The sequence below is a fragment of the Paenilisteria rustica genome (assembly GCF_013820765.1).
In the GTDB taxonomy this organism is placed as follows: Bacteria; Bacillota; Bacilli; order Lactobacillales; family Listeriaceae; genus Listeria_A; species Listeria_A rustica.
The window spans coordinates 1-57,671 of the sequence record NZ_JABJVM010000003.1; the positions used below are offsets into that span (position 1 = coordinate 1).

At 42.3% G+C, this 57,671-nt stretch carries 51 protein-coding genes (1 of these 51 running past the window's edge); 42 read left to right on the plus strand and 9 right to left on the minus strand.

Annotated elements, in window-relative coordinates:
• The 18 genes from HPK16_RS03565 to HPK16_RS03650 all read left to right on the plus strand — a co-directional run.
• On the plus strand, nucleotides 1-2,424 hold a 2,424-nt coding region (locus tag HPK16_RS03565; protein WP_181675645.1), incomplete at its 5' end, for an immunoglobulin-like domain-containing protein.
• A gap of 69 nt (nucleotides 2,425-2,493) precedes the next feature.
• Nucleotides 2,494-2,964, plus strand: coding sequence for a DUF4352 domain-containing protein (locus tag HPK16_RS03570; protein ID WP_181675646.1), 471 nt, complete (start codon nucleotides 2,494-2,496; stop codon nucleotides 2,962-2,964).
• A 37-nt stretch (nucleotides 2,965-3,001) separates the two neighbouring features.
• Nucleotides 3,002-4,285, plus strand: a complete 1,284-nt coding sequence (locus HPK16_RS03575; RefSeq protein ID WP_181675647.1) for a nucleotide sugar dehydrogenase — start codon at nucleotides 3,002-3,004, stop codon at nucleotides 4,283-4,285.
• Nucleotides 4,286-4,324: 39 nt separating this feature from the next.
• Nucleotides 4,325-5,524: a glycosyltransferase family 4 protein gene (locus HPK16_RS03580; RefSeq protein WP_181675648.1), complete on the plus strand. Its 1,200-nt coding sequence runs from the start codon at nucleotides 4,325-4,327 to the stop codon at nucleotides 5,522-5,524.
• Between the two features lie 11 nt (nucleotides 5,525-5,535).
• On the plus strand, nucleotides 5,536-6,825 hold the full coding sequence (locus HPK16_RS03585) for a glycosyltransferase (RefSeq protein ID WP_181675649.1): 1,290 nt from the start codon (nucleotides 5,536-5,538) through the stop codon (nucleotides 6,823-6,825).
• 46 nt (nucleotides 6,826-6,871) lie between these two features.
• Nucleotides 6,872-7,480 carry a hypothetical protein gene (locus HPK16_RS03590; protein ID WP_181675650.1) on the plus strand — a complete coding sequence of 203 codons (609 nt, stop codon included), beginning with the start codon at nucleotides 6,872-6,874 and terminating at the stop codon, nucleotides 7,478-7,480.
• Complete coding sequence (locus HPK16_RS03595; RefSeq protein WP_181675651.1) at nucleotides 7,441-9,621, plus strand: CgeB family protein; 2,181 nt, start codon at nucleotides 7,441-7,443, stop codon at nucleotides 9,619-9,621. Before HPK16_RS03590 ends, HPK16_RS03595 begins: the two co-directional genes overlap by 40 nt.
• A gap of 15 nt (nucleotides 9,622-9,636) precedes the next feature.
• On the plus strand, nucleotides 9,637-11,781 hold the full coding sequence (locus HPK16_RS03600) for a glycosyltransferase (protein WP_181675652.1): 2,145 nt from the start codon (nucleotides 9,637-9,639) through the stop codon (nucleotides 11,779-11,781).
• Nucleotides 11,782-11,800: 19 nt separating this feature from the next.
• On the plus strand, nucleotides 11,801-12,097 hold the full coding sequence (locus HPK16_RS03605; RefSeq protein ID WP_181675653.1) for a hypothetical protein: 297 nt from the start codon (nucleotides 11,801-11,803) through the stop codon (nucleotides 12,095-12,097).
• Between the two features lie 21 nt (nucleotides 12,098-12,118).
• Nucleotides 12,119-12,913 carry a hypothetical protein gene (locus HPK16_RS03610; RefSeq protein ID WP_181675654.1) on the plus strand — a complete coding sequence of 265 codons (795 nt, stop codon included), beginning with the start codon at nucleotides 12,119-12,121 and terminating at the stop codon, nucleotides 12,911-12,913.
• Between the two features lie 21 nt (nucleotides 12,914-12,934).
• On the plus strand, nucleotides 12,935-13,984 hold the full coding sequence (locus tag HPK16_RS03615) for a hypothetical protein (protein ID WP_181675655.1): 1,050 nt from the start codon (nucleotides 12,935-12,937) through the stop codon (nucleotides 13,982-13,984).
• Between the two features lie 2 nt (nucleotides 13,985-13,986).
• Nucleotides 13,987-14,796, plus strand: coding sequence for an ABC transporter permease (locus HPK16_RS03620; RefSeq protein ID WP_181675656.1), 810 nt, complete (start codon nucleotides 13,987-13,989; stop codon nucleotides 14,794-14,796).
• A 15-nt stretch (nucleotides 14,797-14,811) separates the two neighbouring features.
• Complete coding sequence (locus HPK16_RS03625; RefSeq protein ID WP_181675657.1) at nucleotides 14,812-15,708, plus strand: ABC transporter ATP-binding protein; 897 nt, start codon at nucleotides 14,812-14,814, stop codon at nucleotides 15,706-15,708.
• A gap of 25 nt (nucleotides 15,709-15,733) precedes the next feature.
• Complete coding sequence (locus HPK16_RS03630; RefSeq protein ID WP_181675658.1) at nucleotides 15,734-16,564, plus strand: hypothetical protein; 831 nt, start codon at nucleotides 15,734-15,736, stop codon at nucleotides 16,562-16,564.
• Between the two features lie 28 nt (nucleotides 16,565-16,592).
• Nucleotides 16,593-17,156: a cyclic nucleotide-binding domain-containing protein gene (locus HPK16_RS03635; protein WP_181675659.1), complete on the plus strand. Its 564-nt coding sequence runs from the start codon at nucleotides 16,593-16,595 to the stop codon at nucleotides 17,154-17,156.
• A gap of 188 nt (nucleotides 17,157-17,344) precedes the next feature.
• Nucleotides 17,345-18,469 (plus strand): nitric oxide synthase oxygenase, encoded by a 1,125-nt coding sequence (locus HPK16_RS03640; RefSeq protein ID WP_181675660.1) that lies wholly within the window; start codon nucleotides 17,345-17,347, stop codon nucleotides 18,467-18,469.
• Between the two features lie 104 nt (nucleotides 18,470-18,573).
• On the plus strand, nucleotides 18,574-18,912 hold the full coding sequence (locus HPK16_RS03645; protein WP_181675661.1) for a hypothetical protein: 339 nt from the start codon (nucleotides 18,574-18,576) through the stop codon (nucleotides 18,910-18,912).
• A 197-nt stretch (nucleotides 18,913-19,109) separates the two neighbouring features.
• Complete coding sequence (locus HPK16_RS03650; RefSeq protein WP_181675662.1) at nucleotides 19,110-19,769, plus strand: DedA family protein; 660 nt, start codon at nucleotides 19,110-19,112, stop codon at nucleotides 19,767-19,769.
• A 66-nt stretch (nucleotides 19,770-19,835) separates the two neighbouring features.
• Here HPK16_RS03650 and HPK16_RS03655 read toward each other — a convergent pair whose 3' ends face one another.
• On the minus strand, nucleotides 19,836-20,552 hold the full coding sequence (locus HPK16_RS03655) for a Crp/Fnr family transcriptional regulator (protein WP_181675663.1): 717 nt from the start codon (nucleotides 20,550-20,552) through the stop codon (nucleotides 19,836-19,838).
• A 366-nt stretch (nucleotides 20,553-20,918) separates the two neighbouring features.
• Between HPK16_RS03655 and HPK16_RS03660 the strand changes: the two genes are divergently transcribed.
• The 20 genes from HPK16_RS03660 to HPK16_RS03755 all read left to right on the plus strand — a co-directional run bounded on the left by HPK16_RS03660 (nucleotide 20,919) and on the right by HPK16_RS03755 (nucleotide 43,534).
• Nucleotides 20,919-21,557, plus strand: coding sequence for a Crp/Fnr family transcriptional regulator (locus HPK16_RS03660; protein ID WP_181675664.1), 639 nt, complete (start codon nucleotides 20,919-20,921; stop codon nucleotides 21,555-21,557).
• A 189-nt stretch (nucleotides 21,558-21,746) separates the two neighbouring features.
• Entirely contained in the window at nucleotides 21,747-22,430 is a 684-nt protein-coding gene (locus tag HPK16_RS03665; RefSeq protein ID WP_181675665.1) for a Crp/Fnr family transcriptional regulator, read from the plus strand.
• A 143-nt stretch (nucleotides 22,431-22,573) separates the two neighbouring features.
• Nucleotides 22,574-27,031 (plus strand): immunoglobulin-like domain-containing protein, encoded by a 4,458-nt coding sequence (locus HPK16_RS03670; protein ID WP_181675666.1) that lies wholly within the window; start codon nucleotides 22,574-22,576, stop codon nucleotides 27,029-27,031.
• Nucleotides 27,032-27,409: 378 nt separating this feature from the next.
• On the plus strand, nucleotides 27,410-27,901 hold the full coding sequence (locus tag HPK16_RS03675; RefSeq protein WP_246369238.1) for a DUF4352 domain-containing protein: 492 nt from the start codon (nucleotides 27,410-27,412) through the stop codon (nucleotides 27,899-27,901).
• A gap of 29 nt (nucleotides 27,902-27,930) precedes the next feature.
• Nucleotides 27,931-29,199 (plus strand): nucleotide sugar dehydrogenase, encoded by a 1,269-nt coding sequence (locus HPK16_RS03680; protein ID WP_181675667.1) that lies wholly within the window; start codon nucleotides 27,931-27,933, stop codon nucleotides 29,197-29,199.
• Nucleotides 29,200-29,215: 16 nt separating this feature from the next.
• Nucleotides 29,216-29,866 carry a sugar transferase gene (locus HPK16_RS03685; RefSeq protein WP_181675668.1) on the plus strand — a complete coding sequence of 217 codons (651 nt, stop codon included), beginning with the start codon at nucleotides 29,216-29,218 and terminating at the stop codon, nucleotides 29,864-29,866.
• A 20-nt stretch (nucleotides 29,867-29,886) separates the two neighbouring features.
• A complete protein-coding gene (locus HPK16_RS03690) occupies nucleotides 29,887-30,657 on the plus strand; it encodes a WecB/TagA/CpsF family glycosyltransferase (RefSeq protein WP_220132250.1) in 771 nt (256 codons plus the stop codon).
• Nucleotides 30,626-31,663, plus strand: coding sequence for a glycosyltransferase family 4 protein (locus HPK16_RS03695; protein ID WP_181675669.1), 1,038 nt, complete (start codon nucleotides 30,626-30,628; stop codon nucleotides 31,661-31,663). Before HPK16_RS03690 ends, HPK16_RS03695 begins: the two co-directional genes overlap by 32 nt.
• Before the next feature lie 32 nt (nucleotides 31,664-31,695).
• Nucleotides 31,696-32,418 carry a YveK family protein gene (locus HPK16_RS03700; protein ID WP_181675670.1) on the plus strand — a complete coding sequence of 241 codons (723 nt, stop codon included), beginning with the start codon at nucleotides 31,696-31,698 and terminating at the stop codon, nucleotides 32,416-32,418.
• Complete coding sequence (locus HPK16_RS03705; RefSeq protein WP_343064798.1) at nucleotides 32,348-33,103, plus strand: CpsD/CapB family tyrosine-protein kinase; 756 nt, start codon at nucleotides 32,348-32,350, stop codon at nucleotides 33,101-33,103. The genes HPK16_RS03700 and HPK16_RS03705 overlap by 71 nt, the downstream gene beginning before the upstream one ends.
• Nucleotides 33,104-33,135: 32 nt before the next feature.
• Nucleotides 33,136-34,530, plus strand: coding sequence for an oligosaccharide flippase family protein (locus HPK16_RS03710; protein ID WP_181675672.1), 1,395 nt, complete (start codon nucleotides 33,136-33,138; stop codon nucleotides 34,528-34,530).
• Between the two features lie 25 nt (nucleotides 34,531-34,555).
• Nucleotides 34,556-35,773, plus strand: a complete 1,218-nt coding sequence (locus tag HPK16_RS03715; protein ID WP_181675673.1) for a hypothetical protein — start codon at nucleotides 34,556-34,558, stop codon at nucleotides 35,771-35,773.
• Nucleotides 35,774-35,793: 20 nt separating this feature from the next.
• The gene (locus tag HPK16_RS03720) at nucleotides 35,794-36,396 is read left to right on the plus strand and encodes a Crp/Fnr family transcriptional regulator (RefSeq protein WP_181675674.1); all 603 of its coding nucleotides are present in this window, start codon (nucleotides 35,794-35,796) and stop codon (nucleotides 36,394-36,396) included.
• Between the two features lie 367 nt (nucleotides 36,397-36,763).
• Nucleotides 36,764-36,997: a type II toxin-antitoxin system RelB family antitoxin gene (gene relB, locus HPK16_RS03725; protein WP_181675675.1), complete on the plus strand. Its 234-nt coding sequence runs from the start codon at nucleotides 36,764-36,766 to the stop codon at nucleotides 36,995-36,997.
• A complete protein-coding gene (locus HPK16_RS03730; RefSeq protein ID WP_181675676.1) occupies nucleotides 36,994-37,263 on the plus strand; it encodes a type II toxin-antitoxin system RelE family toxin in 270 nt (89 codons plus the stop codon). The genes relB and HPK16_RS03730 overlap by 4 nt, the downstream gene beginning before the upstream one ends.
• Before the next feature lie 513 nt (nucleotides 37,264-37,776).
• A complete protein-coding gene (locus HPK16_RS03735; RefSeq protein WP_181675677.1) occupies nucleotides 37,777-40,080 on the plus strand; it encodes a glycosyl hydrolase family 18 protein in 2,304 nt (767 codons plus the stop codon).
• A 586-nt stretch (nucleotides 40,081-40,666) separates the two neighbouring features.
• The gene (locus HPK16_RS03740; RefSeq protein ID WP_181675678.1) at nucleotides 40,667-40,987 is read left to right on the plus strand and encodes a DUF1433 domain-containing protein; all 321 of its coding nucleotides are present in this window, start codon (nucleotides 40,667-40,669) and stop codon (nucleotides 40,985-40,987) included.
• Nucleotides 40,984-42,093: a Tle-like phospholipase domain-containing protein gene (locus HPK16_RS03745; protein ID WP_181675679.1), complete on the plus strand. Its 1,110-nt coding sequence runs from the start codon at nucleotides 40,984-40,986 to the stop codon at nucleotides 42,091-42,093. The genes HPK16_RS03740 and HPK16_RS03745 overlap by 4 nt, the downstream gene beginning before the upstream one ends.
• Before the next feature lie 21 nt (nucleotides 42,094-42,114).
• On the plus strand, nucleotides 42,115-42,504 hold the full coding sequence (locus HPK16_RS03750) for a hypothetical protein (protein ID WP_181675680.1): 390 nt from the start codon (nucleotides 42,115-42,117) through the stop codon (nucleotides 42,502-42,504).
• Nucleotides 42,505-42,685: 181 nt separating this feature from the next.
• Entirely contained in the window at nucleotides 42,686-43,534 is an 849-nt protein-coding gene (locus HPK16_RS03755) for an aldo/keto reductase (protein ID WP_181675681.1), read from the plus strand.
• Nucleotides 43,535-43,629: 95 nt separating this feature from the next.
• Here HPK16_RS03755 and HPK16_RS03760 read toward each other — a convergent pair whose 3' ends face one another.
• The 6 genes from HPK16_RS03760 to HPK16_RS03785 all read right to left on the minus strand — a co-directional run bounded on the left by HPK16_RS03760 (nucleotide 43,630) and on the right by HPK16_RS03785 (nucleotide 54,430).
• Complete coding sequence (locus HPK16_RS03760) at nucleotides 43,630-46,005, minus strand: leucine-rich repeat domain-containing protein (protein ID WP_181675682.1); 2,376 nt, start codon at nucleotides 46,003-46,005, stop codon at nucleotides 43,630-43,632.
• Nucleotides 46,006-46,105: 100 nt separating this feature from the next.
• Nucleotides 46,106-48,328 carry a leucine-rich repeat domain-containing protein gene (locus tag HPK16_RS03765; protein WP_181675683.1) on the minus strand — a complete coding sequence of 741 codons (2,223 nt, stop codon included), beginning with the start codon at nucleotides 48,326-48,328 and terminating at the stop codon, nucleotides 46,106-46,108.
• Nucleotides 48,329-48,353: 25 nt separating this feature from the next.
• Nucleotides 48,354-48,581 (minus strand): hypothetical protein, encoded by a 228-nt coding sequence (locus HPK16_RS03770; RefSeq protein ID WP_181675684.1) that lies wholly within the window; start codon nucleotides 48,579-48,581, stop codon nucleotides 48,354-48,356.
• 240 nt (nucleotides 48,582-48,821) lie between these two features.
• A complete protein-coding gene (locus tag HPK16_RS03775) occupies nucleotides 48,822-51,011 on the minus strand; it encodes a leucine-rich repeat domain-containing protein (protein WP_181675685.1) in 2,190 nt (729 codons plus the stop codon).
• Between the two features lie 21 nt (nucleotides 51,012-51,032).
• Nucleotides 51,033-52,859 (minus strand): right-handed parallel beta-helix repeat-containing protein, encoded by a 1,827-nt coding sequence (locus HPK16_RS03780; RefSeq protein ID WP_181675686.1) that lies wholly within the window; start codon nucleotides 52,857-52,859, stop codon nucleotides 51,033-51,035.
• A gap of 224 nt (nucleotides 52,860-53,083) precedes the next feature.
• The gene (locus HPK16_RS03785) at nucleotides 53,084-54,430 is read right to left on the minus strand and encodes a nucleoside deaminase (protein WP_181675687.1); all 1,347 of its coding nucleotides are present in this window, start codon (nucleotides 54,428-54,430) and stop codon (nucleotides 53,084-53,086) included.
• 600 nt (nucleotides 54,431-55,030) lie between these two features.
• Between HPK16_RS03785 and HPK16_RS03790 the strand changes: the two genes are divergently transcribed.
• From HPK16_RS03790 to HPK16_RS03805, 4 genes are all read left to right on the plus strand, one after another.
• Complete coding sequence (locus tag HPK16_RS03790) at nucleotides 55,031-55,174, plus strand: hypothetical protein (protein ID WP_181675688.1); 144 nt, start codon at nucleotides 55,031-55,033, stop codon at nucleotides 55,172-55,174.
• A gap of 59 nt (nucleotides 55,175-55,233) precedes the next feature.
• Entirely contained in the window at nucleotides 55,234-56,256 is a 1,023-nt protein-coding gene (locus HPK16_RS03795; protein WP_181675689.1) for a WxLIP family cell surface protein, read from the plus strand.
• Between the two features lie 99 nt (nucleotides 56,257-56,355).
• Complete coding sequence (locus HPK16_RS03800) at nucleotides 56,356-56,613, plus strand: AbrB/MazE/SpoVT family DNA-binding domain-containing protein (protein ID WP_181675690.1); 258 nt, start codon at nucleotides 56,356-56,358, stop codon at nucleotides 56,611-56,613.
• Nucleotides 56,610-56,951, plus strand: a complete 342-nt coding sequence (locus HPK16_RS03805) for a type II toxin-antitoxin system PemK/MazF family toxin (RefSeq protein WP_181675691.1) — start codon at nucleotides 56,610-56,612, stop codon at nucleotides 56,949-56,951. Before HPK16_RS03800 ends, HPK16_RS03805 begins: the two co-directional genes overlap by 4 nt.
• Before the next feature lie 52 nt (nucleotides 56,952-57,003).
• On the opposite strand, the gene HPK16_RS03810 is transcribed toward HPK16_RS03805, so the two are convergent.
• Nucleotides 57,004-57,498, minus strand: a complete 495-nt coding sequence (locus HPK16_RS03810; protein ID WP_181675692.1) for a HugZ family pyridoxamine 5'-phosphate oxidase — start codon at nucleotides 57,496-57,498, stop codon at nucleotides 57,004-57,006.
• Nucleotides 57,499-57,525: 27 nt separating this feature from the next.
• A protein-coding gene (locus tag HPK16_RS03815; protein WP_181675693.1) for a FecCD family ABC transporter permease crosses the window boundary here: on the minus strand, nucleotides 57,526-57,671 show its final stretch. It continues 841 nt past the right edge of the window; only the last 146 of its 987 coding nucleotides appear in the window; the start codon falls outside the window, past its right edge; it ends in the stop codon at nucleotides 57,526-57,528.

Sequence of the window (57,671 nt, forward strand, 5' to 3'; positions counted from 1 at the left end):
GAAGACGGTAACTTAACAGCAGACATCAAAGTCGTAACAAACACAGTAGATACAACAAAAGCCGGCGTATATTCTGTTGAGTATTCTGTAACAGATTCAGACGGTAACAAAACAACAAAAACAATCAAAGTGACTGTTAACACGAACGACAAACCAGTGATTACAGCAACTGATAAAACAATCAAAGTTGGCGATACGTTCGACGCATTAACAGGCGTAACAGCGACTGACAAAGAAGACGGTAACTTAACAGCAGACATCAAAGTCGTAACAAACACAGTAGATACAACAAAAGCCGGCGTATATTCTGTTGAGTATTCTGTAACAGATTCAGACGGTAACAAAACAACAAAAACAATCACAGTAACAGTCAACACGAACGACAAACCAGTAATTACAGCGACTGATAAAACAATCAATGTAGGCGACACGTTCAACGCATTAACAGGCGTAACAGCGACTGATAAAGAAGACGGTAACTTAACATCAAGCATCAAAGTTATCACAAACACAGTAGATACAACAAAAGCTGGAACATACACTGTGGAATACAGCGTAACAGATTCAGATAAAAACACAACAACAAAAACAATCACAGTTACAGTTGTTTCGACAACAGCAGGAACAATTACAGCTAATCCATTCGTTATCGGTACGGACGGTTATGTAAAAGGTACTGAAACTGGTGATGTTACAAAAGCATATCTAATCGTTGATGGTAAACAATACGCAACAATCAACGTGACAGGTGGAACTTACCAATATTACGCATCAGATAAAATCAAAGATCCAGCAAGCCAAGTCTACATCGTTGGTTTAGATTCTACTGGTAAAGAACTACAAAGAACAAAAGTTACTATTTCTAAGAAGGCAGTTGGAACAATTACAGCTGATCCATTCACTATCGGTACTGACAACTACGTTAAAGGCGCTCTAACTGGCGATGTAGTAAAAGCAGCACTTGAAGTAAATGGCAAGCAATTGACTACAATCACTGTATCAGGAGCTAACTACCAATACTACGCTAAAAACAATATCCTAGCGCCAACAGATCAAGTCTTCATCATTGGTTTTGACGCAGCAGGTAACGTATTACAAAAAACTCCTGTAACAGTTAAATCTGGCAAAGCAACTGCTGGAACTGTAACACCAAGCGCATTTGTCTTAGGAACAGATTCGTATGTAAAAGGGACATTCACAGGCGATGTAGCTAAAATCAGCATCACAGTGAACGGAGTAGTTTCACAAGCAATCACTGTAACAAGTTCACCATTCCAATACTATGCAACAGGTAAAATCAAGAACGTTAACGATATCGTATCCGTAACAGCATACGATGCAACAGGTAAAGTATTAGATACGAAACCAGTTACAGTAACAACAGATAAAGGTCAAGCAGGAACAGTTCTTGCCAATAGCTACAAACTTGGTAAAGATAGCTACGTAACAGGTTCATACACTGGTGACGTAACGAAAGTTTCTCTAGAAGTAAACGGAACAGAACTACAAAAAATCAACGTTGCTGCTGATGGAACAATCAAGTATTACGCAAAACCACAAATCACTTCTGCAACAGATGTTGTAAAACTTAATGGTTATAACTCAGCAGGCGTGTTAGTAAGCTCGAAAACAGTTGCTATCACTACAACAGATGGTACTATCACAGCTAGCCCATATGTTATCGGTGAAGACGACTACGTTAAAGGTAACGTAACAGGCGACGTAGCGAAAATCTCAATCACAGTTAACGGTACAGAACAAGCGTTAATTCCAATGACAGCTGGTCCTTATCAATACTACGCTAAATCATTAATCACAGATCCAGCAGATGTTGTAATTGCAACAGCTTATGATGCAACTGGCGCTGTATTAAACACAGCAACTGTAGCGGTTAGCAAAACAGCAGACGTTGTAACAGAAGGAACAGTAACACCAAAAGCTTTCAAAATTGGTACAGATAACTACGTTGATGGAACATACACTGGTGATGTAGCGAAAGTAGAACTAGAAGTAAACGGCACGAAATACAGCCAAATTCCAGCTTCTAACGGTACAATCCACTATTACGCAGGTTCAATTATCAAAAATGCAACAGACGAAGTAAAAGTAAACGTGTATGATTCAGCAGCTAAACTATTAGATAGCAAAACAGTAACTATCAATGCAGCGACAGGAACAGTTGTAGCAAATGCAGTAAAAGTTGGTGATAGCTATCTAACAGGTACAGCAACAGGGGACGTAACAAAAGTATCACTAAGTGTGAACGGAACAGTTCAAACTAGTATTGCGATTGTTCAAGCAGACGGTTCATTCAAGTATTACATCAAGCCACTAAACCTTAAAGCAACAGATGATGTACAAATAATCGGACTTGATGGTAAAAGCACGCAAATAGCAACAACGACAGTAACAATCACACAGTAAGATAAAAAATTAAAGGGGAATAACATTATTCCCCTTTAGTTTATAAAAAGAATGAGGTGTACTAGACAGATGAAAAAAGGTATAATCGCAGCCGCAGCAGTATTCATGCTCGTATTCACAGGAGCATGTGGCAATGATGCAACAACAAAAGACACGGATACAAAAGAAAAAGCAAAAACAGCCGTTACAGAACACGTAACAAAAACAGTAAACAACATTGATATGAAAATCGGCAAAATTAAAACAACCGAAAGTACAACTAAAAATAAAAACATGGTCAGCATCGAAATGTCCTTTTTAAACAATGATAGTTCAGACGTAGGCATTGGCGCCGCTGATTTCAAAATAAAATCAGACGGAAAAACATATGAAGTTTATCCGCAAGGTAACAATTTTGGCGATGTGTTCAAACCGAATACGAAACTAGAAGGAAAAGCTTATTTTGAACTACCGAACACCGTAAAAGAAGGAACATTAGTATACAAACCGAAAGATAAAGAAGAAGCTAGCTGGTCCATCGTGATTCCAGTAGCCAAATAAGAATACAAACTAAAAACAAACCGGAAGGGTGTAACAATTGAAATTAGTCGTTATGGGATTAGGATATATCGGACTTCCAACAGCCATTATGTTTGCCAATCATGAACAAGATGTATTAGGTATTGATATCAATGAAAAAGTAATCCAGGAGTTAAACGCAGGCAAGATTCACATTGAAGAACCAGGTCTACAAGACGAGCTTGATCGGGCGATTCAGAACAATCGATTCCGTGCAGGTTTGGATGTAGAAGCAGCAGACGCGTTCATCGTATCAGTTCCCACGCCTAACAAAAATGATGATCTAAAATCATGTGATCTAAAATACGTGCTCGCAGCGGTAAACAATATTTTGCCAGTTTTGCGTAAAGGAAACACGATTATCATTGAATCCACTATTGCCCCACGATCTACGGAAGATCATATTTTGCCACTTGTCGAGAGTACCGGATTAGTCGTTGGACAAGATATATTCCTCGTACATTGCCCAGAACGCGTGTTACCCGGCCAAATTATCCACGAATTAATCTACAACAATCGTATTATTGGAGGCGTTACTCCCGCGTGTACCCAAGCTGGGAAGGAAATTTATAGCGTCTTTGTAAAAGGTGAACTAATCGAATCAGCGGCATCTACTGCTGAAATGTCGAAACTGATGGAAAACACGTATCGTGATGTGAACATTGCATTGGCGAACGAATTGGTGCATATTTCCGCAGAACTTGGCATTAATGCACTTGATGTTATTGAAATGGCGAACAAGCATCCTCGCGTGAACTTACATTTACCAGGACCGGGCGTTGGCGGACATTGCTTGGCTGTTGATCCATACTTTATCGCAGCCGCAGCACCAGAACAATCGTACTTGATTCAGCGTGCGCGTCACATTAATTCTACGATGCCAGCTTTTGTCGTGAAACATACGATGGCAATAATGGAAAAAATACAAGGTAAGAAAGTCGCAGTATTTGGCCTGACATATAAAGGCGACATTGATGATATCCGTGAAAGTCCAGCGCTTGAAATTTATCGTGAGTTAGAAAGACAGCAAGCGTATGAAGTAGTTGCGTACGATCCTCACGTCGAAGCAGATTTTGTGGAGCGTGATATGGAAGCAGCGACAGCGAATGCGGATCTTGTTTTAATATTAGTGGATCATTCGGAATTCCGTGCTTTAACGAGTCATGATTTTGCTAATATGCATGAAATGGTTATTTTAGATACGAAGCAGATTGCAACAAATTGTGTTGGTATGGAAAACTACTTCCATTTAGGCACGCTTTCGGAAATTAGCAAACTAGAAAAAGCAGGCGTAACCGTATAAGCCATAGCATGTGATCAAAATTAGAAATGTGGATGATGAATGAAAAAGATACTATTAATATCACAAAATTTCTATCCTGAGATAGGTAGTGCGGCGAATCGAATGAAGCAACTGTTTCGTTTGTTTCGCCGAGACTACGATGCAACCCTGTTCACGACGGAGCCGCAATACCCGAATCGCGACATGTATGAACAGGAAAAGTTCTGGGATGCCGATCTTGAGGATGCCAATATTGTTCGGGTGAAAACGAGAACAAGCAAGTATGAAGCAAACATGATATTACGATTTCTTCTCTATTTTGAAACACTATGCCGATTCATCTGGAGAATCCTAACGGAAAAGCAGTCTTTTGATGTCGTCTATGTATCAAGTCCACCAATTTCTATTGCACTCGCTGGGCTCATTGCTAAACGAAAAATGAAAGCCAAACTGATTGTCGACATTCGTGATTTGTGGCCAGAAACATTGAAAGGCGTCGGGAAATTCACGTCTCCCATTTTTCTGCACATCGCGTATCGATTGGAAAAGCGGATTTACAAAAAAGCCGATGAAATCATTGTGAATAGCGAGCGTTTTTCCACGTATATGGTGGAGCATGGCGTTGATCCAGATAAGATTACATTCGTGCCTAATTCGCTGACAGAAGAGGAATTTGAACTTGGTGCTAAAAAAAGACCGCTGATTAATGAGCCATTGACTGTTATTTACACTGGGAATATCGGCTTAGCGCAGGAACTTGCCAGCTTTATCCGGATGGCGGACTATTTTCAGGATAATCCGCATGTACGTTTTAAGATGATTGGCTACGGCGCTAACTATCAAAAATTAGTGGACTCGGTGAAGGAAAAAGAACTGAAAAATATCCATGTCAGCCCGCCAGATACGAGATCGAATGTGCTTCAAGAGCTAGCGCAAGCAGATGTGGCCTTTGTAAGCCTGGTTCCGCATCCAGTTTTTGAGACAGTGATTCCTGGGAAAATTGTTGATTACATGGGAATTGGCTTGCCGATTATTGGCATGGTTTCTGGTTACAGTGAAGAGGTTATTAATGCTTCGGAAACTGGATTTATTTTTGGGCATGATAAGGAGCAAGAAATGTATCGCGGATTGAGTCATTTGATTAAAGACCACGAATTGCGAAAGAGATTGCATCGAAATGGCTTAGCTTTTGCGAAAGAAAACTATAGCTGGCAAGAAAACTTTAAACGTATTGAAAAAGTAATTGTGAAAAATGAATGAGGGATGAACGTATGTCTAAGAAAGTTGCTGTATTTGTTTGGAATCACTTTACGAATGATGCGCGCGTTTCGCGAGAGTGTATGGCGCTACAAGAAGCAGGCTATCACGTGGATTTAATTGCTATTCATGACCCGGAGCAGGAGAACCAGTCATTTTTTGAACAAGTAACAGAGCGCTTTACGATTCGCCGCGTCAATTATGCCAAACAAAGCAAGATAATCCTTCTTATATTCTGGATGTTATTCCTTATTCTCCTCCCGTTTTTTCCTCGATTCATGCTTATTATAGGCGCGATACTAACGATTTTAATGCTCCCAAAAGCACAGATGTTAGTTCGCCGGAGCATGATTTTTAGCCTCATGATTTACTATGGTTTACGAAAAAAATATGATTTTTACCACGCAAATGATTTGAATACTTTACCGCAAGCGATTCTTTGTGCGAAGGTTTTCAGACGAAAAAAACTGATTTATGATTCTCATGAAATTCAGACGAGTCGAACGGGCTATAACAGTCCTTTATATGGCATATGCGAGCGTTTTTTCCTCCGATTTACAGATGTGTGCATTCATGAAAACCAAACGCGAGCGGCCTATATTCAAGACAAGTATCATTTTTATCCGAAAGTTGTGCATAATTATCCAAATCGCCAATTTATCGAAGGCAGCGACCGAATTGATTTACATCAGGTGTTGCACATTTCGAAGGATGAACCGATTTTACTTTATCAAGGTGGCGTGCAGGTTGGTCGAGGGCTGGATAAATTGATACAGGCAGTACCGATGTTTCAAAAGGGAGTCGTCGTCATCATTGGTGATGGGCGTATTAAGTTAGAACTCGAAAAGCAAGTTTTAGATGCAGAATTAGGTCAGAAAATCCGATTTTTGCCGAAAGTACCTTTGCAAGATTTACTATATTATACGAAAAATGCGTATCTTGGCTTTCAACTTTTAAATAATGTGTGTTTTAATCATTATTCTGCCTCATCGAATAAGTTATTTGAATATGTGATGAGTGGAGTTCCTGTGATTGGTAGCGATTTTCCGGAAATTAGGCGGATTATTAAGGGAGAAGAGGTTGGCGTTGTGGTTGATTCTCATAGTCCTACTTCCATCGCGGCTGCGGTTAATGAACTGCTTGCAAATCCTGCGTTGCGCGAGCGGTATAGTCAGAATTGTTACCGGGCGCGTGAGATTTACAATTGGGAACATGAAAAAAAATTGTTTTTAGAAATTTATAGTGAATTAGAGAATGAATCCGATTTTGAACGTAAAAAGCAGAAGTTTCAAAAAATGACATAGAACGAATGGCATAACTTATCAAAAGCTGATAGAGGTGTAGAGCGTCATGAAAGGCAAGCAGACGAAAGAACAATACTATAAAAAGCAAGCGAGCAAGCTGGTTGAACTAGAAGAAAGCAAGCGACAATTAGAGGTCGCATTACAGGAAATAGAGCGGCTTAAAGAACAGGTAGAAGAGCATGTACACAATGAAATATCACTGCGCGCTGAAACGAAACGAGCGATACATGAAAAAGAGAGCCAACAAGAAAAACTCGAGCAACTAGAACGTGAAAATACGAAATGGAAAGCAATGAATCAGGAGAGGCAAGTAGCAAACGAAGCACTTAGCAAACAACTTAGAGACGAAGCGGACCTGATTAATCAAATAAAAGCAGCACAAAAAGAATTAAGCGACTATAAAATGAAAACACTCGAAGTATTGTCTTTACAAAAAGAACCACTCGAAGAACTTTCCGAGGAACACACGAAATCCATCAAGAAAATGAAGCAGTTGAGCAGCCAGTTAATCAAGGCTAAGAAAGAGGAAGCTGTTTTAAAAGAGCGGCTCGATCGTTTGAGAATACGGCATAATCAATTAATGAATACTAAAATGATGAAATGGACTGGGGCATATTGGAAATTAAGAAAAAAAATAACTTTGAAGAGCAAATAAGTCACGTGTACAATACCATAGCTAGTTTTCAGAATGAGTTAATGACCGACCTTTATCCCGTTTTTCTACCGGAGGAGCAGTTAAAAGATGTGAATCAATGGTGGTATGTGAAAGAGGAAGGCTTGGAGGTATATGAAGAGGCTGGCGATTTAGTTTTCAAAAATGCGGATGAACGTTCCAACTATACATCGTTTAAGGAAGAAAATGTCGCATTTACAAGGATGCCTCGTTACCAAATTGATGTTTTGCCAGAGGAAACAATTGCGGTGCATGTGGAGGCAGAAGTGGATTCAGGCGTGTCGGTCAGAATCGCTATCGTAGAATATGATGGACAAAAAAAGACGACGACAACCATGGTGGATGTTAACAAGGAGGCGCAGATTATGTTGGGACAAACATCGAAACATATCCGTTTAGCGCTAAAGATTACTGGAAAAGGGCTCATACGTATTAAGAAAATGGCTTTCCGACGTATTTTTAGTCCAAAGAAAAGCCAGTCGCCGAGGGTACTATCACAAGATCCATTCCAACATATTAAGCATCTCCACGAATTAAAAGTAGCCTGCATTTTTGATGAGTTTACGATGACGAGTTACAAAGAAGAGGTAGACTTAATCACGTTTACACCAGAAAATTGGCAAGAAGTTTTAGAGGAAAACCCGCCGCATTTCTTATTTGTGGAGTCAGCATGGCACGGGAATTTCGACACTTGGCAATATAAGGTTGGGCGTTATGCGAACGAGGATCGTCAAGAGTTATTTGATTTGCTGGATTGGTGTAAAGAGCGCGGTATTCCTACTGTTTTTTGGAATAAAGAGGATCCGATTCATTTTGATAAGTTTATTGATTCTGCGAAACGCTTTGATTATATTTACACGACGGATGCGAATCGTATTCCGGATTATGTGAAGCACGCGAAACATCGGAATGTGTTTGCCTTGCCATTTGCTGCTGAGCCGAAACATCATAATCCGATTCAGTTGCCAGAGTCGCGCGAAGACGGTGTGTGTTTTGCTGGTTCTTATTACGCGAATCGTCATGAAGAGCGACGCGAAGTTATGGATCAAATGCTTGAAATTAGTGATGCGTTTAATCTGGCTATTTATGATCGAAACTATGAACGCAGCGAACCAGAATTCCGCTTTCCAAAGCAGTTTGAGAAGAATGTGAAGGGAAGTTTGGCGTATAGCGAAATCGACAAGGCGTATAAAGGATATCGATTCATGTTGAATGTCAATAGTGTTATCCACTCGCCAACGATGTTCTCCCGCCGCGTGTTTGAGGGAATGGCTTCAGGGACTCCAATCTTAAGTAGTTACTCGGAGGGCATCGATAAAATCTTCGGAAACCTCGTGATGATTGCTCAAAAACCGGAAGATTTACGTGCTCAAATGAAGGAAATATCGGAAGACGAGCAGCTTTATCGTAAGAAGTCACTTGAAGGAATTCGCGAAGTATATGGCAAGCATACGTATAAGCATCGCTTACAATTTATGTTAGAAAATATGAAGAAAAATATACAGCTTGCAGAAACAGAAGTGTCTGTGATTAGCTTTGTGCAATCGGAGCAAGCGGTGGTAAACGTGATTAAGGCATTTAATAAGCAGAGCTACCTTACTAAGAAGCTGTATCTGTTTGCCCGAAGCGTTGATGATTTTAAGGACTTTAATCATATTATTAACACGTATCAAAGCGAAACGGTGAGCATTTTCTTGCTGGATTATATGCAAAATTATAAGCAGTTGACGGATTTTATCGATTCCGATTTTATAACATTTTGGAATCAGAATCACTTTTATGGGCGTCATTATTTGAAAGATTTGATGCTTGCTTCTGTGTATACGGATGCTGATTTTATTGGAAAAGGTAGCTATTACGAGAAAGATGCTGAGCAATGTGAGGAACGGTATATGGAGAATGAATATCGTTTTGTGACAAGTCTTCGGTCCACGCGGTCGATTCTAAAAACCAATTATCCTTTCCGCAAAAATGTGAAGGCTCTGCTTGTTGAGTTTATGCACGGTGCTGATTTATCGCCTTACATGAATCAAGGGGCGAAAATGTTTAGCGCAGATAAGTATAATTTTATTGAAAACGGAACACATGTGGGAGAAGAATGGCTTCACCACGTTGAAATTTAGGAGGAAGATAACGCAATGAGCAAATTACGGATTCTTTTGTACGGAGACATTGATTTGAATTTTATGGATGGATCAGCTGTTTGGTTAACATCGATTGCCCCTGTTTTGAGCCTGAATAAGCATATTCAAGTAGATTTATTACTGAAAGCAAAAGAGCAGAACGACAGATTGACAACCGCTTTAAAAAACAAAGCCAACCTCCGTCTTATTCAACCGTTTGAAGCTTTTTCGACTATGTTATTTCAAGGTGCGCGTTTGAACGTGGAGGAAGCCGTGAATATTATGTCGAAGTTACACCGAGAGGATGCTTATGACCTTGTGATTGTGCGCGGTTTTGACTTGGTGCGAGAAGTGATGAAGTATGAGGAGTTTCGCCATATTACGGTTCCTTATCTGACTGATTTCAAACATGATGGGCGCTCAACGGAAGCAGAACGGGTGGATTTGAAGCGCGTATATGATCATTTTGACCACCTGTTTTTGCAGACGAAGGAAACGAAAGAAGCTTTCAAAGCGTTGATTCATGTGGATGGTGAAAAAATTCAATTGTTGTACCCGATGGTTCCAGAATCGGAGGGAGTTCCAAGTTTTCGTAATAAGCATCATCGTTTAATTTATAGTGGGAAATTTCATGAGGACTGGTATACAGAGGAAATTATCTCGGCAACGAAAAAATTAGCTGCGTCGGATGCTCGTATTCATACGCAAATTGTTGGGGATAAATTCCAAGAGCGATTGCGGGAAAAGGATGCGCAGTTACGTATTAAAGCGGCTTTTAAAGAAGAGGCGGCCATCGATTGGGTTGGGGCGGTTTCGCGCGAGAGATGTCAGGAATTGATTGAAGAGGCAGATATCGGGATTAGTTGGCGTAGCGCAACGCTTGATAATGATGATAGTGTCGAACTGTCGAGTAAGTTGCTGGAATATGGAAGATTAGGGAAACCGGCATTGGTGAGAAGAACCAAGATGCATGAGGATTTATTAGGCAAGGATTATCCGCTTTTTGTTGATACGGAAGAAGATTTCATTCAAAAAACGCAAGCTGTTTTAAGTGATGCGAATCTTTATTTGACAGCCGCTACGATGATGTTTGAGGCGAGCCAATACTTTACATTCCAAGCGGCTTATACGCGACTTAAAGAGTTTATCTGGTCGTTTGAAAAGCGGAAAAAAAGAATCGTTTTTGCGGGTCATGATTTGAAATTTGCTAAGATGATTATCGAACATTTTGAGGCGCATCCAGGTTTTGACGTGAGATTAGATACGTGGAAAGCGCATGAAAAACATGATGAAAAGCATAGTTTGGCTTGTGCGGAATGGGCGGATATTGTTTTTTGTGAGTGGGGACTTGGGAATGCGGTTTGGTATTCCAAGCATAAGCAGAGCCACCAGACGTTGATTGTGCGCATGCATTTTCAGGAGAAGGATTTGAAGTTCCCGCGTCTAATGGATGTCGCGCAGATTGATAAAATTATCGTGATTACGCCTTATATGCTCGAAGAATTTCACCGTATTTTTAAAATTCCACGCTATAAGATGGTGTATATTGATAATTTGCTGGATGCGGAGAAGTTTGATCTTCCTAAAAAGGATGGGAAAGAGTTTAGATTGGGTATTTGTGGTATTCTTCCGGCGCGTAAACGGGTAGATTTGGCTGTGGATTTGTTAGAGCAGTTATGGAAACAGGATAGGCGTTACCAGCTAACTATCAAAAGTAAACACCCGAAAGATGTGGCTTGGTTGATGGCACGCGAGAAAGAACGGGAGTATTATGAGGCGATTTTTGCACGAATCGAGCAGGCGCCTTGGCGAGATAACGTGATTTTCGAACCGCATGGCGACGATGTAAATGAGTGGATGAGCACGGTTGGTTATCTACTTTCGCCGAGTGATTATGAAGGCTCACACGTTTCTGTCTCAGAAGCGATGGCAAGTGGCGCCGTACCAATTATTCGTAACTGGAAAGGTGCAGATACCGTTTATCCTGAAAAATATATCGTGGATTCACTGGAAGTAGCTCGAGATGCAGTGGCGGAACATACATTTACCACAAAAGAGGTACTGGAACGGAAGCAGTTTGCCAAGTATAAATTTGATCGAGAGCGTATTGTTCATGAAATAGAGAATTTAGTCAGTGAGAGTATTACTTCATGCAAGTAGAAAGGACAAGACGATACTGATGTTAAAACAGGAATTAATTCAAAATATAGAGGTTTTTTTCACGAAAAACTATTTACAAGTAAAAGTGATAGCAGCGGGATTTGAGGAAAGCGCCGCGTATGCTTTTTATGTCTATAAGGCTGGCAACTCGGAGGCAATTGCCAAATCCGCGTATAAGAAATTCGATACGTATCAACTAGAAATCCTAGAACCTGGTGAATATCGCGTCAAAGTATTTATGAAAAATACGAAAACCGGCCAAGTTATCACGCAAACGAGTGAACGAATCCAAAAAACCAACATTGTCGAATATTGATATGAAAAGGAGCATGAACGGATGTTACATGGAAAACACCTTCTAAACGGGAGTGACACGCTAGTTCTAGTTTTTCAGAACGCGGCCAAGCCATTGAACGACGCGATACCAGATATTTATAGTGGAAAAATAACGCAACAGGAAGTCGCTGCGATGCATGAACGGTATACGTGGATGAAATTCGCGCAACGTGTTCCAAAAGCAGATTATTTTTTCATCAAAGATCATTTTTCTAGCGTCTATGGTTGGTATTTCATCGATCATGGCAAGCTGATTCACCAACGCTTTAACGAGGAACTGACGGCTTTCATTCAAAAGCATCATTATAAACGAGTCATCGCTTTTGGTTCGAGTAAGGGTGGAACCGGAGCTTTGATATACGGCGCTATGAATCCACTCATTACAGATGTGTTTTCGCTTATTCCGCAAATTCACGTTTCTCGGTTTATCAATAAACTTTGCCCGAATGAAAAGAGCTTGTTTTTCGGTAAGGATAAACGGTTTGAAAAAAAAGTAGATAACTTTTTGTTTTCAGATGAATTGTATGCTAACTATCAGCAGAAGAAGTTGTATTTTTATACAGGAACGATGGATATTCAGTTTGAAGCACTCGTGAAGTATCGGCAATTTTTAGCGGAAAAAGGGATCGCGAGTGAACTGTTTTTAAATCGCAGTGATGAGCGGCACACGCGTTTAGTTAATCAGTATACCCCGTTTATATTTGGCGTATTAGAGGATTTAATTGAGCAGAGTGAAAACCGCACGAATCAGCAAGCAATTACGATTAATCCTTCCGTTCGACTACTAAAAGAGTGATAGAAATGAGGATATAGATATATGAAAATCGAGATGAACGACCTAGTTTATAAAAATCAGACAATCCAGCTTCCGTTTTCTACAAAAGGTTCTTTGTGGGGCTGTGAATTTGCTTATTATATTTATCAAAATGGTCATATTATAAAAAAGCAGTGGTATGAGGAGTTGACGCAAGAAAGTAGCGTTTTGTTTCGACCGATATATAGCGGCACGTATCAGATTCGCCTGTTTATACGGAAGGAGCAAAATCTTTTTTTCAAGGAATTGTCGACAAAGCTACATCTGGATTTGCGCAATGATAAAGTACTGGAATCGGAATTTCCGAATGAAAAAATCTTTTATGGTGATACGCCTGTGAAGTATTTATTCCAACCAGCAAAAACAAAATCGGATCATCTCATTTTATCTTTTTCAGGGCTCTATTCGACGGAATTCAAGGGTGGCGCGCCGGTGTACAATCATATTCGGACGCTGGAATCTGTGGATGCGCATAAATTATTTATTTTAGATTCGTATCAGGATCAATTTTGCTATTATGTTGGATTTGGTGGTTCGTATGATTTTGAGCGAAGTGTGGTGAGTCTGGTTGCGACGATAGCTAATCAGTGCAACATCATGCCAAAAAATATTATTGCTACTGGTTCGAGTAAAGGTGGAGCAGCGGCGCTTTATTACAGCATGAAGTACCATTACGGAAAAGCGATTATCGGTGCCCCACAAGTGTTTATCGCTAATTATTTACAGCGGCGTGCTACTTCTAGTTCAATGCGAGAACGTTTTGACCGCATTCTGGGAGATGACAGGCAGTACGGGATGGCGTTTTGGAATGGCTTAATTTTGAATCAGGTCGATATGAATGGGACATTTCCAGATCTATATTTTCATGTTGGAAAAGGTGATTTTCATTACACGGAACACTTGATGCCACTCTTTAAAAAATTCGATCAGAAAGATATTGCCTATACGTTAGATTTAGCGGATTACTTGGAACATAGTGATACTGGGCTGTATTTCCCAGATTTCCTGTTAAATAACGTGAAGGATATGCTACAAGAAAAAAATGAGGTGTAAGTTTGAACATTTTAGTTAACTGGTGTCGCGTGCAATTATACAGTACTAGTAAAATTATACGTGTTGCTCGTTTTGATAAGAAATCGGCGCATCAAAACCATTTTCTCGGCTTGTTTTGGGAATTCTTGAGCCCCACTATTCAAATTGTGATTTATTATTTAATTTTCGGTTTGCGTTTGGGTGGACAGAATATGGTGAACTCGGATGTCCCGTATGTATATTGGATGTTGATTGGTGTCATTCCTTGGTTTTATATGAGTTCTAGTATTAACGCTGGTGCCAACTCGATTAGCTCGAATTTGAATTTAATTTCAAAGACGAAGTTTCCAGTGGAGATTTTGCCGACGATATCGATCGTGAAGGGACTGACTAGCTTTTTTTCAATGTTCGGTTTGTTTCTGTGTCTCTTCATTGGAACGGGGAATTTCCCAACAGTATCTTGGCTGCAACTCATTTATTATTTCTTCGCGATGTTGTTGTTATTGCTATCGGTGTCTACGTTAAATGCCGTTGTCGTGATATTTTTCCGAGATTATCAGTTAATTATTAGTTCGACTTTACGGCTTTTATTTTTTATTTCAGGTGTCGTGATTGATGTATCTACACATCCAGATTCACTCCTAACGAAAATACTTCATCTCAATCCGTTTGTATATGTCATTGAAGGATTTCGAGATGCGTTACTTTCTCGAGGTGGAATTTTAGACCATCCTTGGTGGGGAATTTATTTCTTCAGCGTTACTTTTTTGATTTTGCTGATTGGTATTTATGTCACGAACAGGTATAAACGGTATTTTGTTGAATATATGTAAGGAGAAGGTGCGCGGATGGAGAGCATATTGAAGTTAGAGGGCGTTGAAAAAATTTATTATTTGGAGCGGAGAAAATGGAATAACATCTGGAGAAAACCGTTCCAGAAGAGACAGGCAAAATTATTTCAGGCATTAGAAAATATTTCTTTTGAGGTGAAAAAAGGGGAATGCGTCGGTTTTATCGGCTTGAATGGTTCGGGTAAATCGACGTTGGCTAACATTATTGCGGGGCATTTAGCGCCAACATCGGGAGTGTTAGAGCAAAAAGGGAGCGTCTCATTGCTCGCCATTGGATCGGCCTTGAAGCCAAATTTAACGGGTATCGAGAATATTCGTTTGAAGATGTTGCTGATGGGTTTCAAACCAAAGGAGATCGAGAAACGGATTCAAAAAATTATTCAATTTACGGAACTTCAAGATTTTATTGGGCAGCCTTTGAAGCAATATTCAAGTGGGATGCGCGCTAGATTAGGTTTTGGTATTGCCATTCAAACGGACCCAGATGTATTGATTATCGATGAGGCGTTGTCAGTTGGTGATTCGACGTTTTATCAAAAATGTGTGGATGAGATAGAGCAGATGAAACGAGATGGCAAAACAATCTTTTTTGTCAGTCATTCTTTGAAGCAGATTCGCGATATTTGTGACAAGGTGGGATGGCTTCACTACGGGCATTTGGAGGCTTTTGGGGAGAGTGAAGAGATTTGTTTAGAGTACAGTAAATTCATTCACCATTTCTCTAAAAAAACGCAGACTGAAAAAGAAATGTATCAACAAGAAATGATTTCTAAGCAGAAAAAGACAAGTATGGAAAAGAAAAAAACGGAAAGATACGGTTTTCCGATACTTTATTTTAGCGCATTACTCTTTGTATTTGTTACGAGTGCTGGCAAATTACTAGACTTATGGTGATGGAACTTTGAAAGGACATGATCGAATGGCAGTTACGTTAAATGGTAAACATATTCAGAATCAATCGGATACGCTGGTAGTGATTTTTCAAGGCGTTTTTACGAAGACGAACGAGGCATATGCTGATAGAATTGTACAAAAACAAATCCCAGATGAAGAAGTGAAAAACTTACATTCTTACTATCATTTTATGAAAGTGTCGATGCGAAATGAAGCGCGTGACTACTTATATTTGGAGGATTATTATTCGCAATTATACGGCTGGTATTTGTTTGATCATGGGCGTTTTATATATGAGGAATTAAGTGAGCAACTGAGTCGCTTTATTAAGGATCAAGGTTACCGACATGTCTATTTGGTGGGGAGTTCTAAGGGTGGTGTGGGTGCGATTATGATGGCGCTTCATTGTCCGGAGATAGATAATGTGTACACGATGGTGCCTGATTTGCGTATTTCAACAACTGGTTTTGGTGAAAGTGGGCGTCACTTATTTTTTAATCAGGATGCTGCTTTTGAAGCGGAGGTAAAAACGATTTTTGAACGGGAAAAAACCTTTGAAAAGTTTGCGAAGTTTGATAAAAAAGCGAGATTTTTCTTTTTTACGGGGGTAAGGGATTACGGATTTCGGCCAGTGACGGATTTTCACAATAAATTGATGGATGATTTCCAAGCGGAGAGCCATTTATTGATTTTGCCAACACCAGAGCCGCACAGTCCTTTAATCAAGAATCATCCGAATTTGATGAACCATTTAATCCAGAATATTGATCGTGAAGTGCCGTGGGAGGCAGATGAATTCACTTCGGTATCAAAGAATGTACACATCGCAACGTATAAGACAATTGGAATGAAATAGAGTAGGCTAGGGAAAAGAAGGTGAGAGAATGGAGAACGGACATGTGGTTATTAAGCTTCGAAAAGGGGAGCGGCTGGAAGAGGACGGGGAATATATTATCTTATCAGGCCATTTGACATGCAGCATTGGGGGGCAATTGTTAAAATTTTTGCGAGAAGGCGAGCATGCCATATTACATGAGCAACTTTTGCCGGATGGGCTTGTATACCGGGCGTGCGACAGGGTTAGTCTGTTTAAATTAGATAGAAGCACGACCAATCGGAATTTAGAGGAACGATATCGGAAGTTTGAGAAGGAAATATTAGATTTGATGATAGAACGAATGGAAATGCTAGCGCTGCAAAAAAAAGAGCGATTAATCATCACATTAGTAAAATTGGGAAAAGAAGTCGGGATTATGGAAGGGATGAATTGCCGAATCCCGAAAGTTTGGAGTCAAGTGGAGTTAGCGAGTTATATCAATTGTACGCGAGAATATTTACTGAGCCAGAAACGACTTTTGAAAGAGGATGGGGTTATCTGGGATAGTCATTTGTGGGTGTTGGTAGATTGGGAGAAGTGGATGGGGAAAGAGTTGGTAAATCTGGGGTAAAAGGGTTGTGTTTCGGAGGAGGGAGAGAATAAAACGGGAGATCTCTCCAAGTGTTGCAAAATTTTATGTACAAAGGGAATTTGGTCGAGGATTGAGCATCAAAAAACATACTAAACGCTAGTGTGTTTTTTGTCATGTAAAGTGTGTTAAAATGAGTACATAATTAAGCGCTAGGGGAGTGTCGCAAAATGTTGGTTGATACAGAGGAAGCAATCGAATTTCTGATGAAGTCTTACGTGGAATTAGGCAAGGATGCAGCGGCAATTGAGAGTCGTATTGATGTGGTGCACCAAGAAATCGCGCAAACTGGTACATACACGCAGACGTTGGAAGAACTGACTATCGGTGCAAAAATGGCGTGGCGTAACAGTAACCGTTGCGTCGGCAGGCTGTTCTGGGATCGCATCCAAGTCGTTGATGCCCGCGCGGCGGTGACTGTATCGGAAATCCGCGATGCCCTTTTTGAACATATCGGCAAAGCAACGAACGGCGGTCAAATCAGGCCTTTCATCACGATTTTCAAGCCAGGCAGTGATGGTCCGCGGATTTGGAATCACCAGCTGATTCGTTACGCTGGTTACGCGTCGGAAAATGGCGATATTATCGGTGATCCCGCATCGGTGTCCTTCACGGAAGTCTGCGAAGGGCTCGGCTGGCGTGGCGCTCACGGTGAATTCGACATTTTGCCACTCGTCATCCAGGAAAGCGCTGACGCCGCACCAACCGTCATCGAAATCCCGCCCGAACTCGTGCTCGAAGTTCCAATCGCGCATCCCGATTTCCCGCAAGTCGCCGAGCTTGGCCTGCGCTGGTACGCCGTCCCAATTATCTCCGAAATGAAGCTCGAAATCGGCGGCATCACGTATCAAGCGGCACCGTTCAACGGTTGGTATATGGAAACCGAAATCGGCGCGCGGAACTTCGCGGATGAAGGGCGCTACAACAAGCTCGCCGCCGTCGCCGAAAAACTCGGATTAAACACGAAGCGTCTCGATTCGCTATGGAAAGATCGCGCGTTAGTCGAGCTCAATGTCGCCGTCCTCGACTCCTATCACAAAGCCAAAGTCCAGATTGTCGACCACCACACAGCGGCTCGCCAATTCGGTCAATTCGAAACAAACGAGCAAGCCGCTGGGCGCGAAGTCACCGGCGAATGGGCATGGCTCATCCCGCCAGTCTCGCCGGCAACGACACACATGTTCCATCAACGCTACCCGAACAAAATCGTCAAGCCGAATTTTTTCTATCAAGAAGCACCATTTGAGCGCACCGAAATCACCCCAGTAAAGCGCGGCGGCTGTCCGTTTCATTGAGTTGCCAAATAGTATGTAAAAATGGTAACATAGAAGCATCCAGAAGTTTGCGTTAGCTTATACGCGAGGACGGATAAATATGTCTTTCGAATGGAGTTTTTACGATGAATTTTGCGAAAACATTGGGGATTATTGGAGCATTGCTCGCGATGGGGCTTAGCCTAACCGTTATTTCCGTCGACAGCATTGCACGCGTTTTGGAAGAAGATTCATTAGTATTCACGATTCTGAACTTCGTTGCATTAGCGATGTCATTTGTCGGTTTATTCGGCGCCATTATCATGAACAAAGCACCGCTAAAAGGCGGCGTCATGCTAATCGCTTCGGCCGTAGCCTGCACAATGAGCGTATCGATGATGTTCCTAGTTCCAATCGTACTGCTTTGCGTGGCTGGATTAATCAGTCTGAGCACAGCAGATGACTTAACAGAAGCCAATGCATAATTTGAAGAAGCAAAATCCGCGTTTCACTCAGCAATTTTGAGTAGGTGCGGATTTTGCTTTTTTTGTCTGTCATAATATTGTTAAGTTTATGTAAATAAGTCCGTGGTATGATATAGTATGAACAATAAATATGTTACAATAGAAGCTAACTGTGATTAAACAGAATAGCAGAATTTAAAATAGGACGTGATAGATTCGTGGATATTATCCAGGCGATGATTAGTTTTATCATCCATATTGATCAACATCTAGTTGAAATTATCAATACATTTGGCATTTGGACGTATGTCATTATTTTCTTAATTATATTTGTAGAAACCGGACTTGTTATATTTCCATTCTTGCCAGGAGATTCGTTGCTTTTCGCAGCTGGCGCTTTGGCAGTATTACCAGGCTCAGAGCTCAACATCATCATCCTACTCATCGTTTTGTGGGTAGCAGCAGTACTTGGCGACACGGTCAACTACCACATCGGTAAAAAAGTTGGCACCTCGATTCCACCAGACAGTTGGCTCGGCAAATTCATCAACCAAGAAAAAATGGACAAAGCGGAAGCGTTCTTCAATAAGCACGGCGGTAAAACAATCTTCATCGCGCGTTTCATGCCGTTCATCCGTACTTTCGCGCCATTCGTAGCCGGTGCAAGTCGCATGAATTACCGTTATTTCTTGAATTACAACTTACTAGGCGCAACTGTTTGGGTACTTCTTTGTACGATGGCCGGCTATTTCTTCGGGAATATCCCAATCGTGAAAGAGAACTTCTCGCTCGTTGTACTAGGCATTATTTTTATATCGATCTTGCCGATGATTTTCTCGTTTGTTAAAAGTAAGATGGATAGTAAAAAAGCTAAATAAGCACGTTAAAAAAGTAGATGAGACCAGAATCAGCGGTCTCGTCTACTTTTTTGTTTGGAGATTTAACTAGATGCCCCAGGTGTTATCTGGATGTGCAGCTTGTATACCTAATTTAGCCTTAAGTCGCGCGACATCCATGACAATCCAAGGTTTTTTCGATGCATTCAAAATTCCTTCTTCTCTGAGGTCGGTTAATATGTTCGCAGTATAACCCTTCGATACATTACTTATAGAAGCTAAGCGATCATATGTCAGGAATAGCGGTAACTCAACTTGATTTTCTTTTATCTGTATACCATTGTCGATTAATCGTGCCAAACAAAAATAGATTCGATCTTCGGAGCTAGAAAGGTATTTTTTAGTCATCATATAGAAATTATATGTTATTTCTAAAGTGTAATTTAATACAATATAATTCTTTGGATCCTCTATCAGTAGCATTTTTCTCAAAAACTCAAAATCAATTTTCCACCAAATAACATCAGTGACAGCTACAACATCTGCCTCAGCGTGTACCTGATTTTTAAAAAGAGGCAAGGAAACGAATTTGCCTGGTTTAATAAAGAAAAAGTAACCCTTAGCGAATGGTCCTGTGTAGTTATATTGTAAATAGCCATTTTCAAGTAGATAACAGAACTGTCTATCGTCCCCAGTGAGCTTGAGAACATGGCCTTTTGCTACTCTATGTTGTGTGCAATAGCGATTAAATTCGGGATCTTTTTTTAGTAATTTTAAAATATTAGGGAGGGAAGCGGGATCTTTTAATTCATCTGAATTGTACATAAATCATCATGCCTTTCTGCTTTAGAGTTTGATTCATTATTATTTTACCCCTTTAAGACATAAATTCTCCTTTTTTAGAACAAAATTTAAAATAATAATATATATAGTAATAACATTTTAGAAATAGCGATTTTAGAAATGTTCATGAAACCTCCATATTTGACCGTGGAATGCGGCTTTAGCTGGTTCGTTATAGATACAAATTTCAAGTGCTGTTCGGATATAGGTAAGGGACTTGAAATTAATACCTAAATGCGAAGATATCTATGAAATCCGGTTTTTGAAATTTGCCGTATACTAATGCTATCGAACAGCACAACAACTTAAACAGACACGAAAAACACTGATATTAAGGAGTGGATTAACATGGAGGAACGGATGGGAAATAGCCGTTATTATGAAGAATCGAAACTAAAACAATACTTCATAGATGACCCAACATACAGCCTTCCAAATAGTACAGTGCACATAAATGCTAACGATCAGATAGTAAAAGAGAATGAAGATAGTGATCATATTTACATTATTACATCAGGTATCGCTATTGAAAAACAAGGAAATAACATTTTACACCTCCTAACTTCTAATAATTTCATTGGACTAGGAACCATTTTTCAAAAATCAAATGCTTCAGAAGTAGTCGCGCTAACTGAAATGGAATTAGTCGAAATAGATACGAAACGCATTATAGAGAAATTGCGAGAAAGAAGCTACGGAATGGAGATTTTAATTGATGTTCTAAATAGTAGGATACTAGAATTAGCAGAGCGATATAACTTTTCTCAAGCAAAAGAAGAGAGGGTATGGCAAGCTTTGTATCATTTGGCAGTAGCTAACGGTCAGAGAAGTGAAAATGGAAGTTATGTTATTCCCAGTTTTTCTAAAAAAATGATGGGAAGCTATCTACACCTAACCGCTAGTCAAGTCAATGCCGTTTACAAAAGCCTCATAGCAAACGGATGTATCAGAGAATTGGAGGAAGAAGTTATATTATACCCACTTTAAAATACCTTAAAGCTATGTTCACAAATTGTTTGGAAAAGTCTTTAGAGGAGCATAAAAATTTGCACACGTGGTTTTTTTACCCATGTTAAGATAAATGTATAGAAGGTGACTATGTAAAAAACTTCTATACACAACTTAGATGATTCATGAATAATGGAAGATGTTTTATAAAGGAGTTGACACGAACAAATGCTATACAAAGAGTTGTTTGATAAGGATGTTATTGATGAAAAATTTGGAAACTCCCAGCTGCTACGTTTACTACAAGATAATAATGATTATCCTGTAACGCAGAAAAAAATAGAGCTGAAGCAGAAAGAAACCCTAATTTATGAAAATACTGTACACGATTATGTGTATCTCATTGAGTCGGGAATCTTTGGAGCTTATAAAGAGTCACATATTGTCAGCTTTATCGGGAAGAATGAGTTTATCGGAATGGATAACATCCTAGGAAATGAAGCATCCTATTTAACGGTTACAGCTCTTGAAAAATCAGTTGTATGGCGTTTTTTGAAAAAAGATGTGATGTGGAAATTGATGCATATGCAGGAAGGATTATTCTTCTTATATATAGATTTGAAATTGATTAATGAACACTGGATTCAAAGGAATGCCATTCAAGTTGCTGATGCAAAAGAACGGATTATTTCGAATATAATACAGCTAGGAAATTTGTATGGTGAAGAAACGGAGAATCAAATAATTTTACCGAAAGTATTTACTAAAAAAATTATTTCGAATTATTTAAATTTAACAAGCACAACCGTTTATTTCTTCTGCAAGCAATTGATAAAAGAGGGTGTTTTAGAAGCAATCTCTTATCAATTGATTGTGAATAAGAACAAGATTAAAAAAAGTTTATTGGAATAGTAGAGGAGGAGAAAAATGAAACGAGTCAAACCTATCATGGATACTAGTTGAGAATGTAATATGAGTGTGTTTTGAAGCTCTATCACGACAAACTGCAAATCCATGGCAAGAAAATAAATTGATTAAGAAGGAGATTATCGAACATGAGTAACAAGAAAACATTAAGAAAAGTGGCGACCGTAGTTGTGGCAGCCAACGTATTAGCAAGTACTTTTATTACGACAGTACCAGGAATGGCCTTTGCGGCAGAGAATACGGATCAAGGAACAAAAGCAGAAACGAAATTAATGGGTGGGTTAAGAGCGACAGCAACGAACTTAGTGGTCAATCCTCAATTTAGTGGATCAACTGGATGGAGCTATGGCGGAATAGGTAATCCTGGGTATCATTATTCCGTTACACCAAATGGGAATGGTTCTATAGATTTGTATACAAGGTATGATAGTGTGGGGAGTGCCGGTAGAGCGGATGCAATGCAATATATTCCTTCCATACCAGGGCATACCTATCGTGTTACCACTACGGTTACTAAAATAAGTGGAAATACAGGCTTCCATGTTTATTGTGAAGGTGAGTCCTCCACATTGGGAGCACCTATGTACGGTTCATTTCGTAGTTTGAGTGGCTCGCAAACCGGATCTTTTGATGTGACAGCGGATTCTTCTACGCTGTGGTTATGGCTAGCTACAGAGGGTAATAGTGTAGGAAGTGGTACGTATAGATTCTCTAACTTAAGTGTTGTTGACGTAACAGCTGCCGCAACCACATTAGGTACTCTCTCAACGAACAGCACAACAGCAAGCGGAAAAGGCGAACCAGGTGGAGTGGTAGTCATTAAAAACGGTGCAACCACACTTGGCACAGGAACAGTAGATACGAACGGAAATTACAGCGTGACAATTCCAAAACAACCCTACGACGCAACAGTAACGGCAACGGTAACAAGTGGTGGTAAAGACTCCTCTGCTAGCCAAAAAGTCACGCAAGGGGCTATTGTGACGCCAACGATTAATCCAATAACAACGAAAAGTATCACGGCTTCTGGAACAGGTGAACCTGGTGCCGCATTAACGTTTACAGCGAATGGTGTGGATTACACAACAACCGTTGCGGCAGATGGCACGTGGAGTGTGGCGATTCCAAAACAAGTAGTAAACACGGTCGTAGAAGCTACTTCTGTGTTGAATGGCATCTCTAGTGCGAAAGCAACTGCAACAGTCACACATAGTGGTCCAGCAACTCCTGTCTTAGACAACGTGACGAATAAATCGACGAACGTGACAGGTACAGGCGATGCTGGTAACACAATCACATTGAAAGTCAAAGATGGAGATATGACGCTTACGTACACTGGTCTTGTGGATGATTTCGGTGAATTCAGTATTCCGATTGATACACCAAATGCAGGCGCAACCGTTGATGCTATTGCGAAAGATAAGGATGGCACGCTAAGCGATAAAACAACAAAAACAGTACTGGATGTTATCGCACCAGACGCACCAACGGTTCAAGGCTTGACAGATTCTTCAACAAAAGTCATCGGTAAAGGTGAAGCGAACTGTGACGTGACAGTTACTCTTCCTTCTGGTGGAACCATTGAAGGTGTGACTGATGCAGACGGTAATTTCAGCATCACGATTCCAAAACAAGCGGTCGGTAAAGACGTATCTGTTGCCTTAACTGATGCAGCTGGTAATAAAGGTGCGGCAACAGTTGTAACGGTACAAGCAGACATCCTAGCGAACCCTACAGTAAACCGCGTATCGAACCAAGATACGAAAGTAACTGGGACAGGTGTAGCAGGCGCAACGGTGACAGTAACGGCTAATGGTAAAAACTACACAGGTACGGTAGACGCAAATGGTAACTATGAAGTAGCGATACCAAAATTAGCAGCAGGCTTAGAAGTAGCTGTACAGCAAGCGAAAGATAGCAAAACAAGTGGTGTCGTAAAAACAATCGTCCAAGATGACCGCACACCAAGCGCACCAACGGTAAGCCCAGTCAAAGATTCGGATACAAAAGCAGCAGGAACTGGAACAGCAGGTGACACGATCACTGTAACACTTCCAAATGGCGACACAGCAACAGGCGTGGTAGCACCAAACGGCACATGGTCGATCGATATCCCAGCGCAAGCTGCAGGATCAGAACTAGACGTAACGGCAACAGGACCAAACGGCAATACAAGCACGCCAACCGAAGTAACGGTAGCTCAATCACCCACAAATGGTTCATTAACAACGGGCGACTTCACGATCGGCAAAGACCAATACATCGTAGGAACCTACACAGGCGACGTGAAAAACTTCCGCGTAACCATCGGTTCTAAAGTATACACAGGCGGATCCATTGACCCAGTCAAACACACGTATACGTTCTATGCATCAGATAAAGCAGTGGAAGGACCATTCACCATCGCAGCATTAGACCAATACGGTAACGTCCTAGACACAAAAACAGCAAACATGGTCAAAGCTTCCACTCGCACACCGGTAGCGCCAACTGTGAATCCAGTCAAAGATTCCGATACAAAAGCAACAGGAACAGGCGTAGCAGGCGACACGATTACTGTGAAAACACCAGCTGGCCAAACGTACACAGGCGTTGTACCAGCAAACGGCACGTGGTCTATCACGATCCCAGCCCAACCAGCCGGCACAAAACTAGACGTAACGGCCACTACACCAGACAACAAAGTCAGCCCAGCGACAACGGTAACGGTAGCTCAAACACCACAAACAGGCACATTAACAGCCAAAGACTTCACGGTGGGCGTGGATAAAAACATCACTGGAACATTCACAGGCGATGTAAAAAACTTCCACGTAACGATTGGTTCCACTGTGTACACAGGCGGATCTGTCAATACAGACGGCACTTACAGCTTCTATGCGCTAGACAAAATCACAGCCGCAACAACAGCGACAACGTACAAAATTGAAGCATTGGACAAATACGGCAATGTCTTAAACACCAAAACAGCTAATATCATCAAAAATGGCGGCAATGTGACACCAGGCGCAGGAACAGTGGCAGCTAACGCGTTTGTCATCCACACGGATAAAAACGTAACAGGAACTCTATCCGGCGATGTGAAATCCATCAAACTTGTCTACGATGGCGTAACATACAGTGGCGGTTCGATCTCTGGCAACCAATTCACATTCTATGCCCTAGACAAAATTGTCGACAAATCCAAATCCGCACGTATCGATGGCTATGATGCGAACGGCAACAAGATCGCAACAAGCGCGATTGCCCTATCAGACAGCCAAGATTCAAGCTCGACTGTTGGTAAAGGATCCGTGACAGCGAACGATTTCAATGTCGGCGTCGATAAATACATCACAGGTGCCTACACAGGCGACGTGGTATCCATCAAAGTACGTGTAGACGGTACAACGTACACAGGTGGAACACTAAGCGCAGGTCAATACAACTTCTACGCTAGCGACAAAATCACAAGCACAAATCAAGTAGTTTATGTTGACGGCTACGACAAAAACGGCAACAAAATTGCAACATCGATTGTAAGTGTAGCCAAAGTACTACCAGCAACAACAGGAACCATCACACCAACTGTATTTAAAATTCCAGCAGATAAAACCCTCACAGCGAGCTACACAGGCGATGTGAAATCAGTAGCCGTAACAATCAACGGAACCAAATATACAGGCGGAACAGTCAGCAATGGCACAGTCAGCTTCTACATTGGCGACAAAATCACATCCACAAGCGATGTCGTGAAAATCGAAGCTATCGACGCATACGCTCGTGTCCTAGATACAAAAAATGTAGTCATCCAAAGCTCAGTTGTGATTCCAAATACAGTCACACCAGCAGCCTTCACAATCGGAAGCAGCTATTTAACAGGAACTTACTCTGGAAACGTGAAAACAGTCCAAGTGAAAATCAACGGAACGATGTATTCTGGCGGAACAGTAGCTGACGGTAACATCAATTTCTACATCGGCAACAAAGTAACGTCGACATCAGACAGCGTCATCATCTATGGTTACGATGCAAATGGCACACAAGTAGACATGAAAACAGTCACAGTATTGAACCCAGCAAAAGGTGTAGGAACAGTCACACCAGCCGTTTACACAACACCAGGTGACACAAACCTAGTTGGAACATACACAGGCGACGTAAAATCCATCATCGTAACAGTCAACGGAACTGACTACACAGGTGGAACACTAGACAACGGTAACTTCACCTTCTGGATGGGCACAAAAGTAACATCCGCATCCGATGTTGTAACAATCAAAGGTCTAGACGCTAACAAAAACGTCATCGACACAAAAACAGTGATAGTGAAAGCCGCAACACCAGCGGTAGGAACAATCGCACCAGCAAGTTTCTCACTAAAAACAAGTGCTGTAACAGGCACATACACAGGTGAGGCAAAAGCCATCCGTGTAACAGTAAATGGTGTGGCATCAGCAGTTGGCGGTACCGTATCAGGCGGTAACTTTAACTACTACGTTGGCATCAAATCAAAAATCACATCCAAAGACGATGTCGTAAAAGTAGCACTTATCGACAAAAACGGCCTTGTGATGGATGAACAAAACCTAACAATCGTAGACTAATCAACTAGTTTTCAAGGAAAGACCGAAAAAAGGAGGGAAGGGATGCACACGTATTCCTTCCTTCTAATTTAAAGAAATACCCACGCTACTATTTAGGTATATATCGCAATAACCATACAGAAAAACATACATTTTTTTCAAATCTGCAAAAATAGTATTGTTCACAAAAGGTTCAAAAAGAAGCAAATACGCTCCTCATAAAAAAGTGTGAACAGTCTTTCTTATAATAAATAGGAATATTTTTTTAAAACGGTACGTATAGTCGAATGCCTTATAAAAACCCACTGAAAACAGCAAAATCAGAACGGGTGTATACTACATTTATTCCAACAGGACAACCACTAAAACAAGCAACTAACAGAAAGGAAGATATAACTAATGAAAAAGAAAATGGCGATGATACTCTCGGCTTGCACACTCGTTGCAGGACTTACAGCTTGCGGAAATACAGCGGACACATCAGACAAAACAAACGATGCTAAAGTAGAACAAAAACAAGTAAAAAATGAGGTTGGCAAAACAGTCGAAACAAGCGACTTAAATCTACAAGTTAAATCTGTAACAAGCGGCTACGCAGAATCAAAGGACAAATCCAAACAAATGCTCATCGTTGAAATGAACATTAAAAACACATCTAAACAAGAAAGTGGCGCAGGTGCCGCAGACTTCCGCGTCAAAGCAGATAACGGTAAAACATACGAGGTATATGGCATGGAAGCGAAGAACTTCGGCGCAGCGATCCCAGCAGGCAAATCACTCATTGGTAAAGGCTACTACGAAATTCCAAAAGATACAAAATCCGTGACATTCTATTACGCACCAGCAGGCGATATCAAAGGACAATGGACACTGACAGTTCCCGCAAAATAAATTTTAAGAAAAGGTAAGGTGTGCAGGATATGAAAATAACGACAATCGGTTTAGGTTACATTGGGCTTCCTACTTCCATTTTATTTGCAACACATGGTCATCAAGTGGTGGGTGTAGACGTTAGCCCGACTGTTGTAGAGAAATTAAATCAAGGTTTTATTCATATTGAAGAAGAAGGATTACAAGCGCTGTACAATGAAGCGCTCGCCATTGGAAATTTTGAAGCGGCGCTGACACCAGCGCATGCAGATGCTTATATTGTGGCTGTCCCAACGCCGAACATGGAGGATCGTTACAAATCCTGTGACCTATCTTATGTGGAATCGGCTATCCGTAGCATTATTCCTTACTTGACGGCTGGTAATATCGTCATTGTGGAGTCTACGATTGCACCGCGTACGATGGAAGATGTCGTGCAACCGATGCTCGAACAGGCTGGATTCACGATTGGTGAAGATCTTTACTTGGCGCATTGCCCAGAGCGTGTGTTACCAGGGAACATCGCTTACGAATTAGTGTATAATCCGCGCATTATCGGTGGCGTGACGCCGAATTGTACAGCGCAGACCAAGGCGGTTTATCAGACGGTTGTGCAAGGCGAGCTCATCGAGGCAACCGCGAGCGAGGCTGAACTTAGCAAGCTGATGGAAAATACGTATCGTGATGTCAATATCGCGCTGGCCAATGAACTCGCAAAAATCGGCACAGACTTACACATCAATGCGTTAAAAGTGATCGAGATGGCGAATCGTCATCCGCGTGTCAATCTTCATTCCCCAGGTCCAGGCGTTGGAGGGCACTGCTTAGCGGTTGATCCTTACTTCGTCGCAGCGGCTTCTCCTGATTTTTCTCCCCTGATTCAAACAGCGCGTGAAATCAACAGTTCGATGCCAGCTTTTGTGGTAGATGCAACGAAGCAACTGATGCAAGAAGCGCCGACGAATAAAATAACGGTATTCGGTTTAACGTATAAAGGAAACATTGATGATACACGCGAAAGCCCGGCGATGGAAATTGCCGAGATGCTAGCGTTTCAAGGTTTTGATGTTGCGGCGTATGACCCGCATGTCGCGAGTGCCACGCTAACAATTGAGGAGGCATGTCAAGATAGTTCGCTAATTTTAGTGTTGACTGACCATTTTGAATTTCAAATTATTGATTCTAAAGCGACAGCAAAAATGGCAGCTCCTCGTGTGTTCGATACGAAGAATGTTGTAAAGACGTTGGCTAGTGATGTGACACGTATGGATTTCGGTTCGATGTACACTTACATGCAAACTGCGCTCGCAAAACAATAAGGGACGGTGTGAAACAATGTATTATGAAGAATTAGATAAAATACAAAAGATAAAGCCGAAGCAAAATAGCGCACAAATAAAATTCATTCGTGCTTTCGATATCATCTGCGCTTTACTTGCGATTTTAATCTCTCTACCTGTGACACTTATTATTGCTGTTCTCATCAAAGTAGAGAGCTGGCACGATCCGATTTTTTTTAAACAGACACGGATTGGCAAAGACGGTAAAAGCTTTGGAATGTATAAATTCCGATCGATGCATGTGGATGCAGAGGCGAAATTAGACGCGTTGCTTGCTCAAAATGAAATGCAAGGAGCGATGTTTAAAATGAAAGACGATCCGCGGATTACGAAGGTTGGCCGCTTTATCCGAAAAACGAGCTTAGATGAGTTCCCACAATTTTTGAATGTGCTACGTGGTGAGATGAGTTTTGTTGGGCCACGACCGCCGCTTGCTCGAGAAGTTGCGGAATATAGCGATTATGATTTGCAACGCCTCGCGATTACGCCTGGTTGTACGGGTTTGTGGCAAGTGAGTGGCCGGAATACGCTCAGTTTTGAAGAGATGGTGGAATTGGATTTGAAGTATATTCGGGAGCAGTCTATCTTACTGAATATTAAAATTATAATGCTTACGTTTAAAGAATTTGCCGGAAAAGGCATGTAGGAAAGAGGCTGAAAGATAGAATGCGAATCCAGTTACTTGGAAGCGAATTAGATGCGTTAACGATGGAACAGACGGTGGCGAGAGTCGATGAGATTATTCAAATCGGGAAACCGGTACAGCATGTGGTGATTAACGCGAATAAGATTAACTTGATGCAAAAAGATGCGGAACTGCGCGCGATTGTGAATCGTTCGCCGCTGATTAATGCGGACGGCGCGTCGATTTTGATGGCGGCTAAGCTGTTAGGGCTGGACGTGCCGGAACGTGTGGCGGGCATTGATTTGATGGACGAGGTGTTGAAACTTGCCAATGCGCGAAAGTACAAAGTGTTTTTCTTCGGTGCAACGGAGGAAGTGGTGCGTAAAGTGGTGATGGCGAGCAGCAAGAAATACCGGGATGTGCAGATTGTTGGGCATGAAAATGGGTATTTTGAGGATGCGATGTCGGATCAGATTGCGGATGATATTCGGGAGAGTCAGGCAGATATTGTGTTTGTGGCTTTCTCAAGTCCGAAGAAAGAGTTTTGGATTCATGAGCAGTTGGAACGCATGGATGTGCCGTTTGTGATGGGTGTCGGCGGAAGCTTTGATGTGATTGCGGGCAAGACGAAACGGGCGCCGCGTTGGATGCAAAAGACTGGTTTGGAGTGGTTTTACCGCTTTATTCAGGAGCCGATTCGGATGTTCGAACGCTATATTGGCGGTAATTTCATTTTTCTTGGCCATGTACTAAAGGCAAAAAAGAAAGCAGGAATGAAGGATGCGTATCTTAATGATCGGGCCGGACGCTGAATCCAAAGGTGGGATTGCGACGGTGATTGCGAATTTCAAACAGTATTTTCAGTCTACGGAAAACGAGATAAGCTACTTGGCAACCTGGAAAGAAGGTTCCTTGGTAACGCGAATGAAAGCGACATGGCAATCGATTTTCCAGATTCGGTCGCGGATTCGTCAGGAAAACATTGATATTGTGCATGTGCATATGGCGCAGCACGGTAGTTTTTATCGCAAAGCGTTGTTGATTTTGCGGGCGAAGAAGGATTGTAAGGTCGTGCTACACATGCACGCGTCCCAATTTGACGTTTTTTATAACGAGAGTAACAAGGTGACGCGAAAATATATACGCTATATCTTGAGTAAGGCGGATGAAGTTGTGGTGCTGAGTGATGAGTGGGCGCAATTTTACAATGGATTGACGAGCGTTCCGGTTCGTGTGATTGAGAACGCGGTTGCGATGCCGGCTTCGAACAACTACAATAGTGACGCAAAAAATATCGTCATGTTTGGGCGTATCGGCGAGCGTAAAGGCAGTTATGATGTGCTTGCGGTTGCGAAAACGATGCAACAACGATTTCCAGATGTGCGGTTTTACTTATATGGTGATGGCGAGCTCGAGAAAGTCGCGGCTCAAATCGAGGCAGAACAACTCGGAAACGTGATATTAGGTGGCTGGATTGGTGCGGAGGACAAGGAGAAAATTTTGCAACAGGCAGTCTTGCATCTTTTACCGTCTTATCATGAAGGACTCCCAATGGCGATTTTGGAAACGATGGCGTATGGGATTCCGAACCTGAGTACAACGGTTGGTGGGATTCCGCAAGCGATTCAAGATGGCGTGAATGGGATGCTGATGGAAGCTGGCGACACGAAGCAACTGGAAGCGAAACTGACTGCCTTTTTAGAGGATGAAGCGATGCGCGAACAATATTCCAAAGCGGCTTTTGCAACGATTCAACAACGATTTGCGATACCGGCGTACCAACAGAAATGGGAACAAATCTACACACAGATGAAATAAAAAGCGGGAACGAATAGGTGAGGAGAGAGCAGATGGATACCTTATTTAGTATGAAAGATATGTTTGCGATTTTGAAGAAAAGCTGGTTATGGATTGTGTCTTTTGCGATTGGAGGGCTTTTGACGGCAGTACTTATCATTTATTTCTTTTTAACGCCCGTGTATTCCATGAATAGCCAAGTTTTAGTGGCGCAAACGGATCAGAATGAAAATGCGGTTTCGCAGAATGCGGAAGTGCAGGCGAATCTACAGCTTGTGAATACGTATCGTGTGCTTATCAAAAGCCCGCGTGTCCTTAACGAAGTCGAAAAAAATATGGATGACGCCTACACGCTCACGGAATTAGGCAATAAAATAACCGTAACAACCGAGCAAGATTCCCAAGTCATGAATATAACTGTCACGGATAAAGATCCAGAAGTGGCGGCAGAAATAGCGAATGAAACAGCAAAAGCCTTTCAAAAAGTGACGCCAAAAGTCATGAAAGTAGATAATATCAATATTTTAGCCGAAGCAAAACCAGCCTCAGACACGACAGCGATTAGCCCAAAACCGTTCTTAATAGCGCTTGTTGGACTGTTTGGTGGGGCATTACTCGGTGTGGTTATTGCCTTCATGCGCAACCTACTGAGCAATCGTTTTAAAGAGGATAAAGACCTTGACATGTTAGGTGTACCAATGCTTGGTGCGGTGGGTAAATTACCAGATTGTAGACCAGATAACGAGAAAGGAACCGGTGAAAGCGATGAGAAGTAAACAATTTCGAGATAAATCATCCGGCAAAGATAAACTAGTAACGAAATATGAATCCCAGTCAGCGTATGCAGAATCATTCCGTTATATCCGCGCCAACATTGATTTTGCGGGCATCGATCAAGACTACAAGGCGATTATGATAACGTCTCCCGATCCTGACTCTGGAAAATCATTAATATCGAGTAATTTGGCCGTGACTTACGCCGCGCTAGGCAAAAAAACATTACTTATTGACCTCGATTTGCGAAAACCAACCGCGCATAAAATTTTCCCAGAGTGCTATTCTTCCTACGGTTTGACAGGATTTTTACAAGGTGTTGTTGGCAAAGAAGAAGCGATTGTAGCCTCGGAAGTACCACATTTATCGGTGCTCCCAGTCGGCATTACACCAGCCGACCCCGCAGCGCTCCTCAATTCCGCGAAGATGCAGAAGCTCTACGAAGAACTTTACACGGAATATGACCGAATTATCATTGATACGCCGCCGGTCATGGCTGTTGCCGACGCGCAAACCATTGCCGCTTGGGTGGACGGAACGATTTTGATTATACGAAATAACTACACGAAGCAAGAAAACGCCAAAAAAGCATTGCAAAAACTCGAAGTCGCCGGTACAAAAGTGATTGGCACGATTTTCAACAACACAAATATGAAAATGAAGGCTTACTATTACGGCAATAACTAAAAATCTACGTATGGAAAAGGAATGGCTTGTCTATGCAACGTTATAAGAAATTAGGTTGGAATACATTCATCATTGGGCTGGGTAGTATGGGAAGTAAGTTCATGATTTTTCTTCTAGTCCCGTTTTATACATTTTACTTATCACCAGCAGAGTACGGGCAAGCCGATGTGATCATGATGACCGTCTCGATTCTCATCCCGATTGTCACACTGAGCATCGCGGACGGGGTTTTCCGCTACACGATGGAAAAAGCGAGTACAAAACAAGTATTCAGCTCCGGTTGTGCGATTCTTCTCGTCGCCGGACTCATCCTCATCCTCCTAACACCACTTTTGAAAAACATCCCACTCATCCAGAATTACTACTGGCTTTTCCTCCTTTTACTGATTGTCCAGCTATGGAACACCTTATTTCAACAACAAGTCCGCGCGAATGGAAAATTGATGCTGTATTCCGTCTCCGGTTTGCTGATGTCGGTCTTACTGCTCCTGGCGAACGTTGTCTTCCTGAAGTATCTTGACCTCGGCGTCGCTGGCTATTTGTACGCCAACCTACTCGCGTTCGGCTTCAACACGATCTGCCTATTCTTCGGAGCCAAGCTGTATCGCCTCTTTTCTTTCCGAGCCATCAACAAAGCCTTGCTCAAAAAGATGCTATTCTACTCCCTTCCGCTGATTCCTAACGCGATTTTGTGGTGGGTGATGCAGGTCTCCGATCGTTACATCTTAACTTTTTTCCTCGGCGTCGCAGCAAACGGTCTTTACACGGTGGCTGCTAAAATCCCTAGCTTATTATCGATGCTCAATACCGTGTTTTTCCAAGCGTGGAGCATCACGGCCATTGGGGACAAAATTAAAAGCAATGATGGCTTTTTCGCCGGCGTGTTCACGATTTTTTCAAGTTTATTTTTCATCACGACGGGCGTTATCTTACTGATTGTACAACCGATGGCAGGCGTTTTATTTTCAAATGCGTACCAAAATGTGTGGCAATTTGTCCCGTTTCTGCTCATCGCCGTGACATTATCGAGCTTCTCCAGTTTCCTAGAAGTTTCCTACATGGCCGAGAAAAAGACGAAACAATTAGTCCTAACTACGCTAAAAGGAGGCATCGTCAACATCAGCTTATCCTTTCTGCTCATCCCATTCATCGGCATTATCGGCGCTTCGATCGCGACGCTCATCGGTTTCCTCATCACCTGGTTACTTCGCATGAAACAAACCCATTTCTTCCAACAAATCGAATTCAAAAGTCTGTTTTGGATTAGTTTCCTGCTTCTAGTCGCACAAAGCGTTTACGTATCTGTGTGTAGCCTCCCAAATTGGTGGATCCAAGGCGCATTTGCCATCAGTCTACTCGTTTGTCAAAGCATGCTTCTCCGTAAAAAATTAGCAATGCGACGAAGCGCGGCAGAGTTAGCTAAATAAGTAGAAAGGACGTGGTGAATCCCACATGATGTTGTTTATGATTCTCTTTTTATTCGCGATATTTTCCAGTTTGTTGGAGACCATCAATCCGGTACTCGGGTATGTCACAGAAGTTATCGTTTTTGGCTTCATGGTGGCGGCCTTCATCAAACTGCTATTTCTTGAAAAAGGACAAGTCAAAACACTGGATGGTTGGGCAATCGCCACGCTTTTATTATGTAGCGGATTTTGCCTGATTGCTTTCATCCCGAACGTATTTAACGACGCGCATAATACGATTTTGATGCAAGTCTACACGTTTTTCAGCATGACGAAATTTTTATTACTCTTTTATTGTGGGCGAATTTTATTGAAAAACACGCGCTTTCAATCGACGATACCCTGGATGAAACGGATTGCTTGGAGTTTTAGCCTCCTTTGTTCGGGAATCTATTTGCTGAATCTTGTTTTCCCAATCATGACTGGTTTTGATATTCGTTTCGGAATGTCCACGTACGCTTACGGCTTCGGTCATCCGGCACCGTTTAGCATGGTCGTGATTTTATTTACCGTATTGATGGTATTTTTCTCCCTGATTCAAAAAACACGATTGCCATATCTGTATCTTCTATTGAACTTATTTTTAGTATTTACAGCTGGAAGAAGCACGGCGATTGGTATTTATGTCTGCCTGTTTTTACTATTATTGCTTTTCCCATATATCAAACGTTTGCCGGCTTATATCTATGTCTTGCTCGGGGGCTTTCTCGTTTGGTTTAGCTGGGATCGAATCGCAGCCCAATTCGGAGCAGGAAATACCGAAGCGCGCGGTGTGTTACTACGTACATCTGTGGAGATTGCGGACAAACACATGCCATTTGGCGCGGGTCTTGGCATGTTTGGCTCTAACGCTTCTCGTCTCCATTATTCCCCGCTTTACTGGGAATATCAGATATCGCGTGTATGGGGTCTATCGAGCATCAATCCAGCCTTTATCACGGATTCTTATTGGGCCATGATTATTGGCGAAACGGGCATACTTGGCGTGATTTTTTTAATCGCTCTGTTCATCGTGACGGCATTTGCGATTATACGATTGACGAGTGGCAATTTTAAAATCAAATTAATGGTTGTCTTTCCGTTTTTGTATGCCCTATGCACAAGCCCTGTCGATACATTACTAGTATCTGGGAGCATTGTCAGCGTGATGATGGCGGTTCTGTACATGATGTCATTATCTAAAGAGGTCGCAGAAAACGAATAAAATGAAAGGGGGATTATGCATTGGAAAAACATAGAATCATTGCATTGAAAAAAGGAGATATTTTGAGGGAGCGTGGGGATTATATCGTCATATCAGGGTATCTCATTTGTAAATTAAGTAGACAGCTTATTCATTTTGTGAATACAGGCGATTTTATTACGACGGATATGACATTTGCTAACGATATCTTTCATTATGAGGCTAGATCGAACGTTCAACTCATTCTTGTAGAGGATGGAAGCATCAGAGAAGCGCGCGAGAAACGAGAAATTTTACAGAAAAAAACGATGATGTGCCTTGCCAGGCGGATGGATTTATTTTTAGAACCCGTGGGACGACGCTTCTCCATGTTTGTTTATCAGGCCGGCGCGGAAGTAGGCATGGTGCAGGACAATACTTGCCAACTACCACCCATACTAACGCACCAAGAGATGGCGAAGTATATCGGTTGTACGAGGGAATACCTATGCGGCTTGCGTAGAAAACTCATTAAAACGGGGAAAATGGTTGACGGAAAAGGTTGGATTTTATTAGATTGGGATGAATGGGAAAGGGAGGCATATTTATTTTATAATCTACCTGAGGTTTTAGAAGCAGAGAAATCACTAGATAGACAGGTATAGCCCTTCCTTTATATTTAGATATATAAGAAAGTAAGATTCGCTTTTTTGGGAAAGGAAAAGTTGGAAAAGCATATCTCCCCTTTAGGGTGGGAACATATTAATTTTTTAGGCGAATATCATTTTCCTGCCACCGATGAGAAACTATTTCAATCATTAAAACCGCTAGATATTTAAATTGAGAAGCCAAGTAAACCAATTGCTATCTAAAGGTTTGCTTGGCTTTTTAAAATTCCTTAGCGTTGTAAATCTGCACTTTGCTCTCTCTACCCCTACAAGAGCTTCTATACCATGAACACAAATGTGTTGCAACACATTTGTGTTCATGGTATGATATATACATAGATAATAGAGTGAGGAGGGATTAATAATGGCTACAATAACCGTTCGCGTTTCAGATGTGGAAAAAAAGTTTCTGGATGAAATGGCGAAATTTGAAGGGAAAAGCCTATCTGACTTACTAAAAACTACGACACTTGAATCGTTGGAAGATGAATATGATGCTCGTGTTGCTGATTATGCATACGAAGAATATTTAAAACAGCCTAAATCGCGCCCTTTATCAGATCTCATGTCAGAATACGGATTGGATGACAATGAATGAGCTATCAAGTCAGAACAACACATTACTTCGAAAAACAGTTATCCAAGTTAGACAAACAAGTCAGCCGTAACATTCTGAAATGGCTATCAAAACATATTGACGGCGGAGATAATCCACGAGTAAGTGGAAAGCCCTTATTGGGAAATCATGCCGGGCAGTGGAGATATCGTATTGGCGATTACCGCGTTATTTGTAAAATTGATGGTAACGAACTAATTGTACTTGCCTTGGAAGTTGGTCATAGGAAACAAGTATATAAAAAATAAATTTTGCGTAAAATGCTAAATAAAGGAGCTTCTATCTAGTGACAGGATGGAAGCTTCGATTTGTCATGCCTAATGTTGGTATATTAAAAGTAAGATCTATCCATTATATTAATTTTGCCTAGAGTGTGTGACTTTTGAAATAAGTCATATTATAGAAAATATAACTTGTGATTTTATAAACAAAAATAACTAAAAACCTGATAAAAATCCAGCTAATAACTAATTTAAGAAATAATAAATGCTTTTTGAAGTCTATAATTAGAATATAAATCCAACCTGTGTAAATAAAATCCATACCGTGTAAGTTGTGTGTGTAACAAAAATTACACTAAAATCGCTTTGTTAACGCTTTCTTATTTGGCACAATACTTGCATATTATACAGTTGTCCAGAATTTAGTACACGATTAAAGGGGGAGCTAGCGGGAAGACTTTTTGAAATTCTGGGTTTAGAAATTGCAGAGAACGTAGGCATACCGTAAGCAGAACGCAAAAATTATGAAGAGGTGAAGAAATGAAAAAGGTAACAAAGAGGGTTGTAAGTGTAGTCTCGGTGTTGTTGTTAGTCGTTTCGTTATTTGCGTCATCCGTTCTAGGTAGTGTAGGGAATTCTTCTGTGAAAGCTAAAGCCGCAACCACATCGCAATACAGAAACGTGATGTATTATGGAGATTGGTCCATTTGGGGCGGGGAAGGCCAGTTTTATCCGAAAGATATACCAGCAGAGCAATTGACACATCTAAACTTTGCGTTTCTTGATTTCGATAGTAACGGAAACTTGAAATTCACTGATAAAGATGCAGCAGTTGGCGCACCAGTTGGGCAAGATGGAGTTCAATGGGGCGGAGCAAATGCGGGTATTTTAAATGCCTTACAAGAGTTGAGAGCTAAAAATCCGAATATGAAAATCGGTATCTCTATCGGCGGTTGGTCGAAATCTGGTGACTTCTCTGCAATCGGAGAAAATGCCACAGCTCGTGCTAATTTTGTAAGTAATGTTATGAAATTTATCAAATATACAAATATGGATTTTGTTGATTTAGATTGGGAATATCCTGCATCCGTTCGTGCCGCTGACTTAGTGGATAATAAGAACGATGAAGGTACGCCAAATGCAAAACCTGCGGATAAACAAAACTATATTACGCTTCTTCAAGACTTGCGCACGGCTTTAGATAAGCAAGGCGTAGATGTGAAGAAAAAATATGAACTATCTGTAGCTCTACCAGCGTCTCAAGGCATGCTTGCAAACGGTGTCGATGTGGCGAAACTTTTCAATGTTGTTGATTTTGCGAATATCATGACGTACGATATGAACGGTGCTTGGACTCCGAATAGTGCGCATCATACGGCGCTTTACGGTAACCCAGCGGATCCTAATTATAGCGATGGTTTCTCTGTAGACCAAACCGTGAAATATCTGAAGAGCCAAGGCGCAGCATCTGAAAAAATCGTTGTCGGCGCAGCATTCTATACACGTGGTTGGAACAAAGTGGAAGCGGGTACAAGTACTACGCAACCAGGACTTTTCCAAGCAGCTACAAAAAATAACAAAGATGCAGACTTAGGTGCAACATACGGCGCGCCAAACGAAAAACCGTTAGCAACTGGTGACGGTGGTCGTGCAGGCGGAGTTTGGGCATATAAGAGCATCGACGCTTTGAAAGCTAAATCGCCAACTTTAGTCGAATACTGGGATGACGTGGCAAAAGCGCCATATCTATACAGCAAAACGACTGGCGAATTCTACACGTATGACAATGTTCGTTCTGTCACTGCCAAAGCGCAATACGTGAAAGATAACAATTTGGGCGGAATGATTTCGTGGATGCAATCACAAGATAAACCAACCACGTCAACAAAACGCGACGAATTAACAAAAGCCATTAAAGAAGGATTGTTCGGCGCCGGAGCACTTGCAGCAAACACAATCATCTATTCAAACCTAAACGTAGAAGCCACTGTAGCGCCATATAGCGAAAACGGTGTCGGCTATGAAATCACGATCAAAAACAAAGAAGTAGCGAACGAAACAAATGAGGTTCTGCAAGCAACCGAATTTGCAGCAGAAACCGTGAAATTACCGAAGTTCTATATTCCTGTAAAAGCTGGCGAAACATTGACGGCCGGGGATTATAAAGCTGGTACAGTAGCGACTGCCAATGGTTACACAACCATTGATTTGGCGTCCGTTTACGATGCACAACAAATTCCGCAAGGTGCCACGTATACATTCCGATTGAAATCCAATCTAGCATCTGTAAACGTGAATAACATTGCGAATATCTCGTTAACACAACGCATGTCTAAAGCTGGAACAGAGCTTGGCAAACAAGTTATTTTTGGCGGAGGCGCGGTTGTTCCTGATCCTAGCGATACAGTAGCACCAACAGCTCCAACGAATTTAGCAACAGTAGCAGCGAACGTGACAGATGTAGCGGTTCCATTAAGTTGGACAGCCGCAACGGATAATGTAGGAGTAGCAGGTTACAAAGTGTATCGCAATGGTACCGAAGTGGCGACTGTTTCTGGAACAACTTACACAGACACAGGCCTAACAGCTTCAACGGCTTATTCGTATACTGTAAAAGCGTATGACGTAGCGGGCAACGTTTCGCCAACAAGCGCGACTCTTTCCGTAACAACAAAAGCTGGTACAGTAACACCGCCAGTTGGAACAGGTACGTGGAGTTCTACAGCTGTCTATAATCAAAATGATCAAGTGACTTATAACGGTCACACATATAAAGCAAAATGGTGGACGCAAGGTGATGTACCTGGGGCTGAACAGTGGGGCCCATGGGAACTAGTTATCTAGTCGCGTGACGACAAACGCTCACTTTCGTCGTTAAAAGCTCCGTTCCGATGCTCACGTACAGTCGTACGCTCCGCTTCGGTACTCGCTTTTGCCTAGAAATTAAGCATTTGTCGTCCCGCTCCCTGTTTTGCGGGGAGACTTGAAAACCGGATTTAGGGAAGTGGGGGAGTTATTGGCTCTCCTGCTTTTTGTTGTTCTATTGAGTAGAGGGAAGTGAATGAAACAAGTTAGGTCTGGTAGTATGATATTGAGGAGTGGGCGTATGAAAAAAATTTCAGTTGATTTTGGTGTTTAAAGGTATTTATTCGCATGGAAACGAGAGAAACTTACATTGGCGGACCAACTGTGATAAAATGGTATTAAAAGGCGGGATAACGGGACGCTTATGAAATATATAAATAATAAGAATGGTGGTTGTGATTCTAGTGGTCTTCTAGTTATAGTCACGGGATTTGGAGTGAAATATAACATGAATCCTTGGAAGTTCTGAGTCACTATAATCGATGGGGTGAATGGAATGCGAAAAATTATAGGCATAGTAATAGCGATAGTCTTTGTATCAGTTATAACGGGAGGTTGCGGAGATATGAAAGAAAATGATGAGGCAAAGAGCCCAACAAAACAAGAACAAGAACTAATTACAGCTAATAAAGAAGATATTGAACTACTTTTAAGACATGATTTCAATGATATAGACCAAGTAACTCTTACTGATGTTGAAAAAACACCAATGGGCTATTTTATTAATGGTTATGCGAACGGTGATAAAGAGCTGAGTTTCAGTGCCTCTATTACAAATGAAAAATTTGATGGATCTTTAGGGTTATCAGATAAGTTTGATTCACTATTGAAGGCTGATGCGGGTAAATCTCTGAGTGAAATTAAGAAGGAGAGAAATATCAAATGAAGCTGTCGGATGAAACTTATTTTAACCTGTCTAAAATCGCTTATGAAAACGACTATTTAAAAATTGGGAAAACAATCAGGACAGGAGAGGGCGATTACTACAAGGTAGTTAACTCAATAGATGGAGACAGTGGGCTACAAGCTATTTGCGTAGTCACTTTAAGGGAATACCAGGACTATAACGCTGGCAAAACAAAATCTTACAACAATATGGTTTTTGTAAGCCGTGGTACGGAACCAGCCAAGCTAAAAGATGTGAAAGCTGGTGTTGGGCTGTTAACATCCAAGACGGAAGGGCAATTTGACGATTACGATCGCTTTGTTCATTCTACGCTGAAAAAATATGATGTAAAAGATTACAGTTTCACAGGACACTCTCTGGGTGGAGCTCTGGCACAATATGAAGCTGTAAAGCATACAAAACCCGCTACAACATTTGCGGCAGCACGAGCATATAATAAACTAACGGATGCCGAGCAAGCAAAGGCGAAAAAAGGTGACTACTGGAATCTTATTAAAGATTTAAGGCATCAGGATGATGTGGTTGGTTCTCTACCACCTAATGCGCTACTATTCTATCCTACATACTTCATGGAACGTAATCAATCAGCGTCTCTTTTGGATAAAGCAGGAATTGGCGGGCATTTAGCAGGAACGTTTGAAGGATGTTTTGGTGCTAATGGCTCAGCCGAAATGCTATATAAACCGGATGATATTCGTAGGCTTGGTACATCTATTCAGCAACTCGGAACAGATTGCTTGAGCGATGTGGAGCGGTTTCTTATATCTTTTAGAAATGAGCAAGAACTCCGTATGCAAGAGCTGAAAAGTAAATATTTAGGTAGATTATCGGGGGATTTGAATTTACTAACAGAATATGAGATAGAAGATGCACTTCATGACGTTGCTCAAAGTAAGTCGAATGGCGTACCAGTGGTTTTTAATACGGATATGCTAGAAAATGTGTTAGAGCAATTGAAGCATGAAAAAGTAGCGTGGCAAGATTTTGGAAGACGTATTGTAGATGCAGGGAACTCTATTGAGAGAAATGACGGAGAGCTAGCTCATATATTAAAGACAGACTTATCAGCAATGATGCGTTCTTGAGCCTAGAAAGGGAGAAACAGGATGATTGATTTTCAGAAAGAAATACAGCAATTAGACATAGATATTAAGAAAGCGTTGGTGGAGGGTAGTGAAGCAATAGCTGATAATTTAACGGGGATGAAAACAGAATTTGAGAAGCAACTTCAACGTACAAAACTGTACCAAGAGTTATACCGAGACGCGGAAAAAATAGCGGAGGACGCTAAACAGATGTTACATAAAGGCATGGATAGATTTGAGATATTAGGATATGAGGGGCAACGTTTGAATGACAAATTAAGATATTCTTTTGAATCTCACGCGGGTGCAATGGTTGCTAATGAATTTGGAGAGAAGCGAAAAAAGGTTCAGCAATTTCTGCAAGATGATTATGAGGCTGTAGCTTCTAGTTGCAGGGCGAATATGTTGTGAGGGGCGCTAAAAATAAATCATTTTTCTAGTAAGGCCTCAACTAAAACTTTGGAATTTTCTAATAAGCTAAGTCTCAAGGTAATAGTGCTGAGACTTGGCTTTTTTTCGTGTGAAATAGTTGGAATCTTGTATTCAGAGGTCTATACTTGGAGGTGAATGATAATCTGGGAGGTTTTTGAATATGGAGTTGAAGGCTACGGATTTAAAGAGGTTTCATAATGGGCAGGGGATTCCGCTTGTTGGGCTTGGGGTTTGGAAGATGGAGGATGAGAAGCAGGCAGTCGAGGCGATTCAGGTGGCCGTGGATGCTGGGTATCGGGCGATTGATACGGCTAAGGTGTATGAGAATGAGGACTTTGTCGGGCGGGCGATTCGTGAGGTCGGAATTCCGCGTGAGGATTTGACAATCACTTCGAAGCTTTGGAACGCGGATCACGGGTACGACGAGACGCTGCGGGCTTTTGAGACGTCCTTGAAAAAATTGCAACTGGATTATCTGGATTTGTATTTGATTCATTGGCCTGTGGGTGATTACAAGGCTTCATGGCGGGCGATGGAGCGGCTTTACAACGAGGGACTTATAAAATCGATTGGAGTGAGTAATTTCCACCAGCATCATTTGGAAAATTTATTCACGACGGCGAATGAGAAACCGGTGATTGATCAGATTGAAATGCATCCGTTATTGTCGCAAAAACCGTTGCGGACTTATTTGGAGAGTCAGGATATTGTTCATGAGGCATGGTCGCCGCTTGCTAAGGGTGGGGAACTGTTGAATAATCCTGTTTTGGCGTCGATCGCAGAGGCTAAAGGGCTGACTGTGGCTCAAGTGATCTTGCGCTGGCATCTAAATAATGGCTCGGTGATTATCCCGAAATCAGTGACACCTGAACGGATTCAGAGCAATTTCGATGTGTTTGATTTTGATTTGAGTGATGAGGATATGAAGAGAATTGATGCGTTGAATGAGGATAAGCGCACGGGATCTGATCCGGATAGCGAGGAATTTTTAGCGCGTACGTGGAACTGATTAAAAGATCTGTTTAAATCAAAGAAACCGCCATCCAAATCAAGTTAGAAAATTTGGATGGCGGTTTTTTATTCAAGGATTTCCCCTCTGTTATACTACTGTACTTTTATTTCTACATGTGATGCCCCGTAGAGTTGAATTCCACTATCTACAGTAATTGTATCTCCTGTCTTTAGCCGAGATAATTGGCCGTCACTATCCAGATTAAACCTACTATAAATTTTGAAATAGCCATCTGACATTATCTGTCCAGGACTTGTGCTTCTCGGAGTAATCACACGTTGCATTATTCCGTTGACTGTTAGGCGTAATGTTTGTGAACCTGGTAACGTTTGGCCGGTTATATAGTCAGCATTTGCTTGCGTTAGGTATAGTGTTGTTGGACGCTCGTTAGATACAACGACACATTCCGTGATAAGATTTTTTGGAGTATCTGGACCATAATCGACTCGAACAGTATAAAATGCTTTGAGGGGCCCTCTTGATTTCCCTGAAGAATCCAAGATGTTCCGTGAAGGTACCGAAAAATAGCCACCTGCAGTAGTGGTGATTTCGCGCTGCACAACCCCATCCACTAGAATCCGTATGCGGGCTGGACCATTCGATATGCGTCCGCTAATCTCTTGAATTCCCACGGTCACTGGGTTTATTTGTGGTGGCTTAATAGCACCGTCAAGAATGGTTGCATGGACAGGAGTACTTTCTATTCCTGTTGTACTTATAGCTGTTACTGCATATGAACTTCCAGCGAGGTGCAGACCTATTTTCACTGCAAAAACACCCTTTTCATCAGCGACTGCTTGGTATGTTTCACCTTCGATAACCACCTTAACACGATAGTTAGGGCTGGTAGTTCCATGCAAAGTGTCTTGCATGGAAGATACTAACATTAACCGCGGCGGTTTAGGAAGACCCAATACGCGCACTTTAGTTTGCACCTTGTATCCGGGGACGAGTTCACTTGTCACCGTCGTCAAGCCGTCTGCAGTCGCTGTGACAGGAATGCTAGTGATTTTAACATTCTTGCTTGTTAGGATTGCGGGACTAATTGTTACGTGATAAGGGTACTCCGAAAAAGGTGAATTTTTCAAACGTCCCCATTCTACCTCCACTGGCACGTCGTTATAAGTCCATGTAACGGGTAAGGTAGTGCTATCGCCAATGGAAGCTAGCTCTGTTGTTTCTGTTGGTAAACTTGCTTTATATTGGTTCGGTTTTCCAGGAATAAAATTGCCATCCCAAGTTACATCTATATCTGTAATATCTGCTTTTTGAAGGTGATTATTTGTGAGATTGACGGATTGTAAACTAGGTAACGCGCGGATAGAGTCTGTTTGTGTCATTGCATTATTAGTGAGGTCTAAGTGCTTTAAATGAGACAAAGGCGCTAAGAAACTCACATCTTGCAAGTCTTGCCTATTAAGTTTTAGTGTTTCTAGATTGGATAGAGCCAAGATAGGACTTAAATCTAATGGATCAAGATTGCCCTGGTACAGCGACAGGGAGGTTAATGATGTTAATTTTCGCAGTGCTGAAATATCTTCAAGGTGGGTTTTATCCTCAGGAGACCCACCTCCTCCTAAATTCAGTTTTTCAAGTGTTTTATTTTCAGCTAAAAAATTCAAATTTGACAGAAAGGTGACATCATCTACTGTTAGTTCTCGTAAATGAGTTAAAGGAGCAAGTGAATAATTTTCTGGAAAATTATTGAATTCCAAGGACTCTAACGTATTTAAATGGAGGATACGTGCCATATTATCATCAATGTTCTCTCCCCAAAGAAAAGTTGTAAATTTGAGGTGGCGTAAATTGACTGCGTATTCTAAGCCAGTGGTATCGTAGGCAGATGTCTGAAGGTCTGTGAGGGATTCCATCATCGATTGGGTTATAGGCATGTCAAAGTCTTCAAAGCCTAAGCTAAGCAAGATCATGCATCTTAAATCGAAGTCAGGTATTTCCACGACCGGGTCTTCCGATGTTGTTGCCGGTGTTATTTTGGGCTGATTCTCTGTCGTGGATTCAACTGCTGGTTGTAGAGGCTTTTGCATTTTTTCTATTGCGGTTGTCGGTTCCTCAACAGTGGGAGTTGGCGCTACGGATACGGTTTCTACTTCTTCAGCAGCTGTATTCTCATTTTTGTTGTTGGTAGGTGTTTCGGTGGGAGCTACAGTTTCATGGTGCTCTTGTTTCTCCGTTACCGGTACTTCTGTTGGAACTCCTGTTTCTGCTTCTGTGGCAGGAGAAGTAGGGGTTACAACGGTCGATTTTTCTTTCGCCAGACTGTTATCCTCGACTGTTGCTGTTTCAGTTGGATCCGTTGTCACCGAGTTGGTTGGCGTTACAGTTTCGGGATGTTCTTGTACCTCCGTTGCGGGCACTTTTGTTGGTGCCGTTGATTCTTCAGATGCCCAGGTCATACTGGGAATAATAAGGGCGGTTATTAATACGGTAATACCTAGTTTCTTCTTCATCTTTTTCTCTCCCCCTTTTTCTATTTTCCGTTCGTGAGTAGTTGTCTCCCATTTTCTGTTTCATATATAAGAGCGTTCGTATGGTAAAGTGTTGGCTTCCTTACTCCACGTTCGTTTCCGCAAAAGAACCGTGATAAATCTGTTCCCCGCTATCCACCGTGATCGTATCCGCCGTCTGTAAGCGAGCTAATTGCCCCTTACTATTCAAGTTGAAGCGGCTATAAATTTTAAAATGGCCATCCTGTTCAATTTGTCCGGCACCCGAGCTTTGTGGCGTAATCACGCGTTGCGGAACCCCGTTGACAATCAAACGCAAGGTTTGCGATCCTGGCAATGTTTGTCCCGTGATGTAGTCCGTACGCGCTTGTACCGGATCGAGTGTGGTTGGTCGGCTGGCGTCTTGCACGATTTGTCTGGTGATCAGATGTTCCGCGGTGTTTGGGCCAAAATCGACTTGGATTTTATCGCCGCCACGAATGGGACGATTCGATAACCCATAGGACGTCACCAGTTTCCGCGCAGGTACCGTGTAATAGCCTTGCGCATCGGTATCGACTTCGCGTTGCACAATGCCATTCACGAGCACACGTACACGAGTTCGGCCGTCGATAACACGCCCGCTAATGGCTTGAAGTCCGGTTGTCACTGGGTTTAATTGCGGTGGAATACCGTCGACGATCGCCGCATGAACAGGAACGCCTTCTGTGCCCGTTGGATCACTAATGGTGACCACATATGGCGTCCCAACAGGATACATGCCGATTGTTACATCAAAAGCCCCCGTGTCATCCGCCACGACTTGGTAGGTTTTCCCGTCGATAGCGACTTGGACATGGTAATGTGGACTCGTTTTCCCGTGCAACGTATCTTGTAGCTCCGATACGGGCGTTAACGTTGGCGGTTTAGGAATATCCAACACGTGGACCTTGGTCTGCACTTGATAACCAGGAATCACTTCACTTGTCAACGTGGTCATCCCGCCTTTCGTCGCTTCAATCGGAATACTCGTCTGCGTGGGTTTCGTACTTGTTAGAATCGCAGGGCTACTTGTCACCGTATTCCTTTGTTTCGCGAAGGGTACGTTGAAATATTTGTCTACTAACAAATCTCCGTAGCTATCTGTTTCCAAGGGCACGCCATTGTAAGTCCATGTCATCGGCAATATGGTGCGTTCACCAATGGCTAATTCCGTTGTCTCGGTCGGCAATTGGGCGGCATACTGATTCGGTTGCCCTGGAATAAAATTGCCATCCCAGATAACATTCTGCAACGCAGGTAAAGCGTTAATCGAATCGGTCGTCATAAACCAATTATTCGTGAGATCCAAGTGTGTCAAATGAGCTAACGGTGCTAAGAAGCTGGCATCTTGTAATCCTTGATTCTGGATGCGGAGGGACTCTAAGTTGGACAATGTCAAGATAGGGCTGTAATCTAATGGTTGGTTCGTATGGTACAGCGAGAGTGATTTTAATCGAGTTAAATGACGTAACGCCGAGATATCGGTTAGCGAATCATTTTCCTCAAATCTGTCCCCTAAATCTAGTTTTTCTAGTGCTGTATTCTCAGCTAGAAAGTTCAAGTCTGGCATTCTAGAATCATTTTTCACAGTGAGTTCCCGTAGCTCGGTTAAGGAAGCAAAGGAAGGGTACGGCATGTTAGCTCCAGGACCAGGACCAGGACCAGGACCTAATTCCAAGGTCTCCAAGTGATGTAACTGAAGGATACGTGTCAAATTATCTCCTTTAAAACCATAAGCTGATTTGAATTGACGCAAATTGACTGCATATTCTAAGCCAGTGGTATCATAAATGCTAGTGACTGTTAGGGTGGTAAGTGTGGCCATCATTGATCGTGTCACGGCGGTACCTCGTTTCAGGCCCAGAGCATTTGTGATGTAACTGTGCAGGCTATTATCAGGTATTGTTACCACCGGATCTTCCACGGTTTTTGTAGGAGGTGCTTCTACCTGCTTCTCTGTTTTTGGTTCTGGTGGGGATGTTTTCTCTGCTTGGCGTGGTACTTCTGTGTTTGTTTTTGCCACTATTACAGGAGAGGTTGAGACCTCGATGCTTGTTTTTTCTTCTGTGGCACTTTCGTCCTTGGCTGTTGAGATTTCTGCGGTTGCAGGTGCTGTTGTTTCTTCTGAATCGGTTGTTTCAGTTGACTCCGTTGTCACCGAATCGGTTGGCGCTAAAGTTTCAGGATTTTCTTGTTCTTCCGTTGTTGCCACATCTGTCGGTGCCGCTGTTTCTTCGGATGCCCAAGTCATACTGGGGATAATCAAGGCAGTAATTAATACGGTGATACCTAGTTTCTTCTTCATCTATCTATCTCTCTCCTCATCGTCTCTATTTTTCGTTCGTCAGTAGGGGTTTCCCGCTCTCCATTTCATAATAGGAGCGTTCGTCTGGTAACACGCTGGGTTCCTTCTCTAAATAATCCCAAGCTGGCATGCTCTCCAATGGCTGCGTTAGGATGGTTGGTAGCGTATCGGTTTGGAGCGCATTGGACGTGCTCTCGGCTTCTTGCAAAATCGCTTGGAAAGAAGTACTAACTTCTAGTATGTTGTCTCGCACATTCGTACCTGCATCCGTGGGTTTATCTGGGATGGCGTACGTATTCGAGTCTTCCCCATTATTATGCGAGCCTCGAATGCCAATATCCGCAGTTTTACGGGTCCCGGTACTTCTTTAGATAGAAAAGCGCTTAAAAGGCTTTTCATGTAGCCTTTTAAGCGCTTTTTGACACGAGAGCTGAGGAATTCGTTATAGGGTTTCGATGGGAGGCGCTCGCCATGTTGTGGTGTTGAGTCTTCCTTACTCCACGTTCGTTTCCACAAAAGAACCGCGATAAATCTGTTCCCCGCTATCCACCGTGATCGTATCCGCGGTCTGTAAGCGAGCTAATTGCCCCTTACTATTCAGGTTGAAGCGGCTATAAATTTTAAAATGGCCATCCGGTTCAATTTGTCCGGCACCCGAGCTTTGTGGCGTAATCACGCGTTGCGGAACCCCATTGACTATCAGACGCAAGGTTTGTGATCCCGGCAATGTTTGTCCCGTGATGTAGTCCGTACGCGCTTGTACCGGATCGAGTGTGGTTGGTCGGCTGGCGTCTTGCACGATTTGTCTGGTAATCAGATGTTCCACGGTATTTGGGCCAAAATCGACTTGGATTTTATCGCCGCCACGAATCGGACGATTCGATAACCCATAGGACGTCACCAGTTTCCGCGCAGGTACCGTGTAATAGCCTTGCGCATCGGTATCGACTTCGCGTTGCACAATGCCATTCACGAGCACGCGCACACGAGTTCGACCATCGATAACACGCCCGCTAATGGCTTGAAGTCCGGTTGTCACTGGGTTTAATTGCGGTGGAATACCGTCGACAATCGCCGCATGAACAGGTACGCCTTCTGTGCCTGTTGGGTCACTAATGGTCACGACATAAGGCGTCCCAACAGGAAACATGCCGATTGTTACATCAAAAGCCCCCGTGTCATCCGCCACGACTTGGTAGGTTTTCCCGTCGATAGCCACTTGGACATGGTAATGTGGACTTGTTTTCCCGTGCAGCGTATCTTGTAGCTCCGAAACGGGCGTTAACGTTGGCGGTTTAGGAATGTCCAACACGTGAACCTTGGTCTGCACTTGATAACCAGGAATCACTTCACTCGTCAACGTGGTCATGCCGCCTTTTGTCGCTTCAATCGGAATACTCGTCTGCGTGGGTTTCGTACTTGTTAGAATCGCAGGACTACTTGTCACCGTATTGCTTTGTTTCGCGAAGGGCACCACGGTATAATCGTCTACTAACAAATCTCCGTAGCTATCTGTTTCCAAGGGCACGCCATTGTAAGTCCATGTCATCGGTAAGACCGTGCGCTCACCAATGGCTAATTCCGTTGTCTCGGTCGGCAATTGGGCGGCAAACTGATTCGGTTGTCCTGGAATAAAATTGCCATCCCAGATGACATTTTGCAACGCAGGTAAAGCGTTAATCGAATCGGTCGTCGTAAACCAATTATTCGTGAGGTCCAAGTGTGTCAAATGAGCTAACGGCGCTAAGAAGCTAGCATCTTGCAATCCTTGATTCTCGATGCGGAGGGACTCTAAGTGGGACAATGTCAAGAGAGGACTGTAATCTAATGGTTGGTTCGTATGGTACAGCGAGAGTGATTTTAATCGAGTTAAATGACGTAACGCCGAGATATCGGTTAGCACGCCGTTATCCGAGTATTTATCTCCTAAGTCTAACTTTTCTAGTGTTGTATTCTCAGCTAAGAAATTCAAGTCAGCCATTTTATAGGCGTTCTTTATAGTGAGTTCCCGTAATTCGGTTAAGGAAGCAAAGGAAGGATAATGTGGAGCAACCCTAGGACCTAATTCCAAGGTCTCCAAGTGATGTAACTGGAGGATACGTGTCAAATTATCTCCTTTATAACCGCTATCCGTTGATATGAATTGACGCAAATTAACTGCATACTCTAATCCAGTAGTATCACCAACACCATTGACATCCAAGGTAGTGAGAGATGCCATCATTGATTGTGTCACCGGAGTATCTCGTTTCAAATCCAGGGCATCTGTGATGAAGCTATGCAGGCTATGATCAGGTATTGTTACCACCGGATCTTCCACGGTTTTTGTAGGAGGTGCTTCTACCTGCTTCTCTGTTTTTGGTTCTGGTGGGGATGTTTTCTCTGCTTGGCGTGGTACTTCTGTGTTTGTTTCTGCCGCTATGACAGGAGAGGTCGGTGCCACGATGCTTGTTTTTTCTTCCGTGGCCCTTTCGTCCTTGGCTGTTGATATTTCTGCGGTTGCGGGTACAGTTGTTTCCTCTGACTCCGTTGTCACCGAGTCGGTTGGTGCTGAAGTTTCAGGATTTTCTTGTTCCTCCGTTGCTGGCACATCTGTCGGTGCCGCTGTTTCTTCGGATGCCCAGGTCATACTGGGGATAATCAAGGCAGTGATTAATACGGTGATACCTAGTTTCTTCTTCATCTATCTCTCTCCTCATCGTCTCTATTTTTCGTTCGTCAGTAGGGGTTTCCCGCTCTCCATTTCATAATAGGAGCGTTCGTCTGGTAACACGCTGGGTTCCTTCTCTAAATAATCCCAAGCTGGCATGCTCTCCAATGGCTGCGTTAGGATGGTGGGTAGCGTATCGGTTTGGAGCGCATTGGCCGTGCTCTCGGCTTCTTGCAAAATCGCTTGGAAAGAAGCACCAACTCCTAGTATATTGTCTCGCACATTCGTACCTGCATCCGTGGGTTTATCTGGGATGGCGTACGTATTCGAGTCTTCCCCATTATTATGCGAGCCTCGAATACCAATATCTGCAGTTTTACCTGTTCCTGTATTATCTATCATGCCCGAGATGCCATTTCCTGACATATTGGTTTTTTTATTGGAGCTCATGAAAACAAGGCCATTCATCTCGGAATTGGTCAAAATATTATCGATAATGTTCGCTGCTTTCGTCACATGAATACTGATCCCGCCGCGAGAAGGGATGGTGGTTTTAATGGCATTGACATGATTCGTATCGATGATAAGCCCTTCTAAAAAGCCCAGAGTATTTGGATTCTGTAACAAATCCTGATACTTGGTGCCTGTTGCCACAATCCCGCGTTCCGATGTTTTCTTGTTTGGGTTGTAGATCGTGTTATCTGTTTCTTGGTTAAGATCATTCTCTTGAATAAGAATTTTTTTTGGCGGATAGGCGGCGATCAGGTTCTCCGTCCCCTCTTCTGGATAATCCATCCCACCGACGACAATCGGGAATCGCACTCCTAACAGACGGTTATTTTTGAAATTAATATCATAGCCTGAATGGGTGTCGAGTCCTTCCCATGTCGGGATATTCATGATGGTACTATTCGTTACGGTGTCATGTTGACTGCGATAATAGCCTTGCGTATACGTTGCATTACTCTGTGCAGCCTTTCCTTCTGTCGTCGTTGGGAATCGACTCGGGTCGTCCTCTGCCAATTGATTCGCATCGGTGGTTCCTTTCTTCCAGCTAAACGCCATGCCATAAGCTTGTTGTCCAGAAACCCCGACATCACTCACGAGCGTTCTATCGACATCTACGTTATTTGCAGAATACCCTGCAATCCCTGCGTAGCCGAGGTTTTCCAGTCGGTTCGTCTCTGCTCCTTTAACTTGAGAGCTTCCTATGATTTTAATATTATCCACAAACTCCATATAAATCCCTGTCCCACCCATATTCCGAATCGTCATATCTTGAATGGTCACATCATGCTTGCGTCCCCAACCGACATAATATTTGGGGGAAGTAGGACTGGTTGGATCGGGTAGCTTGGTTAAGGGATGCAACACAATCCCACGCTGATAGATATCCAATTGTTTACTAGCGGGATCCCACTGGCCGTCCAAGGTCAGTTTCTGAATCGTCGTTGGTGCCTCTTTTGTTCCACTAGCCGCGGTGAGCATCGCCTTTTCTTCCGGTTTTGTTTGTGGCGCCAACTGGATGGTGGTGAGATTCTTCCCGTCGTCGGTCGTTCCCTCTAGGATAAGCGATTTGTTGACGTTTAATCGATGGGCTAACGTATAAGTACCTGGAGACAAATGGACGCGTGTATAGCCGTTTTCCGTTGCAATGTCCATGCTCCCATCTACCGCTATCGATAGGGCCTCTGGACTCAAATCTTCTGGACTAGCATGGTTTATTTTATCAATAATGTAAGTCCTTTCAAGTGTATCTCCGGTGTAGTAGGTAATTGTTGCGGGTTCTGCTGCATAAACTGGTGCGCTAGAGAACATAACGCCAAGAGAAATGGCGCAACCTCCCATTATGTAGATTCCCCATTTAAGTATGTGTGGCATATGACTGCTCCCTTTCATCTGTTATTCTCTTGTAGTGAACACCATTATACTCCTTTCTATAAAGTAGACGAAACAGCTAGTATAGCAGGTTCGAGGAGGACTTTTTTTGACTGGTACGCCTTTTTCCCCTTATTTTATGATGATTTTGTGACAATTAATGAATATAAAAAACCAGCATACCATCAGTTTTGGGTACTGATAGTATGCTGGTTTTTTATCGTATTTTATTTGCTAGTCGTTGGTAATCCTGCTTCTAACGCAGCGATTAAATCTTGATTTGCTGTTTGTTTAATATGGACATTTACAGAATCATCGGCACTATAAAATGGTGGTAAGCCATCTGCGAATGCGTCTAATTCAGCTTGTGTTGCTCTTGGTACACCGTATTGGAATTGGGTTCTATCGGTTGGTATCGCGCCTTCCATTGTGGAACCGAACGCGCCGAAATCGGCCAATCCTTGTGGGTTTATTTCCATACCTTTTGCGTAAATGAACGTGTTGTATTTCGGGTGTCCGAGGTATTTCGTGGCATCCGCAACGCCATTCATTTGCAGGTCGTATCTTAATTTAGCGTAGCCGCGAGTCGTCAACATGAACGGCGTTTGAATTTCAGATACGGCTTGGTTTCCTGGAAGAGCCATAATCAAGTTTCCGAACGTGTCAAGGAGTGCAACGGCATTACCGTCCCCACCGTTCGCGATATCTTGCTCGGCAGCTTCGATGAGATAAGGTGCTAGCCCTTCGTCAGGAGCGTTAGGCGATGGTGCCGTGTACTCCAAAGCGTGTGGATAGGCTGCTTTTAATGCAAGGTAAATGGGATCGGTAGTTGCTAAAGTTTTCGGATCTAGTAGCTCATTTTCTGGCAAATCGGTATTGATTTTTGCTGAAACGTCGCTTAATGTCGCATCAAATGCAGTGGATGTTAGCGCATACGTTTGGTCTTCAATCGCCACATTTTCCCCGAAGACAGAGGAAACAGGTGCGCCGGTCGCTTTACGAGAGAACTTCTCAGTTAAGCCTAAAACGGCAGGATAAGAAAAGCTATCTTGCGCGGCGGCTTGCATGGAAGTGCCAGCGAGCGATGGGAATAACGCTGATTTATCGTAGTTAATACCAGCATACGTATCATTAGCGGAAACGACAACATTTGAAAATCCAGCTTGCAAAATGGAACCTGTACACATCGCGCATGGATCAAGTGATGTCACCAACACGATATTCTCCGGTTCAGGCAAGTTTTGCGATTCTTTATTTTCATAGTACCAATCAATCATTTGGCGCTCGCCGTGAGCAGTCGGATCGAAAGTCAGGTCGTTATTTACAACATTATTATGCTGTACGTAAACGACATTCCCGTCAGTGTCCATTAACATACCACCGACGCTAAAAGTCCCTTGGTCAGACGCGTGTAGCACTTGGTCAGCTGTTTCATAAACCGCATCTTGCACGCCGTTTATTGTTGTGGGAACTGCATCTGCGTGTGTGTCTTGTAATACGTTTCCTAATATAACACTACCAGCAAGAATCGATACCGCTGATAAAATTGCCCCTTTTTTCCATGTAAACCTCATTGATAAATCACTCCTATTTTTTATTTAAGAATCTTATTTTTGGGCCCCGTACCCTGCGAAAAAGAATATCAATTGTAGAATAACTTGCTTGAAGTAAAGTGGATAAGCGCTTATCTCTAACTTTAGTAGCAAGTAATACAATGGAAAGCGTTTTCGCAAATGAATTGTATCATGAATGGAATGAAATGTAAAACACTTTTCGCCATTTTGGTAAAAAGATTTTTTTTAACTAGAGTGGCTTTTTTGGATTATAAATGGTTGCGCGATGTGAATGATAAGTGCAGGGATTGATTTCTGTGGCTAATATAAATATCACATTAAAAAAATTTTGTCAATATCACTTTGTTGTTAATGGGGGTTTTTTCGTGTGTTTTTGTGTCCGAAATGTGTCTAAAAAAGAAAATTAATCATCCTTTTTGTCAAAAAATAGTGAAATATATTACTTATATGGTATTATTGGAATGTGAGCGGGAGGCTTCGGATACCGCAATATTTATTTTGCTATTTGTTTTTCGAAGAGGCAGAGATGATTAGATAATGGCAGAATTTTAGAAGACTGAATAAAATATATAGTATACAATAGGTAGGGAGAGTTTTTTTATGAGGGAAAGAAGGCATGTTTTTAGGGCGCTTATTGCATTTCTCGTTGTTGGAGATTTCCAAGTGACGGTGAACAAGTTAGTGGATGAGCAAGTGACGGCGACTAGCGGGTTGACGGTTACGGGAGTCGCGAAGCATGATTGAAAGGCCTAGAGCTAGGTGTGTCATATTTGATTCTAGTTTTTCTCAAGGAGGTCTAGGAGATGGTGAACAAATTAATAGCATTACTAGCAGTTGTTGGCGTACTAATAAGCGGAATTTTAATACATACAGAAACATCGAAAGCTGCGGAAATGAATTTTTCAGTGTCGGCGGTTATTCCGGAAAATCAAATTGATAAGTCGAAAACCTATTTTGAATTGCGGATGAAGCCTGGCCAAGTGCAGGAATTGGAAGTGTTGCTTACCAATGGTTTGGCGCATCCGGTGACGGTGGAAACCAACGCAAATACGGCGGTGACGAATGATAATGGCATTGTTGATTATAGTAATAAAGCGCCGAAATTCGATAATACCCTCAAAACGCCTTTTTCTAAAATTGCGGAAATGCCTGATGAAATAACGATTCCGGCGAATGGGAGCAGGACGGTGAAGGTGAAAGTGACGATGCCGCGAGATTCTTTTGATGGCTTTATTTTAGGCGGGCTTCATTTTTCTGAGAAGGATAATGGGGATAAAACGGAGTCGGGAGAGGGCGTGCAGATTAAGAATAAATATGCGTATGTGATTGGCGTGATTCTTTCTGAGAATGATGTCGCGGTGAATCCTGATATGAAAATGAACCGAATTAAGCCGGATCAGGTCAACTATCGCAACGTTTTGAAGGTTAATCTACAGAATGTCAAACCTATGATTCTACAAAATTTGGATGTGGATGCGCAAGTGTATAAGGAGGGTGATGATGAGGCGCTTTACAAGGCAAAACAAAGTGCGTTGCGTATGGCTCCGAATTCTAATTTTGACTTTGGGATTAGTTGGAATAATCAGGCATTCAAACCGGGCAAATATCGTCTGAAAATGGTAGCGACGTCTGGGGATCAAACTTGGAAATGGGATGAGCGGTTTGAGATAAAAGCAGACGCCGCGGCGAGTTTCAATGATAAAGCGGTCGGGCTCGAGAAGGATTACACGATGTGGTACGTTGCGGGCGGTGTTTTGTTGGGGTTATTGGTGCTTGGATTGGTGTTCTGGTTAGGACGGCGAACGAGGAATAAGGATGAGGAATGAGTTTTAATATTTTGTATATACGTGTATAACTTGTTGGTTGACAAAAAAGTTATACGCGTATATACTTGATGTAGGAATTAAAAGTCGGAGGTGAAAATTATGCTTGTGAGGGCTACTAAGTTAAAAAAATGGGGAAATAGCCAAGGTATTATTTTACCGAAAGAAATATTAAAACAAGCAGGGGTGGTGGCTCTTGAGGATGTTTCATTTGATATAATTTCAACAAGGCATGAGATTATCCTAAAGCCTAAGAATAAGACTACGAGAATGGAAAAATTATTTGAAAATTATACAGGTGGCCATTTAAATGACTCAGAAATCATCCAGAATAGCGTAGGGGAGGAGTTTGATTTATGACATCGGAGAGTACAGAGCTGCTCAGATCAGGGCAAATAATTATGTTGAACCTATCGCCAACGAGTGGACACGAACAAAGAGGGCATAGACCATGCTTGGTTTTGTCAAATCAAATTCCAAATTCTAATATGGTATCGGTTGCTGCTATCACATCGAAAGTTCGACGTTTTCCACTCCATGTTGATTTGCCGGAAGGGCTGATGACAACTGGGCAAGTGCTTCTAGAACAAAATCGGATGGTGGATGCTAATGCCAGAGGTTTTAAAATCGTAGAAGAAGTTCCAGTTGAGATAATGGATAAAGTGAAAGATTTGTTAAGTGTTTTGTTCGATATTTAAAAAAGATTCCACATATACACAAATCGTGTATATGTGGAATCTTTTTTGCAATCTATTTCTTTTCAACTACAATATGCTCCAGCTTCTCCGCTGCGAAATCCACGGTAAACGCTTGTCCAAAGCCAATCACGTATCGGCCATCTTTTGGTGTCAGCTCGAAAATCGACATGTCGATGGTGCGCAGTAATTGAATTAACTGGGCGCCGTGAATCGCCGTCATTTTTTCAAAAATCATTTCTAAATCGTCATTGCCGATATTTTCAGCGGTGCATTTCAGATAGAGCCGCTCGCGTGCGAAGAGGTTTTTCGTGTCTTGTTCATCGGCAAGCATCATGATCTGAATCGTTTCGCTTTGCTCGATAAAATCGTAATGTTCGGCAATTGCGCTGATATAGATGTAGAGTTTACCTTCATGTTGAACGAACGGGGCGTAGCTAATGAACGGATTTCCGTCCGCGTCGTTTGAGCTAATCACAATTGTTTTTCGACTTGCGACAAACGCATCATAGCGCGATTTTACTTTGTCAATATTGATTGTTGCTACCATAATTTTATCCAACCTTCCATGCTAAAATTAGATGTCTCCTGTGCGCATTAAATAGAGGAAGTACGGCGCGCCAACGATGGCCATAATGATTCCTGCGGGTATGTCGAGCGGTGCAAAAAGGGAGCGCCCAATCGTGTCTGCTGCGAGTAAAACGAGGGCGCCGAGAACCATAC

Bases quoted from the DNA above. Each gene is read 5' to 3' on its own strand.
- HPK16_RS03570 (WP_181675646.1), top strand. From the start codon at position 2,494: ATGAAAAAAGGTATAATCGCAGCCGCAGCAGTATTCATGCTCGTATTC.
- HPK16_RS03640 (WP_181675660.1), top strand. From the start codon at position 17,345: ATGTTGGTTGATACAGAGGAAGCAATCGAATTTCTGATGAAGTCTTAC.
- HPK16_RS03590 (WP_181675650.1), top strand. From the start codon at position 6,872: ATGAAAGGCAAGCAGACGAAAGAACAATACTATAAAAAGCAAGCGAGC.
- HPK16_RS03690 (WP_220132250.1), top strand. From the start codon at position 29,887: ATGCGAATCCAGTTACTTGGAAGCGAATTAGATGCGTTAACGATGGAA.
- HPK16_RS03655 (WP_181675663.1), bottom strand. From the start codon at position 20,552: ATGTACAATTCAGATGAATTAAAAGATCCCGCTTCCCTCCCTAATATT.
- HPK16_RS03615 (WP_181675655.1), top strand. From the start codon at position 12,935: ATGAAAATCGAGATGAACGACCTAGTTTATAAAAATCAGACAATCCAG.
- HPK16_RS03630 (WP_181675658.1), top strand. From the start codon at position 15,734: ATGGCAGTTACGTTAAATGGTAAACATATTCAGAATCAATCGGATACG.
- HPK16_RS03645 (WP_181675661.1), top strand. From the start codon at position 18,574: ATGAATTTTGCGAAAACATTGGGGATTATTGGAGCATTGCTCGCGATG.
- HPK16_RS03790 (WP_181675688.1), top strand. From the start codon at position 55,031: ATGAGGGAAAGAAGGCATGTTTTTAGGGCGCTTATTGCATTTCTCGTT.
- HPK16_RS03740 (WP_181675678.1), top strand. From the start codon at position 40,667: ATGAAAGAAAATGATGAGGCAAAGAGCCCAACAAAACAAGAACAAGAA.
- HPK16_RS03625 (WP_181675657.1), top strand. From the start codon at position 14,812: ATGGAGAGCATATTGAAGTTAGAGGGCGTTGAAAAAATTTATTATTTG.
- HPK16_RS03765 (WP_181675683.1), bottom strand. From the start codon at position 48,328: ATGAAGAAGAAACTAGGTATCACCGTATTAATTACTGCCTTGATTATC.
- HPK16_RS03760 (WP_181675682.1), bottom strand. From the start codon at position 46,005: ATGAAGAAGAAACTAGGTATTACCGTATTAATAACCGCCCTTATTATT.
- HPK16_RS03710 (WP_181675672.1), top strand. From the start codon at position 33,136: ATGCAACGTTATAAGAAATTAGGTTGGAATACATTCATCATTGGGCTG.
- HPK16_RS03610 (WP_181675654.1), top strand. From the start codon at position 12,119: ATGTTACATGGAAAACACCTTCTAAACGGGAGTGACACGCTAGTTCTA.
- HPK16_RS03810 (WP_181675692.1), bottom strand. From the start codon at position 57,498: ATGGTAGCAACAATCAATATTGACAAAGTAAAATCGCGCTATGATGCG.
- HPK16_RS03730 (WP_181675676.1), top strand. From the start codon at position 36,994: ATGAGCTATCAAGTCAGAACAACACATTACTTCGAAAAACAGTTATCC.
- HPK16_RS03800 (WP_181675690.1), top strand. From the start codon at position 56,356: ATGCTTGTGAGGGCTACTAAGTTAAAAAAATGGGGAAATAGCCAAGGT.
- HPK16_RS03785 (WP_181675687.1), bottom strand. From the start codon at position 54,430: ATGAGGTTTACATGGAAAAAAGGGGCAATTTTATCAGCGGTATCGATT.
- HPK16_RS03805 (WP_181675691.1), top strand. From the start codon at position 56,610: ATGACATCGGAGAGTACAGAGCTGCTCAGATCAGGGCAAATAATTATG.
- HPK16_RS03635 (WP_181675659.1), top strand. From the start codon at position 16,593: ATGGAGAACGGACATGTGGTTATTAAGCTTCGAAAAGGGGAGCGGCTG.
- HPK16_RS03605 (WP_181675653.1), top strand. From the start codon at position 11,801: ATGTTAAAACAGGAATTAATTCAAAATATAGAGGTTTTTTTCACGAAA.
- HPK16_RS03580 (WP_181675648.1), top strand. From the start codon at position 4,325: ATGAAAAAGATACTATTAATATCACAAAATTTCTATCCTGAGATAGGT.
- HPK16_RS03755 (WP_181675681.1), top strand. From the start codon at position 42,686: ATGGAGTTGAAGGCTACGGATTTAAAGAGGTTTCATAATGGGCAGGGG.
- HPK16_RS03685 (WP_181675668.1), top strand. From the start codon at position 29,216: ATGTATTATGAAGAATTAGATAAAATACAAAAGATAAAGCCGAAGCAA.
- relB (WP_181675675.1), top strand. From the start codon at position 36,764: ATGGCTACAATAACCGTTCGCGTTTCAGATGTGGAAAAAAAGTTTCTG.
- HPK16_RS03795 (WP_181675689.1), top strand. From the start codon at position 55,234: ATGGTGAACAAATTAATAGCATTACTAGCAGTTGTTGGCGTACTAATA.
- HPK16_RS03780 (WP_181675686.1), bottom strand. From the start codon at position 52,859: ATGCCACACATACTTAAATGGGGAATCTACATAATGGGAGGTTGCGCC.
- HPK16_RS03750 (WP_181675680.1), top strand. From the start codon at position 42,115: ATGATTGATTTTCAGAAAGAAATACAGCAATTAGACATAGATATTAAG.
- HPK16_RS03745 (WP_181675679.1), top strand. From the start codon at position 40,984: ATGAAGCTGTCGGATGAAACTTATTTTAACCTGTCTAAAATCGCTTAT.
- HPK16_RS03715 (WP_181675673.1), top strand. From the start codon at position 34,556: ATGATGTTGTTTATGATTCTCTTTTTATTCGCGATATTTTCCAGTTTG.
- HPK16_RS03660 (WP_181675664.1), top strand. From the start codon at position 20,919: ATGGAGGAACGGATGGGAAATAGCCGTTATTATGAAGAATCGAAACTA.
- HPK16_RS03600 (WP_181675652.1), top strand. From the start codon at position 9,637: ATGAGCAAATTACGGATTCTTTTGTACGGAGACATTGATTTGAATTTT.
- HPK16_RS03665 (WP_181675665.1), top strand. From the start codon at position 21,747: ATGCTATACAAAGAGTTGTTTGATAAGGATGTTATTGATGAAAAATTT.
- HPK16_RS03670 (WP_181675666.1), top strand. From the start codon at position 22,574: ATGAGTAACAAGAAAACATTAAGAAAAGTGGCGACCGTAGTTGTGGCA.
- HPK16_RS03735 (WP_181675677.1), top strand. From the start codon at position 37,777: ATGAAAAAGGTAACAAAGAGGGTTGTAAGTGTAGTCTCGGTGTTGTTG.
- HPK16_RS03700 (WP_181675670.1), top strand. From the start codon at position 31,696: ATGGATACCTTATTTAGTATGAAAGATATGTTTGCGATTTTGAAGAAA.
- HPK16_RS03680 (WP_181675667.1), top strand. From the start codon at position 27,931: ATGAAAATAACGACAATCGGTTTAGGTTACATTGGGCTTCCTACTTCC.
- HPK16_RS03675 (WP_246369238.1), top strand. From the start codon at position 27,410: ATGAAAAAGAAAATGGCGATGATACTCTCGGCTTGCACACTCGTTGCA.
- HPK16_RS03695 (WP_181675669.1), top strand. From the start codon at position 30,626: ATGCGTATCTTAATGATCGGGCCGGACGCTGAATCCAAAGGTGGGATT.
- HPK16_RS03775 (WP_181675685.1), bottom strand. From the start codon at position 51,011: ATGAAGAAGAAACTAGGTATCACCGTATTAATCACTGCCTTGATTATC.
- HPK16_RS03585 (WP_181675649.1), top strand. From the start codon at position 5,536: ATGTCTAAGAAAGTTGCTGTATTTGTTTGGAATCACTTTACGAATGAT.